The sequence below is a fragment of the Isoptericola sp. MSGPD8_1_ISO-PGPR-S23-394 genome (genome assembly GCF_058072785.1).
This window is the reverse complement of sequence record NZ_CM176517.1, coordinates 2,720,497-2,776,824: the sequence shown is the minus strand read 5'-3', so window position 1 is coordinate 2,776,824 and position 56,328 is coordinate 2,720,497. Positions and strand designations below refer to the sequence as shown.

Genomic DNA, 56,328 nt, shown 5'->3' with positions numbered 1-56,328 from the left:
CGTGCTGTGAGCCCGCACGGATGGGGAGGGAACCCCATGACGAGCGGGAAGCCGGAGGACGCGGCCGCGGTCGAGCGCGAGCTCGAGCGGATCGTCAGCGAGGCGGAGGCCAAGCTCGCCGAGGTGCGGCGCGAGCTCGCCGAGCGGCGTCGTCAGGACGCGCAGCACGCCGAGATCGACCGCCTCGAGGAGCACCTGGCCAACGCCACCGTGCGGTGGGAAGAGGTGCGCTCCTTCTTCGACGACGTGCTCGCCCAGCTGCGACGCGGCGACGCCCGCGAGGACCCGTCGGGCGAAGTGTCCGAATGATCCGGTGAGGCGCTAGGCTCCGTCCTCGACAACGCATCGTCGCGAGGAGCATCGTGGGCATCACCCGCCAGTACGTCTTTCCTGCTCTGCGGATCGTCATCTGGGCCGTCATCGCCGCCGCCCTGGTCAAGATCGCCTTCACCGGTGCCGAGCTCGACCCGCCCGACGCCCTGCAGCCCACGGGCGAGGCCACCGAGTCGGTCATCGAGGTGAGCTCGGGAACCGTGACCAACGCCGTCACCGTCCCGGCTTCCGTCGTGGCCGACGCCGCCGTCCCGGTGCGCTCGACGGGTGTCGGCAAGGTCTCCGAGATCATGGTCGACGGCGGGCGCGTGGCCAAGGGCGACGAGATCCTGCGGGTACGCCTCGAGGAGCCCCGCGAGCCCGTGGTCACCGTGGACCCGGAGACCGGCGAGGAGACCGTCGAGGAGCAGTGGCCCAAGGTCACGATCACGACCGTCGAGGCGCCGCGCGCCGGAACCCTGGACCTCACCGTGCTGAAGGACCAGGAGGTGTCCGTCGGCGAGGAGATCGGCACGGTCTCGCCCGGCACGCTGTCCGCACATGGCACGCTCACCGCCGAGCAGCAGTACCGGCTGATCGGTGCGTCGGACGACGCCCAGGTCACGCTCAAGGGCGGCCCCGCGCCGTTCACCTGCAAGAAGGTGACGGTCGGTGCGGGCGCCGGCGACGCCGAGACGGAGGCGGACGCGGGCGCCGCCACGGGCACCGTGACGTGCCGCATCCCGAAGAAGATCACGGCCTTCGCGGGCCAGGGCGCCGAGATCGTCATCACGAACGGCGACGCGCAGGACGTCGTCGTGGCCCCGATCAGCGCCGTGCTCGGCACCACCCAGTCCGGCAAGGTGTGGGTGGTCGACGACGCCGAGGGCGGCGAGCCGCGGGAGCAGGAGGTGACCCTCGGGCTGACCGACGGCGTCCAGGTCGAGGTCACCGAAGGGCTGGACGTCGGCGACCAGATCCTCGAGTTCACGCCCGTCGACGACTCCACCGAGGGCGGTGCGGTCGACTGCGACGACATGACGGCCTACGACGAGGCGGCGATGTCCGGCGACACGGCGACCATGACGGCGTTCGAGGAGACGTGCTTCGGATGACGCGTGCGCTCGTGGACCTGCGCGGCGTCACCCGCGACGTCGTGCTGCCGGACGGACGGGTGCTGCCGATCCTGCGGGGCCTGGACCTGAGCGTCGACGCGGGCGAGCACGTCGCGGTGGTCGGGCGATCGGGGACGGGCAAGTCGACCCTGCTGAACATCCTCGGGCTGCTCGACGCTCCCACGGCGGGGGAGTACCTGCTGGACGGCACGCCGGTGGAGCAGCTCGGTCAGCGGGCCCGCGCCCGTCGGCGCGGGGACGACTTCGGCTTCGTGTTCCAGCAGTTCAACCTGCTGGTGGGCCGCACGGCGCTGGCGAACGTCGCCGCGCCTCTGCTGTACGCGCGGGGCAAGGACTTCTGGACACGCCGTCGTCGAGCGGCCCGCATGCTCGAGAAGGTCGGCCTCGGGGACCGCTGGGAGACGATGCCGGACAAGCTCTCCGGTGGTGAGCAGCAGCGGGTCGCGATCGCCCGGGCGCTCGTCCGGACCCCTCGCGTCATCCTGGCCGACGAACCGACCGGTGCCCTCGACGTGGACACCGGCCGGGCGGTGATGAGTCTCCTGGAGGAGGCGGCGACGTCGACCGGTGCGGCGCTGGTCACGATCACGCACGATCTGGCGATCGCTGCCCGGGCGGACCGGCAGTACCGGCTCGACGCCGGCGTGCTCGCACCGATCGTCCTGGAGCCGGCCGCCGTCGTCGAGCATCCGCTGGGCGTCCCCGTGCCCGTCCCCGACGCCACCGCCGCACCGTCCGCGGCCCGGCCGGACGCCACGGGGGACACGACGGAGGCGGTCGCATGACGGGGCTCGTGGGGGCGGTCGTCGAGGCGTGGGACGAGCTGCGGATCCACAAGGTCCGCGTGCTGCTCGCCCTGGTCGGCGTGGCCGTGGCCGTCACCGCGATCACCGCGGTGACGGCGGCGGTGACGATGCTCAGCCAGGGGATGGCCGAGCAGAACGAACGCTGGAACGGTCGCGACACGACGTTGACCGCGTGGTCAACGGGTATGTCGGGCGGGTTGCAGGACGCCGCCGAGGTCGACGCCGCCGTCGACGCCGTCGCCGAGCGCTACGACATCAGCTACCACACGGTGGAGACCTGGGCGCAGCTGTCCGTCCACGGGGCGACGGGGTACGGTCCGGAGTTCGTCGTGGTCGACCCGGACTACGGGACGATCCTGCGCCGGCAGGTCGAGGACGGGCGCTGGTTCACCGAGCAGGACCCGGAGCGGCTGGCACCGGTGCTCGTCGTGAACCAGGCGTTCCTCGACAGCTACGCCGGTGGCGCGCACGTCGCGTCGCGGCCCACCGTGACGTTGCAGGGTGCCACCCCGGTGACGGCGTCGGTGATCGGCCGGCTACCGGTCGAGCACGCGCAGGAGGGGCCGCGTGCCTTCCTGCTGTTCGACCACGCGGCGCGCTGGTTCCCGGACGCGGTCGCGGCGGACAGCTACCGCTTCTGGGTGCCGCCGGAGTCGGCCGACGAGCTCGCGGCGGTGCTCGACCGCGACCTCGCCGCCGCGGGCGTACCGGTCTCGGTGGAGCCACCGTTCGACGACGGCTTCGCGCTCGACAGCGCCGCCCGGTGGGTCGTCCTCGGGGTCGGCGGGTTCGCCCTGCTCCTCGGCGGCCTCGGTCTGCTCAACATCGCCCTGGTGACGGTGCGGTACCGGATCCGCGAGATCGGCATCCGCCGGTCGTTCGGCGCGACCGGCGGGCGGGTTTTCTTCGGCGTCATGATGGAGTCCGTCGTGGCGACCACGGTGGCCGGCGTCGTCGGGGTCGTCGTGGCGGTCGCGCTGGTCAAGTCGATCCCCGTCGAGGCGGTGTTCGGCGTCGCCCTCCAGGACAAGCCGCCCTTCCCGCTGAGCGCCGCCCTCACCGGGATGGCGAGCGCCGTGGGCATCGGGGCGCTGGCCGGGCTGATCCCCGCCGTCTACGCCGTCCGGGTTCGCCCCATCGACGCGATCCGGTACTGACTGCCGCGGGCCGGTGACCCTGGTCGGACGTCCCGGCCGGGACGTCCGACCAGGGTCACCGACCTGCGGTCGTCAGTGCGCGGGGTCGGACGGCGGCGCGAGGAGGAACCCCGGCGCCGCGAGCCCGGCCTCGTCGAACGCCGTCTGCACGGCCGCGGTGACGCTGTCGACGTCGCGCTCCCGCACCAGCGCGATGGCCGAGCCGCCGAACCCGCCACCGGTCATCCGCGCACCCAGGGCGCCCGCGCCCAGCGCCGCCTCCACCACGAGGTCGAGCTCGCGGGCCGAGACCTCGTAGTCGTCGCGCAACGAGACGTGCGAGGCGTTCATCAGGGGGCCGACGTCGCCCACGCGCCCGCCGTGCACCAGGTCCGCGAACTCCTCGGTCCGGGCGATCTCCGTCACGACGTGCCGGACGCGGCGGCGCAGCACGTCGCCGTCGTCGTCGCTCGAGAGCGCCACGAGCTTGTCGAGGGCGACGTCGAGCTCCTCCGGAGCGATCTCGCGCAGCGACGAGACGCCGAGGACCTCGGCCGCGCGCTCGCAGGTGGCGCGGCGTTGCGCGTACTGCCCGTCGACGAGAGCGTGCTCGGCCCGGGTGTCCACGACGAGGAGGGTCAGGCCCGCGGCCGCGAGGTCGAACGGCACCCGGTCCGCGGACTCGAGCGCCGACAGTCCGGGTCGGCAGTCCAGGAGCAGGGCGTGCCCGGCCGAGCAGCGCAGCGAGGCGGCCTGGTCCATGCCCCCCGTGGGGGCTCCGGCGATCTCGTTCTCCGCCCGGACGCAGGCCGTCACGAGCTCGGCCCGGCCGGCGTCGTCGCCGGCCAGCCCGAGCGAGTGCACCGCGTCGAGGGCCACCGCGACGGCACACTCCAGCGCCGCCGAGGAGGACAGCCCGGCGCCGAACGGGACGCAGGAGTCGACGACGGCGTCGAAGCCGGTGACGTCGTGGCCCGCCTCGCGCAACGCCCACGCGACGCCGGCCACGTAGGCGCCCCAGCCCCGGGTGACTCCGGGGGTGACCTCGTCGAGCGACGTCTCCCACCGCTCGTCGGGGGCCTGGGCCGAGGCGAGGCGGACCAGGCCGTCGGCCCGGGAGCGCAGTGCGACGTAGGTGCGGTGGGGCAGCGCCACGGGCAGTGCCAGCCCGGCGTTGTAGTCCGTGTGCTCGCCGATGAGGTTCACCCGACCGGGCGCGGACCACACGCCGTCGGGGTCGCCGTCGTCCCCGAAGGCCTCGTCGAACAGGGTGCGGACGCGGGCGGCGCCGTCGTCGGCGGACCAGGAATCGAGCCACTGGGGAGACGTCATGGCCCCCAGTATGGCCGACCTGGTCGGTGCGTCGACCACCCGTCCCGCGCACCGGCCCCCGGGCGTTGTGGGTAGGAGATCTACGGTGTTGTCTCGGCCGGGGCGGCAGAATTCATGCCCACAACGACGAGCCGGCCGTCCGCCGGGCGCTGCGCCTCCGGCTCAGCCGAGCTATCGGTCGGCTGAGTCTGCGTCTTCGCGCCCGGCGAGCGCCTCGTCCCTCGGCCCGCACCGGGCGCTGCGCCTCCGGCTCAGCCGACGGGAGTGACGCCCAGCTGCCGCCCCGCGAGCCCGCGTTCGCGCCCGGCGAGCCGGCGCGCGACGTCGCGCAGCACCAGCGCACCGGGGGATTCGGGGTCGCTCAGCACGACCGGGGTGCCCTCGTCGCCCCCCTCGCGGACGGAGACGTCCAGCGGCACCTGGCCGAGCAGCCCCACCTCGGTGCCGACCGTCTCGGTGAGGCGCTCTGCGACCCGCGTGCCACCGCCGGAGCCGAAGATCTCCAGCCGGGTCCCGTCGGGCTGGGCCAGCCACGACATGTTCTCCACGACGCCGACGACGCCCTGGGACGTCTGGGTGGCGATGGACCCGGCACGCTCGGCCACCTCGGCCGCGGCGACCTGGGGAGTCGTCACCACGAGGATCTCGCTGCCCGGCAGGAGCTGGGCCACGGAGATGGCGATGTCGCCGGTGCCGGGCGGCAGGTCGAGCAGCAGCACGTCCAGGTCGCCCCAGAACACGTCGGCCAAGAACTGCTCGAGAGCGCGGTGCAGCATCGGGCCGCGCCAGACGACCGGCTGACCGGCCGGCACGAACATGCCGATCGAGACCACCTTGACGCCGTGCGCGATCGGGGGCAGCAGCATGGAGTCGACGCGGGTCGGCTGCCGGTCGACACCCAGCATCCTCGGGATCGAGAAGCCGTAGATGTCGGCGTCGAGCACACCCACGTTGAGCCCGTCGGCGGCCATCGCCGCCGCGAGGTTGGCCGTCACGGAGGACTTGCCGACGCCCCCCTTGCCGGAGGCGACGGCGAAGACCTTCGTCAGGGACCCGGCCTGGGCGAACGGGATGACCGGGTCGCCTGCACCGCCACGGAGCTGGGAGCGCAGCGACTTGCGCTGCTCGGGGGTCATGACACCGAGGTCCACGTCGACGGTGCCGACCCCTTCGACCCGCGCCGTCGCGGCCGTCACGTCGCGCACCAGCGTCGACTTCATGGGACACCCGGCGATCGTCAGGTCCACACCCACCGTGACGTGCGCGCCGGAGCCGGGGTCCGCGACGCTCGCGGCGTCGACGGTGACCGACCGGATCATGTTCAGCTCGGTCAGGGGGCGGCGGATCTCGGGGTCGACGACGGCGGACAGCGCGTCCCGGACGCGTGCCTCGAGGTCGGGGGTGGGTGACGCCATGCTCCGATCCTACGGACCGTGCCGCCGGGAACGATCCACCGGCGATGGTAAATCTAGTCCAGTGGTCTTGATTTAGGTCGGCGTCTGTGACTCAATGTGCGGGTGACGAAGTACCACGCGGTCCGCGACCAGCTCCTCGACCGCCTCGACGCGATGGCCGCCGGCGAACAGCTCCCGCCCGAGCGGGACCTCGCCCAGAGCCTGGGCGTGTCCCGCATGACGCTGCGGCGGGCGATCGACGAGCTCGTGGTGCGCGGCGCCGTGCGGCGACGGCACGGGGCGGGGGTGTTCGCGCTCGGCCCCAAGCTCTCCCAGGGCCTCATGGCCAGCTCCTTCTCCGAGGACATGCGGACGCGCGGGCTGCGCCCCGGGGCGCGCACCCTGACGTTCGAGATCGGGCCGGTCGGCGCCCGGATCGGCCGGCGGCTGAAGGTCTCGCCGTCCGACGACGTCGTCCAGATCACCCGGCTGCGGCTCGCCGACGACGAACCCATGGCCGTCGAGGAGCTGCACGTGCCGGCCGCGCTGGTGCCGGGCCTGGTCGCCGCCGACCTCGAGGACCGCTCCTTCTACGAGCTGCTCGGCGAGCGGTACGGCGTCTCGCTGGCGCGCGCCGTGCAGACCGCGGAGCCCACGGTCGTCGACGCCCAGGAGGCGCGCGACCTCGACGTCCCGGTGCACACGCCCGCGCTGCAGTTCGAGCGGACCTCGTGGGGCCGCGGGGGCGAGGTCATCGAGTTCGTCCGCTCCGTGTACCGGGGCGACCGCTACAAGATCCGCACCGAGCTCACCATCCCGGCCACCACGCCGGCAGCCGAGGAGGACGCCCGATGATCGTCGCCGGACTCATGGCCGGAACGTCGGCCGACGCCCTCGACGTCGCGCTCGTCGACCTGCGCCCCGACGCTTCCGCCTCCGACGCGTCCACCCCCGACGGGGCCGACGCCGGCCTCGCGATGCGGCTGCTCGACGTCCGCGAGGTCGACTTCGACGAGGACCTCGCGATCGACATCCTGCGGCTGCTGGAGCCGCGCGACGTGCCGCTGTCCCTGGTGAGCAGCGTCGACGCACGGCTCGGCCAGGCGTGCGCCACCGCCGTCGCCGACGCCTGCGCGCGGGCCGGGACCGACGCGGACCTGGTGGTCATGCACGGCCAGACGGTGCGCCACGACGTCACCGGCGGGGTCGTCACCGGCACCTGGCAGCTCGGGCAGCCCGCGTGGGTCGCCGAACGGGTCGGGGCGCCCGTGGTGTCCGACGTCCGGGCGCGCGACGTCGCGGCGGGCGGCCAGGGCGCGCCGCTGGCGGGGATCCTGGACCACCTGCTCCTGGCCGGTGCCGACGAGCCGACGGCGGCGCTCAACCTGGGCGGCATCGCCAACGTCACCGTCGTCGCGCCCGGTCGCGACACCGTCGCCTTCGACACGGGCCCCGCGAACGCGCTGATCGATCTCATGGCCCGGCGCATCAGCGGAGACCCGCGCGGGTTCGACCGCGACGGCGTCATGGCCGCGCGGGGACGCACGGACCCCGTGCTGCTCGACGCGCTGCTCGACGACCCGTACTACGCCCTGCCGGCGCCCAAGTCGACCGGCAAGGAGCTCTTCCACGCGACCTACCTGGACCGGTTCCTGGCGTCCCATCCGGAGGTCGGCGACCACGACGTCGTCGCCACCCTCACCACCCTGACCGCCCGCACCGTCGCCGACGCCTGCCGACGGCACGGCGTCCGCGCCGTCGTGGCCTCCGGCGGCGGGACCCGCAACCCGACGCTCATGGCAGCGCTGCGCTACGAGCTCGGCGACACAGTCCCGGTGCGGACCACCGACGAGGCGTTCGGCCTGCCCGAGGGTGCCAAGGAGGCGTGCCTCATGGCGCTCGTCGGCTGGCTGACGTGGCACGGCCTGCCCGCCACGCTGCCGAGCGTGACCGGTGCGTCGCACGGCACCGTCGCCGGGCGGATCAGCCCCGGCGCCACGCCGCTCCGGCTCCCCGTCCCGCTCGACCGCGGACCGGCGCACCTGCGCGTCGTCCGCTGAGCGCCCGAGACCGCGCACCACCCCCACGACCTGCACGACCCGCACGACCCCACGACCCTCGACGACGCATCCTGACGAAGGAGACACGGCATGCTGCAGACACTCGACCTGCTGGTGATCATCGCCTACCTCGGCGCCACGGCCTGGCTGGGCCTCAGGCTCAGCGGCAAGCAGAAGGGCCTGCAGGACTACTTCCTCGGCGGGCGCAACCTGCCGTGGTGGGCCGTCTGCCTATCCGTCGTGGCGACGGAGACGAGCGCCCTGACCGTCATCGGCATCCCGGTGATGAGCTACCTGGGTGACATCTCCTACCTGCAGCTCGCGCTCGGCTACATCATCGGTCGCGTGATCGTGGCGTTCTTCATGCTGCCGCGGTACTACGACGGCGAGATGGTCACCGCGTACGCCTACCTGGGCAAGCGGTTCGGGCAGAGCACCCAGACGACGGCGGGCGTCACGTTCCTGTTCACGCGTCTGCTGGCCGACGGCATCCGCGTGCTGGCAGCGGCGATCCCGCTCAAGCTGATCCTCGACGGCATGGGCATCCAGGCCAACTACTTCACGATCATCGTGGTCCTCGCGGTCGTCACGATCCTGTACACGTTCATCGGGGGCATCAAGGCCGTGGTGTGGGTCGACGTGGCCCAGATGTTCCTCTACGTCCTCGGCGGCGTCCTGGCGGTCGTCATCATCTCCGCCCAGACGGGCGGTGGCTGGTTCACCGAGGCGGCCGACGCCGGCAAGCTCACCATGTTCGTCTTCTCGGGGAACCCGATCTCGGACGCGTCGTCCTTCATCCCGTCGCTGGTCGGCGGTGCCGTCTTCGCGATGGCCTCGCACGGTGCCGACCAGCTCGTGGTGCAGCGCCTGCTCACCTGCCGGTCCAAGGTCGAGGCGCAGAAGGCGCTCATCTGGTCCGGCGTGATTGTGTTCTTCCAGTTCGCGGTGTTCCTGCTGGTCGGGCTCGCGCTGTGGGGCTACTACGAGGGCGCCGCGGCCGCCGACCTGGGCCTGGGCCGCGACGACGAGATCTTCCCGCTGTTCATTATCGAGGGACTCCCGCAGGGAGTCTCCGGGCTGCTGCTGGCCGGCATCCTGGCCGCCGCGATGTCGACGCTCTCCTCGTCGCTGTCGGCCCTGTCGTCGTCCACCGTCACCGACGTCTACGGCCGCCTGAAGAAGACGCCGTTGACCGACGTCCAGGGCCTGCGGGCCGGCCGGTGGGCCACGATCGGCTGGGGCCTGGCCTTCATCGCGCCGGCCACCGTGTTCCAGTCGGACGAGGGCAACATCGTCATCCTCGCGCTGGGGGTCGCGGGCATCACCTACGGTGGCCTGCTCGGCGCGTTCGTGTTCGGCATCGTCAACAAGCGGGCGCGCACCCTCGACGCGAACGTCGCGTTCGTCGCCGCCGTCGCGGTCAACGCGTTCTTCTTCGTGCAGGAGAAGTACGTCACCGGCGAGGTGTGGGTCGCCTGGCAGTGGTACCCGCTGCTCGGCGTCATCGTCACCCTCGTCGTCGGCGGCCTGCTGTCGCTGCGCCACCCGGCCCCGGTCACCGAGCCCGCCGAGCCGGTGACCACCCGCTGAGACCGGGCAGACCCGGCCTCACCCCCGACCCGAGAGAGCAGGTAGACATGGACACCGACCGGCCCGACCCGCTGCCGCCGACGGAGGCGCGCAACCCGGCCACGCAGGGGATCGACGCGCTCGGCACGCTCGAGGTGCTGCGCCTGCTCCACGCCGAGGACCAGGTGGCCGTCGACGCCGTCACGGAGGTCCTGCCCGAGCTCGCGCCCGTCGTCGAGCTCGCGGCCGAGCGGTTCCGTCGGGGCGGGAACGTCCACTACTTCGGCGCCGGGACGTCGGGTCGGCTCGGCGTGCTGGACGCCAGCGAGCTGCTGCCGACGTTCAACCTCGAGCCGGGCCGCGTCGTCGGGCACGTCGCGGGCGGTGCCGAGGCGCTCGTGCGGGCCGTCGAGAACGCCGAGGACTCGGTGGAGGACGGCCGGCGGGCCGCGGCCGGGCTGGGCCCGGACGACGTGGCGATCGGTCTCGCGGCGAGCGGGTCCACCCCGTACGTGGGGGGTGCCCTGGAGGCGGCCCGCGAGGCCGGGGCGGCCACGGTGCTTGTCTCCAGCAACCCGCGGGCCCCGCTGGCCCGGTTCGCCGACACCAGCATCGCGCTGCGGACCGGGCCGGAGGCCGTGACCGGTTCCACCCGCCTGAAGGCCGGCACGGCCCAGAAGCTCGTCCTCAACGCCTTCTCCACGGCGCTGATGATCGCGGTGGGCCGCACGTGGCAGAACCTCATGGTGTCGGTGGTCGCCACCAACGCCAAGCTGCGCGAGCGCACGGTGCGGATCCTGTGCGAGGCGACCGGGCTCGACCCGGAGGCGGCGAGCGAGCTGCTCGGCAGGACCGGCGGCGACCTGAAGGCCGCCATCGTCGTCGCGCTGGGCGGTGTGTCCGTCGAGCGGTCCCAGGAGCTGCTCGACCGGCACGCCGGCACGGTCCGCGCGGCCCTCGACGCCGCGCGGACGGACGAGGGGCAGCGTCCGTGAGCGTCCTCGGGATCGACGTCGGCGGCAGCGGGAGCCGGGTCGCGCTGCGGCGGGACGACGGCGGCACCCGTGACGAGCTCGCGGGTCCCGGCGCGCAGGTGGGCGCCCGCGGCAGCAGCGTCGCCGACGTGGCCCGCACGCTGCTGCGGGACGCGGCCGCCCGGTGGCCCGGCGAGACGGCGACGTTGACCGGCGTGGGCATCGGGGCGACGGGCCTGACGTCCCTGGTCGATGACCCCGGGTCCCTGGCCGGTGCGGTCACGCAGGAGGTGTCGGCTCCCGTCGCGGTCGCCGCCGACGCCGTGACGGCGCACCTCGGCGCCCTCGGCGGTGCCGGCGGTGCCGTCGTCGCCCTGGGTACGGGGGCGATCGCCGTCGGCCACGGCGGACGGGGGACCGCCGGATGGCGTCGCGTGGACGGATGGGGACACCTCCTCGGTGACCGGGGGAGCGGTGCGTGGATCGGGCGCCAGGGGCTCGAGGCCGCGCTGCGCACGGCGGACGGCGTCGACACGGACGGTGCGGCGCTCCTGGCGGCGGGACGGCGACGGTTCGGCGAGCCGGCGACCTGGCCCGGGCAGCTCTACACCCGGCCGGACCGGGCCGGTGTCCTCGCGGCCTTCGCGGCCGACGTCGCGCGGCTCTCGGCGGCCGGCGACCCGGCCTCGCGCGCGCTGCTCGCGACGGCCGGCGACGAGGCCGCCGTGAGCGTGCTCGCCGCGCTCGGCGAGGACCTGCCGCCGCGGGTGGCGCTCACCGGCGGGATGGCGCAGGCGGGCGGGGTGCTCACCGCGGCCTTCGCGGACGGCGTGGCCGCGCGGCGCCCCGACGTCGAGGTCCGGCAGGCGCAGGGTGACCCGCTCGACGGGGCGCTGCACCTCGCCCGGCTCGCGGCCGAGGGGACCGTCGTCGCACAGGAGGACTTCGTATGGATCTGACCGAGGACCTGAGGGCGACGCTCGGCGCCGCCCAGGTGCACGACCGGGCGATCGACCGGCACGCCCGCGCGCACGACGCGTCGCACTACCTGCTGGTGCCGCAGGTGGCGGCGACCGCCGAGGACGCCGAGGCGGTCGCCCGTGCTCTCGGGGTCGCCGCCCGGCACGCCACACCGGTGACGTTCCGGTCCGGGGGGACGAGCCTGTCCGGCCAGGCGTCCGGCAGCGGGCTCCTGCTCGACACCCGGCGAGGGTTCCGGGGCATCGAGGTGCTCGACGACGGTGCGCGCGTCCGCGTCCAGCCCGGTGCGACGGTGCGGGCCGTCAACGCCCGGCTCGCCCCCTTCCGCCGGGCGCTCGGCCCCGACCCCGCCAGCGAGGCGGCGTGCACCGTCGGCGGCGTGATCGCGAACAACTCCTCGGGGATGGCCGCCGGGACGGAGCACAACAGCTACCGCACCCTGGAGTCGCTGACCGTCGTGCTGGCGTCGGGGACCGTGGTGGACACCGCCGCTCCGGACGCGGCGGACCGGCTGCGCGAGCAGGAGCCGGACCTCGTGGAGACGCTGGAGCGGTTGCGCGACGAGGTGCGCGCCGACCCGGCGGCGGTCGCCGAGATCCGGGAGCGGTTCGCCCTGAAGAACACCATGGGCTACTCCCTGGACACGTTCTGCGACTACACCGACCCCCTCGACCTGCTCGTCCACCTGCTCGTCGGCTCGGAGGGCACCCTCGGGTTCGTCGCCGAGGCCGTCTTCCGCACGGTGCCCGTGGAGCCGCACGCGGCGACCGGTCTGCTCGTGCTCGACTCGGTCGAACGGGCCGCGGCCGCCCTGCCCGCCCTCGTCGCCACCGGGGCCGCGGCCCTCGAGCTCATGGACGCGACCTCCCTGCGCGTCGCGCGCCGGGACCCCGCTGCGCCGCCGGCGGTCCAGGGCTTCGCGATCGACCGGCACGCCGCCCTCCTGATCGAGTACCGCGCCGGGACGCAGGAGGCGCTCGACGAGCGCGTCGCCACCGCGGCCGAGGTGCTCGCGACGCTCCCCGCCGTCGTCCCGCCCGACCTCACCCGCGTCCCCGCCGACCGGGCGGCGCTGTGGGCGGTCCGCAAGGGGCTCTACGCGACGGTCGCCGGAGCCCGGCCCCCGGGCACGACCGCCCTGCTGGAGGACGTCGTCGTCCCCGTGGAGCGGCTCGCCGACACCTGCCGGGAGCTGGGGGAGCTGCTCGCGACGCACGGGTACGTCGACCCGGTGATCTTCGGCCACGCCAAGGACGGCAACCTGCACTTCATGGTCACCGAGGACGTCGGTGACCCGGCGGACCCGGCCTCGACCCGGCGGCTCGCGGAGTTCACCGAGGACCTCGTGGAGCTGGTGCTGCGGCACGGCGGCAACCTCAAGGCGGAGCACGGGACCGGGCGGGCGATGGCACCGTTCGTCGAACGCCAGTACTCGGCCGGCCTCGTCGCCGTCCTGCGCGAGGTCAAGCGGGCGTTCGACCCCGCGGGCATCCTCAACCCCGGCGTGGTGCTGACCGACGACCCGCGGGCGCACCTGACGGACCTCAAGCCGGTCGACCGGGTCGACGAGGAGGTCGACCGGTGCGTGGAGTGCGGCTACTGCGAGCCGGTCTGCCCGAGCCGTGACCTCACGCTGACGCCCCGGCAGCGCATCGTCGTCCGGCGCGCCCGGGCGCGTGCCGCGGCGGAGGGGGACGACGCGCTGGTGGCCGAGCTCGACGAGCAGTACCGCTACGACGGCGTCGACACGTGCGCCGCCGACGGGATGTGTGCCACGGCGTGCCCGGTGCGGATCGACACGGGTGCGCTGGTCAAGCGGCTGCGCCGGGAGGATCGTGGCCGCGCCGGGCAGCGGGCCTGGCGGACGGCGGCCCGGCACTGGGACGCGGCCACCACGGTGGCGGGCACGGCGCTCGACGTGGTCTCCCGGCTCCCGGCGCCGGTGGTGCAGGCGCCCAACCGGGCGGCACGGGCGGTGGCGGGCGCCGACGCCGTGCCCCTGTGGTCGCCCGACCTGCCGCGCGGCGGACACCGCCGCAGCGGGCACGACGGCGGCCGGGGGACCCCCGGGGTACCGGCCGCGGTGTTCCTGCCGAGCTGCCAGGGGGCGATGTTCGCCGCCGCGGCCCCCGGTGACGGTGGTGCCCAGGACGGCGGTGCCCAGGCGGCGTTCGCGAGGCTGTGCGTCGCGGCGGGGGTGGGACTGGCCGTTCCCGACGGCCTCGACGGACTGTGCTGCGGGACGCCGTGGTCCTCCAAGGGCTACGCGGACGGCCACGCCGTGATGGCCGACCGGGTGCTGACCGCCGTGGACGCAGCGCGGGCCGCGGCGCGCGAGCAGGCCGGGACCGACGTCCCGGTGGTGGTGGACGCCTCCTCGTGCACCGAGGGCGTCGCGAGGATCATGGCCGACGCGCGAGAGGCCGGGGACCCCCGAGCGGCCGACGTGGTCGACGCGACGTCGTTCGTCGCCACCCACGTGCTGCCGCGGCTGCGGATCGACGACGCGCGACGGATCGACTCGATCACGCTGCACCCCACCTGCTCCTCGACGAAGGCCGGGGGCACCGGCGATCTCCACACCCTCGCGCAGGCGGTGGCACGCACCGTGCACGTGCCCGTCGACTGGGCCTGCTGCGGGTTCGCCGGGGACCGCGGCATGCTGCACCCGGAGCTCACGGCGTCGGCGACGGCGGCCGAGTCCGCCGAGGTCGGGCGGCTCGGTGCGCTCGTGCACGCGTCGTCGAACCGTGCGTGCGAGATCGCGATGACCCGGGCGACCGGCCGGACCTACCGGCACGTGCTCGAGGTGGTCGCCCAGGTGACGCTGTGACAGGTCGACCCGCGCCAGCGGGCGACGCCTGACCCGACCGAGGAAGGGGTACGTGATGGAGGTCGTGATCGCTCCGGCGCAGGAGCTGGCGGTGCTGGCTGCTGATGCGGTCGAGGGGGTGCTGGGTTCGCGGGCGGAGCCGGTGCTGGGGTTGGCGACGGGGTCGAGCCCGCTGGCGGTGTATGACGAGCTGGTGCGTCGTCACCTCGAGGAGGGGTTGTCGTTCGAGCGGGCTCGCGGGTTCATGCTCGACGAGTATGTGGGGCTGGCCGTGGACCACCCTCAGCGGTACCGCAACGTCATCGCCACGGAGATCGCCGACCGTGTGGGCTGGCCCGCCGAGCGCGTCGCGGGCCCGGACGGGGCGGCGACGGACCTGCCGGCGGCGTGCGCCGCCTACGAGGAGGCGATCGCGGCAGCCGGCGGCGTGGACCTCCAGCTCCTCGGGATCGGGACCGACGGTCACATCGGGTTCAACGAGCCGGGCTCGTCGCTGGCGTCGCGCACCCGGATCAAGACGCTGACCGAGCAGACGCGGGTGGACAACGCTCGGTTCTTCGACGACGACGTGGACCAGGTGCCACGGCACTGCCTGACGCAGGGGTTGGGCACGATCATGGAGGCCCGGCACCTGGTGCTGCTGGCCACGGGGCGGCACAAGGCGCAGGCGGTGCATCAGCTGGTCGAGGGTCCGGTCTCGGCGTTGTGGCCGGCGACGGTGATGCAGTGGCATCCGCATGCGACGGTGCTGGTGGACGAGGCGGCGGCGTCACGCCTGCAGCTGGCGGGGTACTACCGCCAGACGTACGCGTCCAAGCCGTCCTGGCAGGGCCTGTGACACGCCTGAGCCGGCCCACCAGGGGGCGTTAGGGGCCGCCCGCGCGATTGCTGTAGCAGGCCGAGCGCCCCGTGCGGGATACTGACCAGATGAGCATGAGTCGCCAGTCCGTCGTGCCCCGCGTGCCGACCCTGCCGAAGGGGGAGGAGATCGCCGCCTACGACTCCTATCTGGAGGCCCAGAAGGCGGTCGACTACCTGTCGGACGAGAAGTTCGCCGTCCAGCACGTCACCATCGTGGGGACCGACCTGCGCATGGTCGAGCGGGTCACCGGCCGGCTCACCTACGGGCGGGTCGCGCTCGCCGGGGCGCTCTCCGGCGCCTGGTTCGGGTTCTTCGTCGGCCTGCTCCTCACGCTCTTCGCCGGTGGGGAGGCCGGGGTGCTCGTCGTGGCCCTCGCCCTGGGTGCCGGCTTCGGCCTGATGTTCTCCGTGCTGTCCTACGCCTTCACCGGCGGACGACGTGACTTCACGTCCCAGTCGCAGATCGTCGCCTCGACGTACGCCATCCTCTGCGCCACCGAGCAGGCCGGCGAGGCCCGGCGGATGCTCGCGAGCTCGCCGAGCGGGCTCGGCAAGCAGCGCACCCCGGAGCGGCCGGCGGCTCCCGCCGCTCCCTCGGCGCCGGACCCCCGCTGGACGATGCCCGACGGTGCACCGCGCTACGGGGCGATGCGCCCGGGCGGGGCCCAGGGTTCCGCAGGTCCGGAAGGCCCCGGCGGGTCCGACGGCGCGGGTGAGGCCGGCGCGAGCGGTTCCTCCACGTCCTCGGTCGCCGGCGGCGAGGGGCCGTCGCACCCCCAGCCGCCCGCCACCGGTCCGGACCTGCCCGAGGACCCCTCGCGGACCGGACCGCAGCCGCCGACCGGTTCGGCCACGGCCGCCCCGGACTCGACGGTGGACCCGGACGACCCGTACGCGCCCCCGCGCGACCGGTGACCATCGGCGGTGACCCGCGACCGGTGGCACCGGCCGCGGCCCACCGCAGCACTGCTGGTCAGGCCCGCAGGCGCGCCATCCACGCCTCGACGTCCTCCGGGCGGCGCGGCAGCGCCGCCGACAGGTTCTCGTTGCCGTCGGCGGTGACGAGCACGTCGTCCTCGATCCGTACGCCGATGCCGCGGTACTCCTCGGGTACCGCGAGGTCGTCGGCCTTGAAGTACAGCCCCGGCTCGATGGTGAAGACCATGCCCGGCTCCAGCACGCCGTCGAGGTACATCTCGCGGCGGGCCTGCGCGCAGTCGTGCACGTCCAGCCCGAGGTGGTGCGACGTGCCGTGCACCATCCAGCGGCGGTGCTGCTGCCCCTCCGGGGTCAGCGCCTCCTCCGCGGAGACGGGGAGCAGACCCCACTCCTCGAGCCGGGCCGCGATGACCTCCATGGCCGCGGCGTGCACGTCGCGGAACCTCGCCCCGGGCCGCGCGGCGGCGAACGCGGCGTCCGCGGCGTCGAGCACCGCCGTGTAGATGCGGCGCTGGACGTCGGTGTACTCGCCGTCGACCGGCAGGGTCCGGGTCACGTCGGCCGTGTAGAGCTCGTCGATCTCGACGCCGCCGTCGAGCAGCACCATCTCGCCGGACCGGACCTGGCCGTCGTTGGTGATCCAGTGCAGCGTCGTGGCGTGCTCGCCGGCAGCGGCGATCGTCTCGTAGCCCACGGCGTTGCCCTCGAGGCGGGCGTGCGCGTCGAACGTCGTCTCGATGACCCGTTCGCCACGACGGTGCTCCACCGCGCGGGGCAGGGCGAGCACGACGGCCTCGAACCCGGCGATCGTCCGGTCGACGGCGTCGCGCATGAGCTCGATCTCGAGCTCGTCCTTCACCAGGCGCAGCTCCGAGACGGCCTCGGCCAGCGACTCGTCGGACGCGTCCTCCTGGGTTCCGGCCTCGGTGCGGATCGCCTCGATCAGCGCGGCGATCTCCTCGTCCGCCTCGGTGATCACCAGCACCTGCACGCCGTCCGCCCCGACGTCCTTGGCGAGAGCCTCCCGCAGCTCGTCCACGTGCCGGGCCTCGATGCCCGTCAGCGTCGTGACGTCGTCCAGGCTGGGGCGCGCGCCCACCCAGAACTCGCCGTAGCGGGAGTCGGCGTAGAACTCCTCGGTGTTGCGGGGCGCCAGCGGGCGCACGTAGAGCACGGCGTGGTGGTGCGAGCCGGAGCCGTCCGCGCCGGGGTCGCCCTCGCCGTCCGCCACGGGGTGCATGACGAGCACGGCGTCGGGCTCCTGGTCGGTCCCGAGCCCGGTGAGGTGGGCGAACGCGGAGTGCGGCCGGAACCGGTAGTCCGTGTCGTTGGAGCGCTGCTTCAGCGGGCCCGCAGGGATCACCAGTCGCGTCCCCGCGAAGCGGGCCGACAGCTTCGCGCGGCGCTCGGCGGTGAACGGGGCCGCGCGACCCGGCGTCGTGCCGAGGTCCGGGCGCGGTCCCCAGCGCGAGGTGATGAAGTCCTTGAACGCCTGGGAGTCCGGGCGGTGGGAACGGTTGCTCCCACGGTCCTCGACGGTGTCGTCACTGGTCTGGTCGACCGGGGTGGTGTCGCTCATGACGTCCATCCTCCCACCTGCCGACGGCACCGGCGGTGCCGACGAAGGCGCCCCCGTCTCACCGGCGGCCGAACTCGCGCAACGCCCTCGTCAGGGTGTCGTTGAAGGCCGTGGGTGCGTCGGAGTTGACGTCGTGCCCGGCCCGCGGGACGACGACGAGGGCGCCACGGGCGGCCGCCGCCAGGTGCCGGGACTCCTCCAGGCGCATCCGGTCACGGGCACCGTTGACCAGCCAGACGGGCGCCTGGATCGCGCGCAGGCTCGCCACCGAGGACCGGCCGACGAGCCCGGTGAGGGCGTCCGTCACCACGTCCCAGCCCGGTCGGTACCCCTCGTCCGTCCACCCGCTCCCCGGTGCGCCTCTCGGCCCGCCCGTCAACGCCGGCACGTCGGTGCCTCCCGGGCGGCCGCGATCCCACCCGGCGGCGGTCCGCCACGTCCGCAGCGCGGCCTGACGCACCGTCGTCGTGCCCGAGACGGCGAGACGTGCGGCGTCCCGGAAGAGGGCCACGGGCTTGCCGCGGGGGTCGGCGGTGCACGCGGCGGCGACGACACCGGCCAGGTCCGGCCCGCCGCCGGCCGCCGCCCGGCTGCGGTGCGCGGCCCAGGCGAGCGCCGTGTAGCCGCCCAGGGACAGGCCGACGACCACGACGGGGGAGCCGGGCCGGAACGAGGCCGCCGCGCCGTCGAGCACCTCGAACGCACGCTGCATGGAGAAGCGTTCGGCGCGTCGTGTCCCGTGGGCGGGCAGGTCGACGGCGACCGCCTCGTGGCCGGCACGCCGCACGTGGTCGACCTGGACCCGCCAGATCGCGGACGACGTCCGCATGCCGTGCACGAACACGACGCCCGCCGGCGGTGCCGCCGTGCGGGCAGACCGCGTGGACCGGGCGTCGCTCTGTGGCCCGGCGTACGGGTCGGGGTGCTGGTCCATCCCTTCGATGGTCGCCTGCGACCAGGGACTGCTGGCGGAAGCCTGCGTCGGGCCCCGTGGAGACGTTGTGAGCATCGGCGTCCGTACACTTGCCGGGTGATCGACCTCCATACGCACTCGCGGGCGTCCGACGGCACGGACACGCCTCGTCAGGTCATGGAGGCCGCGGCCGCGGCCGGCCTGACCACCGTCGCCCTCACCGACCACGACACCACCAGCGGGTGGGCCGACGCCGCCGCGAGCGTGGCGAGCACCGGCGTCGCCCTGGTGCGGGGCGTGGAGATCTCGACACGCGTCGCCGTCTCGGGCGGTGGGCTCAGCGTCCACCTGCTCGCCTACCTGCACGACCCCGCCCACCCGGCCCTCCTGACCGAGCTCGCCCGCACCCGCGACGACCGCGTCACCCGGGCCCGTCGAATGGCCGAGCTGCTCGCGGAGGACTTCCCGCTGACCTGGGACGACGTGGTGGCCCAGACGCACGACGGAGCGACCGTCGGGCGGCCCCACCTCGCCGACGCCCTGGTGGCCGTGGGCGTCGTCGGCGACCGGGACGAGGCGTTCGCGACCATGCTCCACCCGGGCGCCCGGTACTACGTGCCGCACTACGCCCCCGACACCACGGACGCGGTCCGGGCGGTCCTGGCCGCCGGCGGTGTGCCGGTGATGGCCCATCCCCGGGCCGGCAAGCGCGGCCGCGTCGTCACCGAGGAGACGATCGAGGCGCTCGCGGGCGCCGGGCTGGCCGGGCTCGAGGTCGACCACCGCGACCACGAGGACGCCGACCGTCGACGGCTGGCAGTCCTGGCGGCGGACCTGGGGCTCCTGGCGACCGGGTCGAGCGACTACCACGGCACCGGCAAGCTGAACCGGATCGGGGAGAACGTGACCGATCCCGACGTGCTGTCCGAGATCGAACGACGCGGGCGCCTGGAGGTGCTGCGGCCGTGAGTCACGTCATCGACCTGACGTTGTTCACGCAGGCGTTCGTCACCCTGTGGGTCATCATGGACCCGCCCGGCACCATCCCGGTCTTCCTGGCCCTCACGTCCACGATGGGTTCCAAGCAGCGCAGCCGGGCCGCCCTGCAGGCGGTGCTGGTGGCGTTCGGCGTCATCGTGACCTTCGCGCTGTTCGGCCAGCAGCTGCTGCAGTACATGGGCATCTCGCTGGCGGCGCTGCAGGCTTCGGGGGGACTGCTGCTGCTCATCGTCGCCATGCAGCTGCTCACGGGGAAGTTCGAGTCCGGGGAGGCCACGGCGGCGACCCCGGGCGCGAACGTCGCCCTGGTCCCCCTGGGGACCCCGCTGCTCGCCGGGCCGGGCGCCATCGTGGCGACGATGGTGTTCGTCCAGCAGGCGAGGGCCGAGGACGAGGGGGTGCCGGCGATCGTGGCGATCTCGGTGGCCATCGTGCTGGTGCACGTCTGCCTCTACCTGGCGATGCGCTTCGCCGACGTGCTGCACCGGGTGCTCAAGGACTCCGGGGTCACGCTCATCACCCGCATCGCGGGCATCCTGCTCGCGGCGATCGCCGTGCAGCAGATCGCCGACGCGGTCATCGAGTTCGTGCAGACCGCGTAGCCGCGCGGCCGCGCCGCAGTCACACGTCGACAGGGGTGAGGGTGACCTCGACGAGGGTGTCGGGACCGAGGTTCTCGGCGCGCCGCACGGTCTTCTTCATCGGCAGGATGAAGGCCTCGTGCTCCTTGGAGGGGAACACGGACGTCTGCCACGTCGTGGCCCCCACCGTCACGCGGACCCGGACGGACCCGAACCCGTGCGGTGGCAGCGGGATGTCGGCGAGCACGTCGGACTCCTCCGGCGGCAGCGTGACGAACCACCAGGCGTCACCCTGCCGTGCCGCCCACTGCCACATCGGGGCCGTGAAGCTCAGCTGCATGGGCAGCACCGTACGCCCCCGGGTGCCGAACAGGAGCCTGGTCCCGCAATCCGGAGGGAATACGGGACCAGGCTCCTGCTCGGCGTGGTGGTGGGGCTGGGGCGCTCAGGCCTCCGCGCCGCCCGCCTGGCCCTCGGAGCCGGTGCGGGGACGACGGCGACGCCGACGGCGGCGCTGGCCCTCGCCGGAGCCCTCGTCACCCGTGCGCTGCTCGCTCGACCGCGGCTCGCTCGACCGCTGCTCGCCGTCCGGCCGGGAGCTGCCGGAGGCCGAGCCACCGCGACGTCCGCTCTCGCGACCACGGCCGCCGTCGCCGGTACGGCCACGGCCGCCCTCACGCCGGCCCTTGCCCTGACCGCCGCCCGAGCCGCCGCGGCCGCCGTCGCGTCCGCCGCTCGGACGCTTGCCCGTCTCCCCGAGGTCCTCGAGCTCCTCCGCGTCGAGCCCGCCGAGCTTCTGGGCGCCCTTCGGCAGGCGCCCCTTGGTGCCCTCGGGGATGCCGAGGTCGCTGAACAGGTGCGGCGAGGACGAGTAGGTCTCCACCGGGTCGGGGTGGCCGAGGTCCAGCGTGCGGTCGATCATCTGCCACCGCGGGACGTCGTCCCAGTCGACGAACGTGATCGCGGTGCCCTTGTTGCCGGCACGGCCGGTGCGACCGATGCGGTGCAGGTACGTGCGCTCGTCCTCGGGGCACTGATAGTTGACCACGTGCGTCACGTCGGTGACGTCGATGCCGCGGGCCGCGACGTCGGTCGCGACGAGCACGTCGATGTTGCCGTGCCGCAGCGCCCGCAGGGCCTGCTCACGGGCGCCCTGGCCGAGGTCGCCGTGGATCGCGCCGGCGGCGAACCCGCGGGTGCGCAGCTCGTCGGAGACCTTCGCGGCGGTGCGCTTGGTGCGGGCGAACACGATGGTGCGACCGCGGCCCTCGGCCTGCAGGATGCGGGCCAGCACCTCGACCTTGTCCAGGGCGTGCGCGCGGTAGACCACCTGGCGCGTGTTCTTGACCGTCGCGCCCTCGTCGTCCGGGTCGGCCGCGCGGATGTGCGTGGGCTGGGACATGTAGCGACGGGCCATGGAGACGACGGGGCCGGGCATGGTCGCGGAGAAGAGCATGGTGTGGCGCACGGCGGGCGTGCGGGACAGGATCTTCTCGACGTCGGGCAGGAACCCGAGGTCGAGCATCTCGTCCGCCTCGTCGAGCACCACGGTCGCGGCGCGGGTGAGGTTGAGGTGACCCTGGTTGAGCAGGTCGACCATGCGTCCCGGCGTGCCGACGACGACCTCGACGCCGGTGTTCAGCGTCTCGATCTGCGGCTCGTAGGCGCGGCCGCCGTAGATCTGCACGATCCGGACGCTGCGGTGCTTCGACGCGGTCTCCAGGTCGCGGGCCACCTGCGAGGCGAGCTCGCGCGTCGGTGCCACGACGAGGGCCTGCGGCTTGCCCGGGGCGGGCAGCTCGTCGAACCCGGGCTCGCCCGGTGCGATCACGCGGTGCAGCAGGGGCACGCCGAAGCCGAGGGTCTTGCCCGTCCCGGTCTTGGCCTGGCCGATGATGTCGTGTCCCTGCAGCGCGACCGGGAGCGTCATCGCCTGGATCGGGAACGGGTGCGTGATGCCGGAGTCGTTGAGCGCCCGGACGATCTCCTCGCGGACACCGAAGTCCGCGAAGCTGACGTCCTGGGCCTGGATGGCGGCCGCGCTCGAGTAGTCGAGGTCGTCGGTGGCCTGGTCGCTGCCCGCGGGGGCCTCGGCGGCGCCGTCCGGGGTGAGGTCTGTGGTGGTCACTGGGTGCCTTCGCATGTCGTCGGCGCGACGGACCGCGAGGGCTGACCAGAGGGCTTGCCGCGGGTCGCACGCTGCGCCGAGGTGGTCGGCAGCCGATCGCGAAAGGACATCGCGCGGTGAGCACGGGGGGTCTGCAACGAGACGACCGGGCAACCGAAGTACCACACCATCGTATCGGAACGCACGCCGATCGGCGGGAGGCGTCGGTCACGGTGCGACCTATCCTGGTCCGGTGAAGACCTCCCGCACCGCCGCTGGCGTCGACTCCTCCGTGCCCGCACCGGCCGTCGAGCTGGTGGGGCTGGCCGCCTACACCGAGCTCGCGGAGTTCGGTCTGCTGGCGGCGCGGTCCGTGGACGCCCCGGACCTCGCGACCCGCCAGGCGCTGGCGGACGGCGCCGACCGTGCTCTCGGCCGCCAGCGGGCCCTGCTGGCCCTGGTCAGCGCGGACGACGGCGTGGTGCCGGGCGTGGTGGGGGCCACCGTGATGGCTCCCTTCGACGACGTCCTCACCGACTTCGACGCGCGGACGGACACCGACGACTGGGCCGAGGGCCTGCTCAAGGGCGTCGTGGGCCACGGGGTGGCCCAGGACTTCTGCCGGGTCCTCGCCGGCGGTCTCGACGGCTCGAGCGGCCGGGCCGTGCGCCAGGTGCTGGAGCGGCCCGCTCCCGGGCCGGAGGCGGGCGCCGACGCCGGCGCGGACGCGGAGGCCATCTGGTTGCTGGCCCGGCTCGCCGCCGCCGACGACGTGCTCGGCTCGCGGCTGGCGCTGTGGGGCCGGCGGGTGGTCGGCGAGGCGCTGGGCGTCGTGACCGCCCTGCTGGGCCGTCGGCCGGAGCTGGCCGCGCTGGCCACCGAAGCGGCGTCCCGGTCCGGGGCCGACGTACCGCCCGCCCCGGACCGCGACGACGCGGTGCGCACCTGGTTGGTGGCCCGACTGACCGGCGAGCACACGCGCCGGATGGACCGCATGCGGCTCGCCGCCTGAGACGGCGAGCCGCGTCCCGCTCAGAGGTTGCCGAAGCCCACCGGGCGCTGCTCGCCGCTGCCGATCTCGACGTAGCCGATGGTGGCGGTCGGGACGATGATCTGGCGGCCCTTGGTGTCGGTGAGCTCGAGCGCGGCACCGCCGTCGAGCGCCTTGCGCACGGCCTTCGCGACGTCGTCGGCCTTTTGGTCGGTCTCGACCACCAGCTCGCGGCTCAGGTTCTGCACACCGATCGTGATCTCCACGTTGACTCCTTCGCGCGAGGCGCCGCGACCTGCGACGCCGGATGGACGGTCTGCCCCGATCCTATGCACGGGCGAGCGTGCGGGCGGCACCGTCCGCGCAGGGTGAACGCGAGCGACCGGCGCTCCGGGCGGGCCGCGCCGGTGCAGCGCCGCTGTCGGAGGCTCGTGGTCGAATCGCCCCCGTGACACCCAGCAGCTCCGTCCGCCTCGTGCCGCCGGCCCCCGCGCAGACCGCCGGTGCCGCCGTCGTGCTGGACGAGACCCAGACGGCGGCCGTGGAGGCGGCGCTCGAGGGACCTGCCACGCTCGTGGTCGGTGCCCCGGGAACGGGTCGGACCACCGTGGCGCGGGAGATCGCGGTCCGTGCGATCGAGGCCGGCACCGACCCCTCTCGCGTGCTGGTCCTCGCGGCGACCCGCCGCTCGGCGGCCCGGCTGCGCGACGAGGTCGCGGCCGGCGCGGGGCGCACGATCGGTGCCCCGATGGTGCGCACGGCCGCGTCCGCCGCCTTCTCCGTCCTGCGCACGCGGTCCGCGGCGCTCGGCGAGCCCCCGCCCACCCTGGTCTCGGGGCCCGAGCAGGACCTCGTGCTGGCTGAGCTGCTCGCCGGGCACCTCGCCGGGGAGGGGGCGCCGCTCCCGATGCCCGAGGGCCTGCCCGAGGAGTCGCTCGGGCTGCGCGGCCTGCGCCAGGAGCTGCGCGACCTGCTCATGCGCGCCGCCGAGCGCGGGCTGGCACCCGTCGACCTGGACGACCTCGCGCGCCGCCACGAGCGGCCCGAGTGGCGGCTCGCCGCCCGGCTCTACGAGGAGTACCTCGACGTGACGGCCCTGCGGATCGGCACCCCGGACGCGGGCGCGCGGTACGACCCGGCGGTCGTCGTGGACGAGGCGGCGCACGCTCTGGCGACGTGGGACGTGCCGGGCACGCCCGCCCCGTCGTGGGACCTCGTCGTCGTCGACGACTACCAGGAGGCGACCGTCGCGACCGCCCGTCTGCTCGGCGTGCTGCACGACGCCGGAGCGCGGCTCGCGTTGCTGGCCGACCCCGACGTCGCGGTCCAGGGCTTCCGGGGGGCCGCCCCCGCGCTGGTCGGCCGGGCCGGTGCCCGGCCTGGTGAGGTCGGCGCCTTCGACGCCCGCACGGTCGTGCTCGGGACCGCGTGGCGCCAGCCCGAGCTGCTGCGCGAGGTCACGCTCGCCGTCACCTCCCGGGTCGCGACGGTGTCCGGCGCGCTGCACCGGGGCGCGGCGTCCCGTCCGGGCGCGGCCGCCGACGGCGTGCCGACACCACGTGCGGACGTCGCGGTCCTGGCCGGCACGGCGCAGGAGGCGGCCTACATCGCTCGTGAGCTGCGGGCCGAGCACCTGCTGCACGGCACGCCGTGGGAGCGGATGGCGGTGCTGGCACGCAGCGGGGACCAGCTTGCCGCGCTGCGCCGCGACCTGGTGGCGGCCTCCGTGCCCGTGGCGCTCCTCGGCTCGGACGTCCCGCTGCGGGACGAGCCCGCCGTCGTACCGCTGCTCGCCGCGCTGCGGGTGTGCGCCGGCCCCGGCGCGCTCGACCGGATGCTGGCCGACCTGGAGCCCGCGGAGCGCACGTCGTCGCCCGACGACGTCGACGAGGCGTCCCGCCCGGATCCGCTGCCCACGCTGGACGCCGAGTCCGCGGCGCTGCTCCTTACCTCGCCGATCGGAGGCCTGGACGCGGTCTCCCTGCGCCGGCTGCGCCGGGCTCTGCGGGCCGAGGAGCTCTCCGGCGGCGGCGGGCGGTCGTCCGACGCGCTGCTCGTCGAGGTCCTGGGCGACCCCGCACGGGCCGCGACCCTGCCGTCGGCGGTCCGTCGCGGCCCGGTGGCGGTCGCGCGCGTGCTCGCCGCCGGTCGTGAGGCGGCGGCTGTGGACGGCGCCACCGCCCAGACCGTCCTGTGGGCCGTGTGGGCGGCCACCGGCCTGGCGGACCGGTGGCGCGACGCGGCGCTGACGGGCGGACCCGCCGGGGTGCGCGCGGACCGCGACCTCGATGCGGTCCTCGCACTGTTCCGCGGCGCCGAGACCTACGTCGAACGGATGCCGGGCGCTCCGGTGGCCGCGTTCGTCGACTACGTCGCGTCGCAGGACCTGCCGGCGGACTCGCTCGCCGCGGCCGCCACGGGCGCCCGCGCGGTCGAGGCACTGACGCCCGCCGGCGCGGCCGGGCGCGAGTGGGACGTCGTCGTGGTGGCCGGGGTGCAGGACGGGGTGTGGCCGGACCTGCGCCTGCGAGACTCGCTGCTCGGTTCCCAGGCCCTCGTCGAGCTGCTCGCCGGGCGGGCCCAGGATGCGCACGGAGTGGGCAAGGAGGCGCGCGCCCAGGTGCTCGCCGACGAGCTCCGCGCGTTCGCGGTGGCGGTCTCGCGGGCACGGCGGCGGTTGCTCGTCACCGCGGTCGAGGACGCCGAGGACAGCCCGTCGGTCTTCTGTGACCTGGTCGCCCCGCGCCCCGAGAGCTCGGAGGAGGGCCCCGACCCGCGGCGCGTCCCGGTGGGGCAGCCGCTCGACCTGCGCGGCGTCGTGGCCGCTGCGCGCGCCGAGCTCGTGCGGGAGGCGGCCGGCGGCGACGGTCCGGAGCCGCGGGCCGACACCGCCGCGGCGCTGCTCGCCCGGCTCGCCGAGGCCGGGGTGCCGGAGGCCGACCCACGGACCTGGTACGGGGTGGCGCACGCGTCCAGCGACGCGCCGCTGTGGGGGGCGCAGGACGAGGTCGTCGTCTCGCCGTCGAAGGTCGACACCGTGACCACCTGCGCGCTGCGGTGGGCGTTCGAGTCCGCGGGCGGGACGGCGCCGGACGCGACGCACCAGACCCTCGGCACGCTCGTGCACAGCATCGCCGAGATGCACCCGTCGGCGCCTGTGCACGTCCTGCGCGCCGAGCTCGACCGACGGTGGCCCGAGCTGGCCCTGCCCGAGGGCTGGCCGAGCCGCCAGCTGCGCCGTCGGGCCGAGGAGATGGTCGGCCGCCTCGCGGACTACTTCCAGGGATCCGGTGAGCCGGTCCTCGTCGAGCCGTCCTTCGACCTGACGCTGGGCCGCGCCCGGCTGCGGGGGAAGATCGACCGCGTCGAGAGCGACGGCGGCGACGGTGTGGTCGTGGCCGACCTCAAGACGGGGCGCAGCGCACCCTCCAAGGACAAGGCGGCCGAGAACCCGCAGCTCGGGGCGTACCAGCTCGCCGTGGACGGCGGTGCGCTCGAGCTGCCGGAGGGTACCCGCAGCTCCGGCGCCCGCCTCGTGTTCGTGGGGACCCCTACCAAGGGGCCGTCGTTGCGTGACCAGCCGGCACTCGGCACCGGCGCCGACGGCTCGAGCTGGGCGCGGGCTCTGGTGGAGCAGGCCGCCGACACGATGGCGGACTCCGCCTTCAGGGCTCGCGAGAACGACTTGTGCGGGATGTGCCCGGTGCGGCGCAGCTGTCCCGTGCAGACCGAGGGACGGAGCGTGATCTCGTGACGACGCCGCAGGCCTCCGAGCCAGGACCCGGTGACGGGTTCGGTGAGCTCGCGTTCGAGGGGCTCGAGCGCGAAGCCCTCGGCGGCGAGCGGCGCAGCGCCGAGCTCGGGTTCCCGGAGCTGGACGACCCGGCGGGCGACGGGGCGCACGGGGCCGGTGCCGTCGTCCCCCGGCTGTCGGCCCGCGACATCGCGGAGCTGCTCGGCCGTCCGGCGCCGACCGACGAGCAGGTCGCCGTCATCGAGGCGCCGCTCGAGCCGGTGCTCGTCGTCGCCGGAGCTGGCTCGGGCAAGACCGAGACGATGGCCGCGCGCGTCGTCTGGCTCCTCGCGAACGACCTCGTCGAGCCCGAGGAGGTCCTCGGCCTGACGTTCACGCGCAAGGCCGCCGGCGAGCTGTCGACCCGGGTGCAGTCGCGGCTCGGGCAGCTCGCCCGTGCCCGCGGACGGTCGGCCGCGGACCTCGACCTGCTGGCGCGTCCCACGATCGCCACGTACAACGCCTACGCGGCGTCGCTCGTCGCGGACCACGGCCTCCGGCTCGGGGTCGAGCCCGGCTCGCGGCTCCTGGGCGGGGCCAACCAGTGGCAGCTCGCCGCCGAGGTCGTCGAGTCCTGGGACGGGGACCTGGGGACGGACAAGGCCGTGAGCACCGTCGTCGGCGCGGTCCTGTCGTTGTCAGGCGCGCTGGGGGAGCACCTGCTCGACGTCGACGCCGCCCGTGACGCCCTGGACGACCTGGTCGAGCGCCTCGACACGCTGCCCCTCGGGCCGAAGCAGCGCTCCCGCACCAAGGACGTCGACCAGCTCGTCGGCTCCGTCGCCGCGCGCTCCCGGCTCCTCGACCTGGTGGCCGAGTACCGACGGCGCAAGCGACACACCGACTCCCTCGACTTCGGCGACCAGGTCGCGCTCGCCGCCGAGCTCGCCCGGACGGTGCCCGCGGTCGGCGCCGCGGAGCGCGCCAGGTACCGGGTGGTCCTGCTCGACGAGTACCAGGACACGTCCTTCGCCCAGGTGGAGCTCCTGGCCGGGCTGTTCCGCGACGGGCACGCCGTCACCGCCGTCGGCGACCCGCACCAGTCGATCTACGGCTGGCGGGGAGCGTCGGCCTCCGGGCTGTCCCGCTTCCCCGAGCGCTTCCGGCACGCCGACGGTGCCGCCGCGTCGGTGCGCTACCTCAGCACGTCGTGGCGCAACGACGCCGCCGTGCTCGCCGCGGCCAACGTCGCCTCGGGCCCCCTGCGGGAGGCGCCGGGTGCGACCGCGGTGCCGGTGCCGCCGCTCGACCTGCGTCCCGGCGCCGGGGCAGGCTCCGTCGCGGCGCACGTCGCGGCCACGCTCGAGGAGGAGGCCGAGGCGGTGGCGGACTTCGTCGCCGCCCGGTGGCGGCGTGCCTCGCGCCCGGACGCGTCCGACCGGGTGACGGCGGCCGTGCTGTGCCGGGCACGCTCGCAGTTCGCCGCCCTGGAGACGGCGTTGCGCCGCCGCGGGCTGCCGGTGGAGGTCGTCGGTCTCGGTGGCCTGCTCACCACGCCCGAGGTGGTGGACGTCGTGGCGCTGCTCGAGGCCGTGCACGACCCGTCCCGCGGCGACTCGCTGCTGCGGCTGCTCACCGGGCCGCGGGTCAACCTGGGTGCCGCCGACCTGCACGCTCTCGGCTCCTGGGCCGCCGACCTCGCCCGGCGGGACGCGCCCCGCAGCGCCCGCCGGTCGGGCACCGGCACGGCCGACGACGACGGGCCGGCGGTCGTCGAGGGCGACGTCGTCGACCACCGTTCGGTCGTCGACGCGCTCGACGACCTCCCCGCACCGGGCCAGGCCGCCACGGACGGTCGCGTCCTGACCTCCGAGGGACACACGCGGCTCACGGCCCTGGCACGACTCCTGCGCGAGCTGCGCTCGCTCACCTACCTCTCGCTGCCCGAGCTCGTCGTCACCGCCGAGCGCGCCCTCGGGCTCGACGTCGAGGTCGCGACCGCGGAGTCGCTCGCGCTCGCCGTCGGGTCGGGCCCGGACGGGATGGCGGCCGCCGAGCGCATCAGCCGCCGTGGGCGCGAGCACCTCGACGCGTTCCGCGACGTGGCCGCGAGCTTCGCGCAGTCGGCGGACGTGGCGACGCTCGGCGCGTTCCTCGCCTGGTTGGGCGTGGCCGACGACCAGGAGCGGGGGCTCGACATGCCCGTCCGGGAACCCGACCCCGACGCCGTCCAGGTCATCACCGCGCACGCCGCCAAGGGGCTGGAGTGGGACGTCGTCGCCGTGCCCGGCCTCGTCGACGGGATCTTCCCGACCGAGGCCGAGTCGTCGAAGGGACGGACGAGCAGCGGATGGCTCACCGGGCTGGGGGAGCTGCCGTACCACCTGCGGGGCGACGCCGGCGACCTGCCGCGCTTCCGGTTCGACCTCGCGACGGACACCAAGGACCTCCTCACCCGGCGTGACGAGTTCCGGCTCGACTGCGGAGGGCATCAGCTCGCGGAGGAACGGCGCCTGGCCTACGTCGCGTTCACCCGCTCCCGCCGCGAGCTCTTCTGCACCGCCCACTGGTGGGGGACCGGCAGCCGGCCGCGGCGCGTCTCGCCGTTCCTCGTCGAGCTCGCGGAGGCCGGGATCGTCCAGGCCGAGGGCTGGGAACCCGCCCCGGACGCGGCAGCGTCCAACCCCCGCGACGAGATCGAACGGACCGACGTGTGGCCCGCCGCGGTCGAACGGCCCGACGACGCCTCGGCAGCGACCGCCACCGACCGCGCCGACACCCCTCGCGTGCTGCTGCGCGCCACCGCGGCCCGGGTGGCGGACGCGTCCGACGCGGTTCCCCGGGAGGGCGTGCTGCTCGACCGGGCCGGGCACGACCTCGTCCAGCTCACGGAGATCCTGCTCGCCGAACGGGCCGAGCGGGTCGAACCGTCCGTGGAGATGCCGGCGCACGTCTCGGCGTCGGGGCTGGTGCGACTGGCCCGTGACCGGGAGGAGTTCGCTCGTCAGCTGCGCCGCCCCGTGCCGAACGAACCGACCGTGCACGCACGTCGGGGCACGCTGTTCCACGCCTGGGTCGAGCAGTTCTACTCCTCGGCCTCCCTCCTGGACGTCGAGGACCTGCCGGGTGCGGACGAGCCCGACGTCGCGACCGACCTGGCGCTGGACGACCTGCGCACCCGCTTCGAGCAGACACCCTGGGCGAGGCTGACACCGGTCGCCGTCGAGCAGGACGTCGAGACACCCGTCGCCGGCGTCATGGTGCGCTCACGCATGGACGCGGTATTCCTCGACCCCGACGCGCCGCCGCCGGACCCGAGCGAACCGCACGACGTCGTCGTCGTGGACTGGAAGACCGGCCGCGAACCACGCGACCCCGCCGACCGGGCCCAGCGCGAGGTGCAGCTCGCCGCCTACCGGTTGGCCTGGGCGCGGTGGACCGGTCTGCCCGTGGAGAAGGTCAGCGCGGCGTTCGTGTACGTGGCGTCCGGCACCACGGTGCGGCCCGCCGAGCTGCTCGACGAGGACGGGCTGGAGGCCCTGGTGCGCGGGGCATAGGTCTGCGCTGCACCTCCGCCTCAGGCGGTGCCGTTCCGCCCGAGGCGACGGCTCCGCTGCGCGCGAGTGCCTCGTTCCTCGGCCCTCACGCTGCGCTGCACCTCCGCCTCAGGCGGTGCCGTTCCGCCCGAGGCGACGGCTCCGCTGCGCGCGAGTGCCTCGTTCCTCGGCCCTCACGCTGCGCTGCACCTCCGCCTCAGGCGGTGCCGTTCCGCCCGAGGCGACGGCTCCGCTGCGCGCGAGTGCCTCGTTCCTCGGCCCTCACGCTGCGCTGCACCTCCGCCTCAGGCGGTGCCGTTCCGCCCGAGGCGACGGCTCCGCTGCGCGCGAGTGCCTCGTTCCTCGGCCCTCACGCTGCGCTGCACCTCCGCCTCAGGCGGGGGTGTCCTCGCGGGTGGCCTCGTCCAGGTCCGCCAGCATCGACTCGGCGTCGGCGACGACGTCGGGCAGCCCGCGGCGCACGCCGTGCATGAGCCATCGCGCGAGCGCCAGCTCGCTCACCAGCAGCGCGCGGTCGACGAGGCGCGGGTCGGTGAGCTCGGTGCGCCGCAGCTGGTAGGCCTCCATGATCGCGTCGACGCAGTCCGGCGGGGCGGCGGCGAGCAGCCACGCGAGGTCGTCGGCCGGGTCGGCGACCCGTGCGTCCGACCATCCGCTGACGCTCGTGACCCGCTGACCGGTGACCAGCACCTGGTCGGGCGCGAGGTCTCCGTGCACGACGACCGGCTGGAACCGCCACAGGCCCACGTCCTCCAGCGCCGTCTCCCACCGACGCAGCAGGTCGCCGGGGACCCGGCGCGTCGCCGCGGCCTCGTCGAGCTCCACCAGCCGGCGCTCGCGGTACTCCGCCGAGGTGTACGACGGCAGCCCGCAGGCCTCGACGACCGCGGTCGGCAGCTCGTGCACCGCGGCGAGGGTCCGGCCCAGGTCGGCGGCCAGGCCCGGACCGGGGCGCAGCGTCGAGATGTCCAGCGGCGCACCACCCAGCCGCTGGTGGACGACGGCGCGTCCGCCCTCTGGCAGCAGCGCCGAGCCGGCGACGTGCGGCACGGCGAACGGCAGCACCCCGGCGTCGACGTACAGGTGGAGCGACTCGAGCAGCTCGATCTCCGCCTCGAGGGCAGCCCCCGCCAGGGTGGTCGCCGGGGCACGGACCATCCACTCGTCCCCGGACCCGGTCGTCACCACCGCGACGTCGTAGTCGCCGGGCACGTCCTCGCGCCGCACGGTCCGGGCGTCGAGACCGGGCACGGCGGCCGTCGACAACGCGGCGAGGGCGAGCGGGCTGCGGGGCACAGGCCCACCGTAGTGCGGCTGCTGGCCTGTGCCCCGCTGCGTCGCCGGGCGTGTCCCGCCGGCCGGCGTGTCCGACGCCACGGAGCAGTCGGTGGGTCTTCATGTTCTCGGGACGGGGTGACGTAGCGTCGTGGCGTGCACCCTCTCGAGCTCCCGTTCTCCCGCGCCGGCCACGACCGGGCAGCGCACCGCCGCACCGAGCCGGACCTCGTCGGGCGGCTGCGCGCAGCCCCGAGCACCCGTGTGCTGGCGCTGCAGGGTGGCCGGCTCGCCGTCGTCGGGCAGGAGTTCCCGCGCGCGACCCTGCTGCCGCCGACCGCCCTCCTCGACGCGCCGGCCGAGGCGTCCTGGGCGTTCCTCGGTGAGGCGGACGGGACGGCCTATCTCTCGGTCGTCCTGCCCGACGGCGACGAGACGCTGCCTCCGGGCGCCGAGGCCTGGGCGGGTCTGCGACAGATCGTCCTCGGGCAGTCCGTGGCGCTGGCGGCGGCGGAGCCGGACGTCGTGCTGGTGCACGGGCTCTCGGTCGCGGCCGTCGCGCTGGCGGGGTGGCACTCCACCCACCGCCGCTGCGGGCGCTGCGGCGAGCCGACCGCCGTCGTCCAGGCCGGGTGGGCACGCCACTGCCCCGTCGACGAGCGCGAGACCTATCCCCGCACCGACCCGGCGGTGATCATGGCGGTCGTGGACGACGCGGACCGGATCCTCCTGGGGCACGCCGCGACCTGGCCCGCGGGGCGGTTCTCGACGCTGGCCGGGTTCGTCGAGGCCGGCGAGGCGCTGGAGGACACCGTCCGCCGGGAGGTGGCGGAGGAGACGGGGGTCGTCGTCGGCACGACACCTGGCGACGTGGTCTACCGGGGCAGCCAGGCGTGGCCGTTCCCGGCCTCGCTCATGCTCGGGTTCCGGGCACGGGCGGTCGCGACGGCGGTGCAGACCGACGACGAGGAGGTGACGGACGCCCGCTGGTTCACCCGGGACGAGCTGGCGGCGGCCGCGGCCTCCGGCGAGGTCGGTCTGCCCGGCCGGCACTCGATCGCCCGCGCGCTGATCGAGGAGTGGTTCGGCAGGGAGCTTCCCGCGCGGTAGCGACGCCGCCGCGGCGGGCCGCCGCGGGACTCAGCGGGCGAGCGCTGCCTGGACCTCTGCCAGCGAGGGGTTGGTCGCCGCGGAACCGTCCGGGTAGACGACGGTCGGCACGGTCTGGTTGCCGCCGTTGACCTGTTCGACGTACTCCGCCGTCTCCGGGTGCTCCTCGATGTCGATCACCGTGTACCCGATGCCGGCGGAGTCGAGCTGCGTGCGCAGCCGGCGGCAGTACCCGCACCACGCGGTCGAGTACATGGTGACGGTGCCGAGGTCGGGCAGGGCGGGGCGGGCGGTCATCGGGTCCTCCTGTGGATGGGGCGGAGCGGTGTGGGCGACGCCTGCGACAATCGCAGACGATGTCAGCTCTGACCAACTCCCCGGGCGCCCCGCTTCATCCCGACGCGATCCTCGACGCACTCGATCCGGAGCAGCGTGAGGTCGCGCTCGCCCTGGCCGGACCGGTCTGCGTGCTGGCCGGCGCCGGGACCGGCAAGACGCGGGCGATCACGCACCGCATCGCCTACGGGGTCCGTACGGGTGCCTACCCGCCGACGTCGGTGCTCGCCGTCACGTTCACCGCGCGCGCCGCGGGGGAGATGCGGACGCGCCTGCGCGAGCTCGGCGTCGCCGGTGTCCAGGCCCGGACCTTCCACGCCGCGGCGCTGCGCCAGCTGGGCTACTTCTGGCCGCGGATCGTGGGCGGGGCACCGCCGCAGATCCTCGAGCACAAGGCGCCGGCCGTGGCCGAGGCGGCGCGCCGGATCGGGGCGAGCGTCGACCGCGTGGCCGTGCGCGACCTGGCCAGCGAGGTCGAGTGGGCCAAGGTCTCCCTCGTCACGGCCGAGGACTACGTCAAGGCGGCCGCGGCCGACGACCGGCCCGCGCCGTCGGGCTACGACCACCAGACCGTGGCCCGGCTGGTCGCCGCCTACGAGGACGTCAAGACCGAGCGTGGCGTCATCGACTTCGAGGACGTGCTGCTGATGCTCGCCGACATGCTGGGTTCGCACCCGCACGTCGCCGACCAGGTGCGCTCGCAGTACCGGCACTTCGTGGTCGACGAGTTCCAGGACGTCTCGCCGCTGCAGCAGTTCCTGCTCGACCAGTGGCTGGGCGGCCGCAAGGAGCTCTGCGTCGTGGGCGACCCGTCCCAGACGATCTACTCGTTCACCGGAGCGACGCCGCACTACCTGCTGGACTTCACCCGGACGTACCGCGAGGCCCACGTCGTGCGGCTCGTCCGCGACTACCGGTCGACGCCGCAGGTGGTGCACCTCGCCAACGACGTCCTGCGGCGTGGCCGCGTGACCGGCGCCCTCGAGCTGCTGGCGCAGCGCCCGGCCGGTCCGCCGGTGGGCTTCACGACCTACGACGACGACGAGTCGGAGGCGACCGGCATCGCGGCCCGTGCCGCGCGGCTCGTCGCCGACGGTGTGCGAGCCAGCGAGATCGCGGTGCTGTACCGCACGAACGCGCAGTCGGCGGCGTTCGAGTCCGCGTTGTCCGACGCCGGGGTCAGCTATCAGGTGCGTGGTGGGGCACGGTTCTTCCAGCGCAAGGACGTGCGCGACGCCGTCGTGCTCCTGCGCGGCGCCGCACGATCGGCGGACCCGGACCAGCCGATGCCGGAGCAGGTGCGCGACGTGCTCCTCTCCGCCGGCTGGTCCGAGAAGTCGCCGGCGGCGCGGGGCGCGACCCGTGAGCGCTGGGAGGCGATGCAGGCTCTGGTCGGGCTGGCCGACGACCTCGCGGCAGCGGCGCCGGAGGACGCGCCCGCCACACTGCAGAACCTGGTGGACGAGCTCGCCGAGCGTGCCGCCGCCCAGCACGCCCCGACGGTCGACGGCGTGACGCTGGCCTCGCTGCACGCGGCGAAGGGGCTCGAGTGGGACGCCGTGTTCCTCGCCGGCATGAGCGAGGGGCTGATGCCGATCTCTCTCGCCGAGACGGACGAGGGTGTCGCCGAGGAACGCCGCTTGCTCTACGTGGGCGTCACGAGAGCGCGCGAGCACCTGGACATCTCCTACGCGCGCTCCCGGAACCCCGGTGGGCGGGCGACCCGCAAGCGGACCCGGTTCCTCGACGGGATCTGGCCCGACGACGGTCGCGGCGGCGGTCGCACGCGTCCGTCGAAGGGGCAGGCACGCGCACGGCTGACCGGGCAGGCCGACGTGCAGCTCTTCGACGCGCTGCGTGAGTGGCGGCTGTCCGTGGCCCGGGAGACCGACAAGCCGGCCTACACGGTGCTCGGGGACGCGACCCTGGCCGCGATCGCGGAGCTGCGGCCGACGTCGACCTCCCAGCTCGCCCGGATCAACGGCATCGGGCCGGCCAAGATCGACCGCTACGGACCCACCCTGATCGCGCTCGTGGAGAGCGCTCCGGCGGGCGCCTGAGAGGGCTCGGACAAGTCGTCAGAAAAAACTTCGGAAAAAGATGTGGCAGGTCCGACCGAGCCGTCTATGCTCGTCATGACCGAGTTGGAGCGGTGCCTGCCGAGAGGCAGGGACCCGAGATGACGGAGGAGGTGCGCACAAGATGGACATCATCACCCAGCAGATGATGGGCGGCAAGCACATCGCGGCGGGGGAGAACTCTGCCCTCAGCACGTGCACGCCAGCCTTCCGTTTCCGTACGCGTCTCGGCGCTGGGGCAGCCCTCGTCGATCTCGCACCCGACTCCGTTCCCTGGAGAACACCGGTCCTCTGACCGATTCAGGCCGCGGAGTCCACCGGGACCCGCGGCCTTCGTCTTCTCCTCACCCGGAGAGCGGCCTACTTCGGCCGGACGATCCGGCTCTCTGTCAACCAGAGAGCCGTCCGCAGGTCCTGAACACCGACGTTCACACCACACTCAGGACCTGACGGAGGAACATCGTGCGTCTCGCACAGCTGTTGGACGAGCGGCTGCTCGACGCTGCCCCCGCCGGTGGCACCAGTCGCTGGACCCCTCATCAACCGGTGGCGCAGACCCCCGAGGAAGCCGCCGAGCTCGAACGGCAGTTCGCGGCTCTCCTGCCCTGCCGCACCAACGACCCCGAGCTCTGGTTCGCCGAGCACACCGACGAGGTGGAACGGGCGAAGGCGCTCTGCCGCGTCTGCCCGTTGCAGTCCGGCTGCCTGGCCGGTGCCCTCGAGCGTTCCGAGCCGTGGGGAGTCTGGGGCGGCGAGGTGTTCGTCGACGGCGTCGTCGTCGCTCGCAAGCGGGGTCGTGGCCGTCCCCGCAAGACGGACCAGGCCGCGGCCTGACCATCGATCGATGCCCCGTGAGGCAGGACCTCGCGGGGCATCGCCCTATCCCGGCGGCGTCGTGCAGGCGCAGTCGGGATGCACCGGCACGGAGCGCACGCGCGGGAGTCCCTCCGGCAGAGCGACCTCCAGCACGGCACCGGCTGCGGCGGGCCGGGCGCCGTCGAGATGGGCCAGCACCTGCCCGGCCGCCAGCGCGGCGGCCGTCGTGGACAGCACTGTCTCCTGGCCGGTCACCCCGGGCGCGTCGACGAGCTGGTCGGCCAGTGCCGGCCACCGCTCGTCGACGTCCTTGGCGTGCAGGTACCAGCAGGCCGTGCAGGCCGTGGTCCCCGGCAGGACGAAGGGACCCAGCGTCACGTCGGCCTCCCCGACCACCACGGGCAGGTGCGGGACGCCGGAGCTCATCAGCAGCGTGAACACCTCCGGCCGGGCGATCCGGTCGCGGACCACGACGACGACGTCGGGAGGCGCGTCGTCGTGCCAGGTGCGGGCCAGGGCCGTGCGCGGGTACCTGGCGCCCAGCCGTTCGCGCAGCCGTCCCGCGCGCCGGTGGCCGACGTCGGTCTGCTCGTAGGAGCCAGTGCCGAGGTCGCTGAGCCGGACCGGTGCGTCGTCGTCGATCAGCAGCGTGCCGACGCCCGCCGTGGCGAGGTGGGCGGCGAGCAACGCACCGATGCGGCCGAGCCCGCTGACCCCGACGCCCCGCAGCGCCCTCCGGGCGAGCGTGACCATCCCGGCACCGTCGGGCAGCAGCGCGCCGAGCGCCGGAGCGTCCGCGGACCCGCCGGCGGTGGCGAGCACATCGGGCGCGCGCCGGGCGGTGGGCACCAGGAAGCCGCAGCCGGCCAGCAGGGAGCGGATCTCCTCGCGCCGTTCCTCGTCGACGTGGAAGCGTGCCGCCGTCCGGTCGAGCGAGGCGTGCGGCGTCCCGGCGGCTGCCGACAGCCATCGGGTCTCGGCCTCCTCAAGCCCGGACACGACCAGCGCCCAGCGCGGGTCGGTGCCGAGCTGGACCTCTCCCGGACCGCGCTCGAGCACCGGCGCGCCGGGGCGCAGCCTGAGACCGTCGTGGTGCCGGGTGCCGGAGGGGGACGTCATGACGGCACGATGACACGGCCTCGGCCCTCCCTGCCGGGCACTTCCACAGGCTGTGGAGGGGCGGTGCGGGTGTGTCCGGTCACACCGACTTGACGCGATCCCGGTATGGTCATGGTGTGGCCCGCGACACGTTGACGTCCGTCGAGGTCCGGCGGAGCCGTCGTCGGACTGCGACGGTCAGTGCCTTCCGCGACGGCGACCGCACTGTCGTGGCCATCCCCGCGCGCTTCTCACCGGCCCAGGAGCGGGAGTGGGTCGAGAAGATGGTCGCGCGGCTGGAGGACAAGGAACGCCGCCGCCGGCCCTCCGACGCCGAGCTCGTGGAGCGGGCGCGCGAGCTGTCGGTCAAGTACCTGGACGGCCGGGCCCGGGCGACGAGCGTGCGCTGGGTGACGAACCAGGAACGCCGCTGGGGCTCGTGCACCCTCGTGGACGGCTCGATCCGGCTGTCCACCCGGTTGCAGGGCATGCCCGAGTGGGTGATCGACTACGTGCTGCTGCACGAGCTCGCGCACCTGCTGCACGCCGGGCACGGGCCGGACTTCTGGCGGCTGCTCGAGAGCTATCCGCGCACCGAGCGCGCCCGGGGGTTCCTCGAGGGTGTGGCGTTCACCAGCGACGGGTCACGGGACGACGACGCGGACTCCGGGTCCTCGGCCTCCTGAGCTCGCCTCGTCACCGTTCGTCCGTGCCGGAGTCCTCCGAGAAGATCTGGGCGAGCGCCTCGTCGACGTCGGACTGCTGGTCCGCCTGTGCCGCGCGGCGTGCCGCGTAGCCCGTCGGGTCGTCCAGGTCCTCGGTGCCGGGCAGCAGGTCGGGGTGGTCCCAGACGGCGTCGCGCGTCTCCGGCCCGCCGGTGGCGAGCAGGTGGGCGAACAGGGCCGCTGCGTCGCGGGACCGGCGCGGTCGCAGCTCGAGGCCGACGAGGGACTTGAAGGTGTGCTCGGCGGGTCCGCCGGCCGCGCGCCGTCGGCGGATCATCTCCCGCAGCGGCACCGAGTGCGGCAGGTGCGGCAGCGACGCGGCCGCCGCGACCTCGGAGACCCAGCCCTCGACGAGAGCCAGCGCCGTCTCCAGGCGCAGGAGCGTCGCCTGCTGCTCCGGGGTGTTGTGCAGGCCGAAGACGTCGCCGGACAGGGCGCCGCGCAGCGACTCCGGGTCGGACATGTCGATGTCGCGGACCTGCGACTCGAGCGCGTCGAGGTCGATCGTGATCCCGCGCGCGTACTGCTCGACGAGCGCGTGCAGGTGCGCCGGCAGCCAGGGCACGTGTACGAAGAGCCGTGCGTGGGCGGCCTCGCGCACGGCCATGTAGAGCTGCACCTCGTCGAACGGCGAGTCGAGGCCCTCGGCGAACGCCCGCACGTTGGTGGGCACGAGCACGGTGGCCGGCTCGCTCAGCAGGGGGACGCCGACGTCCGTGGCGCCGAAGACCTCCCGGGACAGGGTGCCCGCGGCCTGGCCGACCTGCATGCCGTAGACGGCCGAGCCGAGGCTGCGCATCATCGTGGCCGGGTCCAGGTTGCTCAGGCTGCCGCCGGGGAACACCGGCATGCCGGGCATCCCGGGCAGCTCGAGCCCCGCAGCGGCGTCGTCGCCGAGCTGGTCGCCGAGGACGGTGGCCAGGGCCTCGGCCGCCGAGGACGCCACGGGGGCCACGAGCCGCTGCCAGGCGGGAAGGGTGGCCTCGACCCACTCGCTGCGGCTCCACGCACGGGCCGGGCCCCCCGACGGCGGGAGGTCGGTCGCGGCGTCGAGCCACAGCTCGGCGACGCTCAGCGCCTCCTGGGCCGAGCGGGCCTGGGCCGCGGTCAACGACGGGTCGCCCTCGGCGACCGCCACCTGACGGGCGAGGTCGTGCGCCACCTCCGCGTTGACGGGGCCGTCTCCGGAGGTGAACAGACGCTGGAGCTGGTTCATCAGGTGCTGCATCGTGGCGGGGTCCGGGGCGGCGCCGCCGAGCAGCGCGGCCGGGTCGAGGCCCTGGGACCGCATCTGGTCGAGCACCTCGTCGGTCCGGTCGCCGAAGATGCCGTGCAGGGCGTCGCGCAGGGCGCGCTCGCGCTCGTCGGGGTCGTCGGGCAGGTCGCTCATCGCAGTCCTCGGCTCCTTCCGGTACGGCGTGTGCCGCACGTTCACGGTATCCGTGTCCGACGACGGCGCGGCGGCCATGGTTCCGCCGTTCGCTCACGGCGCACGGCGGATCGGCGATGATGGGGTCGTGAGCTTCGACCGCAGCCCTCGACCCGCCGAGCTGTTCGGGCGCGCCCCGGCGCACCCGGCACCCGGTGACCCCCGCGGCGCCGACGGCGGGCCCCCGTGGTCCCGGCAGCCCCGGGCGGGCCGGCGGTCGGTGACGCTCGTCGTGTCGATGCTGGTGACCGCGGTCCTCGCCGCGGTGCTGATGGTCCTGCCCACGCCATACGCCGTCCGCACGCCGGGACCGACGGAGGACACGCTCGGCGTGCAGGACCAGGGGGCCGGGCAGAGTGCCGGCGAGCTGCCGCTCATCGAGATCTCCGGTGCCGAGACGTATCCCGCGTCGGGTGAGCTCCGCCTGACGACGGTGTCCGTGTACGGCGGCCCGGGGGGCGACGTGCTCGTCGGGGACGTGCTGCGGGGCTGGACGTCGCGGGAGCGGTCCGTGCAGCCGGTCGAGCTGATCTTCCCCGAGCCGGTCACGCAGGAGGAGCAGCAGGAGCAGGGGCAGGCGCAGATGATCAGCTCCCAGGAGTCGGCGACCGTCGCGGCCCTCACCGAGCTCGGCTACGAGGTGCCCACCACGATGACCGTGGTCGCCGCCGCCGAGGGCACCGGTGCGGACGGCGCGGTCGAGCCGGACGACGTGATCGTGTCGCTGGACGGCGAACCGTTGGAGAGCTACCCCGAGCTGCTCGCGGTGCTCGACGGCGTCACGCCGGGGGACGACGTCGTCCTCGGCGTCGAGCGCGACGGCGAGCCGCTGGACTTGACCATCACGACGGGCGAGGGCGACGGCCGAGCGCTGCTCGGGGTCCTCATCGACCCGGTGTACGACTTCCCGGTCGACGTGACGATCCAGATCGAGGACATCGGCGGGCCCAGCGCCGGGACCATGTTCGCCCTGGGGATCATCGACCTAATGACCCCGCAGGACGAGCTCGACGGGGCCTCGGTGGCCGGCACGGGGACCATGGACGTCGACGGCCGCGTGGGGCCCATCGGCGGCATCGGGCAGAAGATGTACGGCGCTCTGCGCGACGGTGCGCAGTGGTTCCTGGCGCCGTCGGAGAACTGCGCCGAGGTGGCCGGCAACGAGCCCGAGGGCCTCGAGGTGGTGTCCGTGAGCACGCTGTCCGAGGCGCGCGCCGCCATGGAGGCCATCGGGGCGGGGGAGGGGGCGGACCTGCCCCGCTGCTCCTGAAGCGGGATCGTGACCGCTTCGTGAGGGACCCGGTGCCCCTCTGTGCGGGAATCGTGGGAACCTGGGGAGACGCAGGAACGTTGTCCTGACGTCCCCGCGTGCCTGCACGTGTCCCGTCCCGAGCACGAATGAGGTGCCCGCACCGTGTCCTTCGCCCCACCCCGTCGACCGGACGGACCGCCACCAGCGAGGCGTCGGAGCCCGCTGCTGATCACGGTCGTCGTCCTGGCGGCCCTGGTCGCCGCCCTCATCTTCCTGGCGACCTTCTGGACCGAGGTCCTGTGGTTCACGCAGGTCGGCTACGCCAACGTCATCTGGACGCAGTGGATCGCCCGCGCCGTGCTGTTCGTGGTCGCGTTCCTCGTCATGGGCGCGGCGGTGTACAGCTCGTTCGCCGTCGGCTACCGGTCGCGACCGGTCTACGCGCCGTCGACGCCGGAGCAGGCGACGCTCGACCAGTACCGCGAGGCCGTCGAACCGCTGCGCAAGATCGTCACCTACGCCGGTCCCGTGCTCATCGGCTTCTTCGCCGGCGTGGCGGCCTCGTCGCAGTGGCGCACCGTGATGCTGGCCCTCAACGGGCAGTCGTTCGGCGAGGCAGATCCGGAGTTCGGCATCGACATCGGCTTCTACGTCTTCACGCTGCCGGTCATCCGCTTCGCGGTCAGCTTCCTCATGGCGGTCGTGGTCATCTCCGCCATCGCGGCCGTGGTGACCCACTACCTCTACGGCGGCCTGCGGATCGGTGCGCTGCCGGCCGGGATGTCGCGCACGACGACGGCGGCCCGCGTCCACCTCGCCGTCCTCGGCGCGGTGCTGATGCTGCTGATCGCGGCCAACTACTGGCTCGACCGCTACAGCATCCTGACGAACTCGAACGAGCGCTACGACGGTGCCTCCTACACGGACGTGCACGCCGTGATCCCCTCCAAGGAGATCCTCATGGGCGTGGCGGTGCTGGTGGCCGCGCTGTTCGTGGTGGCCGCGTTCCGCGACACGTGGCGGCTCCCGGCCATCGGCGTGGGTCTCATGGTCGTCTCCGCGATCGCGATCGGTGGCATCTACCCGTCGATCGTCCAGCGCTTCCAGGTGGACCCGAACGCGCAGTCGCTCGAGGCCCCGTACATCCAGCGCAACATCGACGCGACGCGCGACGCGTTCGAGATCGCCGACGTCCAGTCGCAGCCGTACGAGGCGACGACCGAGGCCACCGAGGGCCAGCTGCGTGACGACGCTGAGACGACCGCCTCGGTGCGGCTGCTCGACCCGCAGGTGGTCAGCCCGTCGTTCCGCCAGCTCCAGCAGAACAAGCAGTTCTACAACTTCACCGACAACCTGTCGGTGGACCGCTACGAGATCGACGGGGAGTCGCGCGACACGGTGATCGCGGTGCGGGAGCTGAACCTCGACGGCCTGGCCTCCCGCAACTGGACCACGGACCACACCATCTACACGCACGGCTTCGGCGTGGTGGCGGCCTACGGCAACCAGCCGGGGCCGGACGGCCAGCCGGCGTTCTTCGAGGGCGGCATCCCCACCCAGGGCGCGCTGACCGACATGTTCTCCGGCGGGTACGAGCCCCGGATCTACTTCAGCCCGGAGGCGCCGGAGTACTCCATCGTGGGCGCTCCGGATGGCCAGGAGCCCTGGGAGCTCGACTACCAGGCCGACGACGAGGGTGGCCAGCAGGTGCTCACGGAGTTCCCGACGGACGAGCGGTCCGCGGGCCCGGAGATCGGCACGTTCGTGGAGAAGCTGCTCTACGCCCTGAAGTTCGGCGACGAGCAGATCTTCTTCTCGGAGCGTGTGACCGAGGAGTCACAGATCCTCTACGACCGTGACCCGCAGGACCGCGTGGCCAAGGTCGCGCCGTGGCTCACGCTCGACAACAAGGTGTACCCCGCCGTCGTGGACGGTCGCGTCAAGTGGGTCGTCGACGCGTACACGACCACCGACGCCTACCCGTACTCGACGGCCACGCCGATGCAGGAGGCGACCACCGACTCCCTGACGCTCGCCGCCCAGGGGGTCCCGGTCGACCTGCCGCCCGAGGTCAACTACATCCGCAACTCGGTGAAGGCGACCGTCGACGCGTACGACGGCACGGTGACGCTCTACGCGTGGGACACCGAGGACCCGCTGCTGCAGGCCTGGAGCCAGGTCTTCCCCGACTCGCTCGAGCCGATCGAGGAGATCTCGGGCGACCTGATGTCGCACGTGCGCTACCCGGAGGACCTGTTCAAGGTGCAGCGCACGCTGCTCGAGCGCTACCACGTCACGGACGCGGTGGGGCTGTTCTCGGGTTCGGACGAGTGGGTGACCCCGGAGGACCCGGTCGCGACGTCCGAGGCGGCGGCGTCCAAGCAGCCGCCGTACTACCTGACGCTGCAGATGCCGGAGCAGGAGGACTCGTCCTTCTCGCTGACGAGCACGTTCATCCCGGGCGGCAACACCGACCGGGAGATCCTGACGGGCTATCTCGCCGCTGACGCGGATGCCGGGACGGAGGGCGGTCAGGTCGCCGAGGGCTACGGCACGTTGCGCCTGCTGGAGCTGCCACGTGACTCCACGGTGCCCGGTCCGGGGCAGGTGCAGAACAACTTCAACTCCAACCCGACCATCTCCGAACAGCTCAACATCCTGGGCCGCGGGGACTCCGTGGTGGTGCGTGGCAACCAGCTGACGCTGCCGGTCGGCGGCGGGTTGCTGTACGTGCAGCCGGTCTACATCCAGTCGGCGGAGGGGACCCAGTTCCCGCTGCTGCGTCGTGTGCTGGTGGCCTTCGGCGACCAGACAGGGTACGCGGAGACGCTGGACGACGCGTTGGACCAGGTGTTCGGCGGTGACTCCGGCGCTCAGGCCGGGGACGCCGACGAGGCGGAGACGGAGGTTCCCACGGACGTCCCGACCGACGAGGTGGTGGACCCCGCGGCGGAGCCCACGGCCGAGCCGGACCCGGCCGAGACCACCGAGCCGGCCGAGCCGACGGAGGAACCTGCGGCTCCCACCGGCGACGCGCAGGCTCGCCTCAACGCCGCGTTGGCCGATGCCAACCAGGCGCTCACGGACAGCCAGGAGGCGCTGCAGAGCGGCGACTGGACGGCCTACGGCGAGGCGCAGGAGCGGCTCCAGACGGCGCTGGAGCAGGCGCTCGCCGCCGAGGGGGAGCTCGAGGGCTGACGACCCCTCCGGGCGGATGGGACGCCGTTGTGACGTGCGTCCCATCCGCCCGGATCGGTTGGACTTCGACCGAATCCATGACGTAATGTTGCAGACATCGCCGCGGGGTGGAGCAGTTCGGTAGCTCGCTGGGCTCATAACCCAGAGGTCGCAGGTTCAAATCCTGCCCCCGCTACCACGGAGAATCGCGCAGGCGGTTCTCGTCGAAAGGCCCTCGGGATTCCCGGGGGCCTTTCGCTGTGTCCGGCGTCTCCTCTGCCGGTTGGCGTCGAGAGCGGCGCATGTCGTAGTGTTCACCAGGTCGCCGCGGGGTGGAGCAGTTCGGTAGCTCGCTGGGCTCATAACCCAGAGGTCGCAGGTTCAAATCCTGCCCCCGCTACCACGGAGAACCGCGCAGGCGGTTCTCGTCGAGAGGCCCTCGGGATTCCCGGGGGCCTCTCGACGTCTACCGGGGGTGTGCTGCTCCCAGAGTGCGGCCCGGCCTCCCGGCATCCGCCGCTGCGCGCGAGAGTGGCGGCACGGAGCGCGGCCGGCGGCCGCGTTCTCCGCGGCGCTGGCCCCGGAGATCGAAGCTCTGGGCGTCGCCGGGCTCGGGATGCGACCGCCGCAGGCCCGGGGTGACCATGATGACGAGGTGCCGTCGTCGGACGGCGCACCACCGATGCGAAGGGAGTCATCCGATGCCGCAGCGAGACCCGGGCCCCAGCGTCAAGGACGACGAGCTCTACGAGAAGCTCCGGGACGAGGGCAACAGCAAGGAGAAGGCGGCGCGCATCGCGAACGCGTCGGCGAACCAGGGGCGCAGCGAGGTGGGTTCCCGCGGCGGCAGCTCCGGGTCCTACGAGGACTGGACGGTCGACGACCTGCACGAGCGTGCCGCGGAGATCGGGATCGAGGGCCGCTCGAAGATGACCAAGGACGAGCTGATCGAGGCGCTGCGCTCGCACTGACCTGTCCCTTGCCGGGCGCCCTCGCCGTCGCGCGGCCGGAGCGTGCCGGCACGCGAGTTCCTGCGTGCAGGCGCACCATGGAGGAGCACCAGTGCTGCGAGGCGACGGAGGGAACATCATGAGGGCGTCGGTGGGCGACAGGATCGTGACGGCCGCCGGAGTGGTCGGTGGGGCGGTGCGCGACGGCGTCGTCGTGGAGTGCCCGCACGGCGACGGGTCCCCGCCGTTCCGGGTGCGCTGGTCGGACACCGGCGAGGACACGCTGGTCTTCCCCGGCCCGGACTCCCTCGTGCAGCCGGCCGACGAGGCCGGCACGGGAGAGGCCGACGCCCGCCCGGCACGCGCGGTGACGTGGCAGGTGCAGGTGATGCTCGTCGAGGCCGCCGGCAGCACGACGGCGGAGGCCGTGCTGGTGGCGGGCCCTCCTGAGCACGCCGACGTCGGGGCTCTGCGGGCGGTGGGCCATGCCCGCAAGGACCCGCACGACGCCGAGGTGCCCGTCATCGGCGACGAGGTGGCGGCGGGCCGTGCGTTGCGGCGGCTGGCGGACGCGCTGCTCGGCCAGGCGGAGTCGGACATCGCGGCGGCGACGGGCCACGAGGGCCACGTGCACACCTGAGTCGTACCGCAGGCTCAGGCGAGCGCGTCCCTTCGCTGCTCGAGGTGTGCACGCTCGGCCCCGTTCTCGCAGAGGGCACAGGCGGCGTCGTAGGCGTCGCGCGCCTCGTCGTTGCGTCCCGCTCGGACCAGCAGCTCGGCACGGACGGCGGGAAGCCGGTGGCCGCGCAGCACGACGCCGGCCAGTGCGTCCAGCCCGGCCTCCGCACCGTGCACCTCGCTGACCGCGACGGCCCGGTTGAGCCGCACGACGGGGTTGCCTGTCAGCTCGACGAGCTCGTCGTAGCGGGCGAGGATCCGGTCCCAGGCCGTCGCCGACGAGTGCGGGGCGATGGCGTGCTCGGCGGCGATCAGGGCCTGCAGCAGGTAGGGCGTGGCGGGGGCCGTGGCGAGCGGTTGCAGCAGACCCAGCGCCTCGGTGATCTCGTCGGCATGCCAGCGGCTGCGCTCCTGCTCGGCGAGGAGCACCGGCAGGCCGTCTGCGCTGCGAGCGTCGCGGCGGGAGTGCTGCAGCAGCATGAGGGCCAGCAGCGCGTCGAGCTCGCGTCGCTCCGCCGTGGGCGGCAGGACGTCACGCAGCACGCGGACCAGGCGGATCGCCTCGCCCGCCAGATCGACCCGGACGACGGCGTCGCCGGAGCCGGGCGCGTACCCGGCGGTGAAGGCCAGGTAGGCGATGTCGGCGACGACGGCGGTGCGCGCGGTCAGCGCCTCGCCCCGGGGGACCTCGAACCGCTCGCCGGCGATCTGCTTGCGCGCACGGGTCAGTCGTGCGGCCATGGTGGACGTCGACTGCAGGAAGAGCCGGGCGACGTCCTGGGTGGGGACGCCCAGCACGAGCCGGAGGGTCAGGGCGGCGGCCGCCTCGCGGGAGAGCCGGGGGTGTGCGCAGAGCAGCACGAGCCGGAGACGTTCGTCGACCACCTCCTCGCCGGCGTCGGCCATGACCCGCTGGGCTCGTGCTGTCAGCTCGGCCTCGACGGCGAGGCGCGGCATGGACCGGGCCAGAGCCTGCTCGGACCGCAGCCGGTCGATCGCCCGCCTGCGGGCCGCGGTGAGCAGCCACGCCGGCGGGTTGGACGGCACGCCGCTTGCCGGCCACGTGCGGGCGGCCGCCTCGAAGGCGTCGGCGAGCGCCTCCTCGGCGATGTCGAGGCTGCGCAGCTGCGCGACGAGCAGGGCCAGCAGCCGGCCCCACTCGTCGCGCAGCGCGCTCGCCAGACGCTCGGCGACGTCGTCGGTGGACGTCACGCCCCCGCGTCACCCGAGTGGTCGACGACCTGGCGGACCTCGACGACGTCCTGCGTGCCCGGGATGGTGGTGCCGGCGAGGACGCCGCAGACCTGCAGCAGGTCGTCGAGGTCGTCGGACTCGACGGTGTAGAAGCCGGAGACGTGCTCGGCGGCCTCGGCGTACGGGCCGTCGGTCACGGAGATGATTCCGGCGGCGTCCTTGCGGACCGTCTTCGCGGTGTGCGCGGGCATGAGCTCTTCGCCGCCGGTGATCCGGTGGCCGCGTTCGGCCATGAGCCGCGCGAACGTCTCGTGGAGGCCGACGACGGCGGCCTGCTGCTCGGCGGTGGCGTTCTCCCAGGAGTCGTCGCTGCCGGGAAGCAGCACGGTGTAGGTGGTCATGGTGACTATCGTCCTTCCTGCGGGGTGCACTGACATCTTGATGACGGACGAGGACCGCCCCGATCGACATCGTCCGGCACTGTGACGAGGCGCACGGCCGCGAGGGATGTCAGCGGTACCGTGACGTGTTGTGATGCATCAGGTAGTGCGACCCCGTGCCGCTCCGTGACCTGGAGGATCTCCTGTGCGACCCCGTCCTGTGCTCGCCCTAGCGTTCGCCCCCGTCGTCGCCCTCGGCCTGGTCGCGTGCGGCTCCGACGGCTCACCCGCGGAACCCGCGACGTCGGCTGGTACCGAGGCGTCCGCCGGAACCGCCGACTGCGACGCCGCCGAGCTGCCGACCTTGACCGAGGGCACCCTCACCGTCGGCGCCTCCGAGCCGTTCGAACCCTGGTACGTCGGCGACCCGTCGAGCGGCGAGGGCTTCGAGTCCGCCCTCGTGTACGAGGTGGCGGACCGCCTGGGCTACGAGCCCGAGGACGTCGAGTGGACGTCGGTCACCTTCGAGCAGATCGTCTCCCCGGCGATCAAGCCGTTCGACGTCGCCGCCTACCAGACGACGATCACCGACGAGCGCGCGGAGGCGGTGGACTTCTCGAGCCCGTACCTGACCAGCCGCCAGGGCGTGATCGTCGCCGACGACGGCGATTTCGCGGACGCGACGGGCCTCGCGGACCTGACCGGGTCCAAGGTGGGCGTGACCGCGTCGCAGACCTCCCTGGACGCCGCCGAGCAGGCCTGGGGCGAGGACGTCGAGGTGGTGCCGTTCAACGGTGCGGGTGACGGGATGACGGCCCTCACCTCGGGCACGGTCGACGCGATGGTGATGGACGTCGACCAGGGGGTCGCCGCCTCCACGGTGTACTTCCCGGACACCACGGTCATCGGCACGCTGCCGGACCCCGGTGAGCCCGAGCAGCTCGGTCTCGTCCTCGACAAGGACTCGGCGCTCACCACCTGCGTCTCGGCGGCCGTCGAGGAGCTGGAGGCCGACGGCACGCTCGAGGAGCTGCGCACCACCTGGCTCGCCTCCGACGACATCGAGCAGCTCTCCTGACCTCGTGACGGACTGGCAGCCCTCGGCGCACGCACGCGAGCGGGACGCCTTTCGCCGGACCCAGCGGCGCAGGGCGCTCGCCGTCGCGACCGTGGCGACCGCCGTCGTCGTCGTCGCGGTCGGGTACGTGGTGGCGACCGCACCGGGCTGGGAGCGCGCACGCGAGGCGTTCTTCTCCCCGGAGCGGGCCGTCGAGGTCCTGCCCGAGGTGGCCGAGGGCCTGTGGCTCAACCTGCGGGTCTGGGTCGTGGCCTCGGTGGTCGGGCTCGTCGTCGGCCTGCTGCTCGCGGTGGTGCGCACCTCCCGGCTCCCGGCGCTCTTCCCGCTGCGCGTGCTGACGGTGGTCTACGTGGACGTGTTCCGCGGCGTGCCAGTGCTGCTGGTCCTGCTGCTCGCCGGCTTCGGCCTGCCGGCGCTGCGTCTGGAGTGGTTGCCGGTGAGCGCGGCGTTCCTCGGCGGGCTGGCGATCGTGCTGACCTACACGGCGTACCTGGCGGAGATCTTCCGCGCCGGGATCGAGTCCGTCCACCCCTCGCAGGTCGCGGCGGCCCGGTCGCTCGGGCTGTCCCGCGGTCAGACGGTGCGCCGGGTCGTCCTGCCGCAGGCGGTCCGCAACGTCGCGGCCCCGACGGCGAGCATGCTCGTCTCCCTGCAGAAGGACTCCGGACTGATCTCGATCCTGGGAGCCGTGGACGCGATCCGTGCGGCGCAGATCGCCACGACCGGCGACTACAACTTCACGCCCTACGTGGTCGCGGGCGTGCTGTTCCTGCTGCTGTCCATCCCGCTGACGCGTCTGGTGGACGCCTGGTCCGCACGGCAGGGCTGGCGCGGCCGGCTGCGCGGCGTGAGCGGTGGCGGGGTGATCCGATGAGCGCCGGCCCGCTGCTGTCGTTGCGCGGCGTGCGCAAGACCTACCCGGGTGCCGGTCGTCGAGCACCGCAGAAGGTGGTGCTCGACGGTGTCGACCTGGACGTCACCGAGCACGAGTGCGTGGTGCTCGTCGGCTCCTCCGGGTCGGGCAAGTCGACGCTGCTGCGGGTGATCGACCTGCTCGAGGAGGTCGACGACGGGCAGGTCCTGCTCGACGGGGTCGACGTGGCGGACCCGTGGGTGGACGCCGACGCCGCCCGGGCCCGCATGGCGATGGTGTTCCAGCAGTACAACCTGTTCCCGCACCTGCGCGTCCTCGACAACGTCACGCTCGCCCTGCGGCTGGTCCACGGCCGTGGCCGCGCCGCGGCGTCGGAGGCGGGCCGGGCGATGCTGGCCAAGGTGGGCCTGGCCCACAAGGCGCAGGCCTTCCCGGACGAGCTGTCCGGGGGAGAGCAGCAGCGGGCGGCGATCGCCCGGGCGCTGGTCAGCGGTCCGGAGCTGCTGCTCCTGGACGAGGTCACCTCGGCCCTGGACCCGGAGCTGGTGGGCGAGGTGCTGGACCTGCTCGTCGCGCTGCGCGACGAGGGCACCACGATGGTGGTCGCCACCCACGAGATGGGCTTCGCGCGGGAGGTGGCCGACGAGGTGGTGTTCCTGCACGACGGACGCGTGCACGAGCGGGGAGCGCCCGCGCAGGTGCTCGACGACCCGCAGCGGGACCGGACGCGCGAGTTCCTGCGCCGGCTGCGCTGAAGCCGGTCAGACGCCGTAGGCGTCCTTGACGACGAGGACGGGCACGGGGGAGTCGAGCAGGACGCGCTGCGTGGTGGTGCCCATGAGGAACGTCCCCTGGCTGGACCGCTTGCGCGAGCCGACGACGACGAGCGTCGCGCCGGTGGCCTCGGCCGCGTCGAGGATGGCGTCGGCCGGTTCGGTGTGCTCGTCGCGGGAGGTCACGACCGGAGCGGTGCCGGCCGTGCCCAGCAGGTCCGTCAGCTCGCGTGGTGCCGGGGCGTCGGCGGGCTGAGGGTCGAGGACGAGCACGTGCAGGGGCAGGTCGCGGCGCTCGGCCTCCACCAGCGCCGTGCGGACTGCCGCCTCGCCGTGCGGGGAGACGTTGTAGGCCACGAGCACCGTCATGGGGTCAACTCTGTCACACCTGTCGTCGCCCGCGGCGCAGCCCGAGCTCGTAGGCCGCCAGGGCGACCAGCCACACCGCGGTGACCGGCAGCACGAACCAGAGCATCGTGGTGCTGAAGGGCTGCAGCGCGGCGTGCTCGGTGGCGGCCAGCAGGACGAAGGCGACGTAGGCGAGGTAGAGCGCGACGAGCAGCGCACCCTCCCAGCGCTTGATCACCTGCCCGGTGAACGCCACGGGCAGCAGGGCCAGCGCGACGGCGACCATGAGCGGCAGGTCGAAGTGCACGGCGGCCGGGTCCACGCCGATCCCGTCGGGGGCGATCACCGCCGTCAGCCCCAGCACCGCGCCGATGTTGAAGATGTTGCTGCCGACGATGTTGCCCACGGCGAGGTCGCCCTCGCCCCGCCGGACGGCGATGACGCTCGTGGCGAGCTCGGGCAGGGAGGTGCCGACCGCGACGACCGTCAGGCCGATCACCAGGTCGCTCACGCCGAACGTGGAGGCGATCTGGGTGGCGCTGCGGACCAGGAGCTGGGCACCGCCGACCAGCAGGGCCACGCCGACTGCCACCAGGACCACGTCGACCAGGACGGATCGTGCGCGTGTCGACCGCAGGCGGCTCGGTGCGCCCGGGCCACCGGTGGCGGCGTCGGTCGACGCGGCCGGCGCTGGTCGGTCGGTGTGCGCGCGTCGTGAGCGCAGCACCGTGACGACGACATAGGCGGCCAGCAGGGCGAGCAGCACGACGCCGTCGACGGTGCTGATGGTCCTGTCGAGCGCGAGCAGGAGCGTGAGGACCGACAGGGCGATCATCACGGGGATGTCCGTGCGCACCACGCGGGAGGTGACGGCCAACGGGACCACGAGGGCGGACAGGCCCAGCACCAGCAGGACGTTGGCGATGTTGCTGCCGACGACGTTGCCGACGGCCAGGCCGGGCGACCCGGACAGGGCGGCCCCCGCGCTGACGGCCAGCTCCGGGCTCGACGTGGCGAAAGAGACCACGGTCAGTCCGACGACCAGGGCGGACATGCCCATGGTCCGCGCCAGGGACGCCGCGCCGCGGACCAGGGCCTCCCCGCCGCCGACGAGCAGCACGAACCCGGCGAGGAGGAGCAGGACGCTCGAGAGGCTCACGCGCCCAGCGTACGGGCGCGTGAGCCTCTCGGTGACTCCCCACGGCTCTCCGCGGCTGCCGGCGACTCGCCGCGGCGGAGCCGGTGGTCGGTCCGGGTCAGGCCGCCGCGAGCTGGTCGACGACCTGGCGCTTGGCGCGGGTCAGCATCCCGGCCATGCCGTTGAGCCGCAGGGCGCTGACCGCCCGTGTCAGGCCGAGCTGCAGGGGGAACTCCTCCGGGACGTCGAGCACCTGCTGCGAGGTCAGGCCCGACAGCCCCTGGGCGAGGATCGACGCGAAGCCCCGGGTGGTGGGAGCCTCGGGCGGGGCCGAGGCGTAGAAGTGCACCACGCCGTCGTCGACCTCGGCGAACGCCCGGACGGGCGACTGGCACTCCTCGACCTTCTCCAGCAGTCCCGGCGCCAGGGCGTAGCGCTCCGGCAGGTCGGGCAGCTCGCGCGAGAACTCGAGCAGCAGCTGGAGCCGGTCGGGCTCGGTCAGCGCCAGGAAGTCGTCACGGATCTCGGCCAGCGAGGCGGGCAGCTCGGCGGTCGTGGCGTCGTCGGTCATGGCACCAGTCTCTCAGGCGGCTCGCTCGCTCAGGCGGCCTTCGGCGCCTCGCCCGGCTGGTCGCCCGCGACGATGGGCACGCGCACGGCGTTGCCCCACTCGGTCCAGGAGCCGTCGTAGTTGCGCACGTCCTCGATGCCCAGCAGGTAGTGCAGCGCGAACCAGGTGTGGCTGGAGCGCTCGCCGATGCGGCAGTAGGTGACGACCCGGTCGTCGGCCTGGATGCCCAGACCCCCGGCGGACGGGTCGGCGAGGTAGATCTGCTCGAGCTCGGCACGCGGCTTGTAGGTGCCGTCCTCGGCCACGGCGGTGGCCCACGGGACGTTGTGCGCGGTGGGGATGTGGCCGCCGCGCAGCACGCCCTCCTCGGGGTAGTCCGGGATGTGCAGCCGCTCGCCGGTGAACTCCTGGGGGGAGCGGATGTCCACGAGCGGACCCGTGCCGAGGTGCGCGAGCACGTCCTCCTTGAAGGCGCGGAAGGTGGAGTCGTCGCGGTCGACGGCGGGGTAGTCGGCCGGGGCCGGGCTCGGGACGTCCGTGGTCAGCTCACGGCCCTCGGCGACCCACAGGTTGCGGCCGCCGTCGAGCAGGCGGACGTCCTCGTGGCCGAACAGCGTGAAGACCCACGCGGTGTAGGCCGCCCACCAGTTGTTCTTGTCCCCGTACAGCACGATCGTCGTGTCGCGTCCGATGCCCTTGGAGCCGAGCAGCTCGGCGAAGCCGGGGCCGTCGAGGTAGTCGCGCTCGACCGGCAGGAGCAGGTCGGTGTGCCAGTCGATCTTCACGGCGCCGGGGATGTGCCCGGTCTCGTAGAGGAGCACGTCCTCGTCGGACTCCACGACGACGAGGCCCGGGTCGTCCAGGTGGTCCGCGAGCCAGCCGGTGGTGACGAGGCGCTCGGGGTGGGCGTACTCCTGCAGGCGCGGGGTCGGGTCCAGGGGTGCGGGCATGGTGTCCTCCAGCGGGTGAACGGGGAGCGGGTGTCGTCCCAGGTGGGTGCCTGCCCACACCCTAGGCAGGCATCGACCAGCGACGACACCCGGCGTCCATGATGTGGGACCACGATCTGAGACGCCGTCCGGAAGCCTCCCGGCGCTCACGACGCACCTCCCGGCACGCGGCCTACACTGGCCGGACCACCGCACGACGACGTCGGAGGCGCCATGCTGGACCGCCCTGCCGCGCAGGATCGCACCGCCCCACCGGCGCGCGGTGATGTCGTGCGCGACCGCCGGTCGGTGCGCACCGCCTACGACACCTTCCTCGGCACCGGGACGCTCTCACCTCGCCTCGACCCTCTCGTCGCCGCCTCCTGGCGGCGCAGCCTGCGCTCCGGCGTCGACCCGGACGTGCCGCACGCCGAGGCGGGGATCGACGACCATGCTCTCGACGAGTACCGAGCGGCCCATCCGCTGGCGCCCCTCATGCCGCTCGTGCGCGACCTCGTGGTCGACGCCGCCCGCGACGACGGGCTGGTCGTGGCGGTCTCGGACGACATCGGCCGGCTGCTGTGGGTCGAGGGCGACACCCGCACCCGCGCGACGGCGGAGCGGGTCGGGTTCGTCGCCGGGGCCGTCTGGCGCGAGGAGAACGTCGGCACCAACGCCCCGGGCACCGCGCTGGCCATCCGGCGCGCCGTGCAGGTACTGGGCGCCGAGCACTTCTCCCGGCCGGTGCAGTCCCTCAACTGTGCCGCCGCCCCGATTCGGGCCGCCGACGGCCGGCTCGTCGGCGTGCTGGATGTGACCGGTGGCCGGGCCGCCGCCTCGCACGTGGCCCTGTCGTTGGTGCGGGCCACCGTGGCCAGCCTCGAGCGCGAGCTCCGTGGACGGATCTCCGCGCCGGCTCCCACCGGGGGACCGGCCCGGCCCGTCCTGCGGCTGCTCGGCACGCCCTCCCTCCACGCGGCAGACGGTGAGCGGCGACTCTCGCCGCGGCACGCCGAGATCCTCGCGCTGCTCGGCGAGCACCCCCGTGGGCTCACCGCCGAGGAGCTGGCCGTGCTGCTGCACCCCGGCGCCCTGTCCGACGTCGCGGTCCGTGCCGAGATCTCCCGCCTGCGCCGCGTCGCCGGGGCGGCGGTCACCGGCTCGCGCCCCTACCGGCTTGCTCCGGGCGTCCGCAGCGACGTCGACGACGTGCGCGCCCACCTCGCCGCCGGACGCACGACGGCGGCGCTCGCCGCGTACTCCGGCCCGCTCCTGCCGCGCTCCCTCGCCCCCGGCGTCGAGCGTGCCCGGGTCGAGCTCGCCGCCGAGGTCCGCTCCGCCGTCCTGGGCGGCGCCGAGCCGGCCGCCCTGGACGCCTGGACGCGCACCGGCGACGGCGCCGACGACCTGGCGGCCTGGTCCCTCCTCGTGCGGGTCGCCGAGCACGGCAGCCCGCTGTGGCACCGCGCCCGCGCGCACCACGCCGTGCTCGACGCCGCCCTGCGCTGAGCGTCCACCGGGCGCACGGTCATGCGCCGGGCTGCGGCTGCAACGCTGCTGCAACCCTGCGCCGCCTAGCGTGACGGCCACGGCGCGAGGAGGCGCCGTCGTCGGCCGCCGGGCAAGGACCTGGCCGCAGGCGAGGTGCGTACTGCGAGGAGGCAGCCAGCATGACCGTCTACACGCCCCCGGGACAGCCCGGGTCGATCGTCGAGTACCGCAGCCGCTACGACCACTGGATCGGCGGCGAGTACGTGGCACCCGCCGGCGGGGAGTACTTCGAGAACCCCAGCCCCGTCACGGGCCGGACCTTCACCGAGGTCGCCCGCGGGACGGCCGACGACATCGAGCGCGCCCTCGACGCCGCCCACGGCGCGGCTCCGGCCTGGGGCCGCACGTCCGTCACCGAGCGGGCCAACGTCCTCAACGCCATCGCCGACCGCATCGAGGCGAACGTCGAGCGGATCGCCGTCGCCGAGAGCTGGGAGAACGGCAAGCCCGTGCGCGAGACGCTCGGCGCCGACATCCCGCTGGCGGTCGACCACTTCCGCTACTTCGCCGGCGCCATCCGTGCGCAGGAGGGCTCGATCTCCGAGATCGACGGCGACACCATCGCCTACCACTTCCACGAGCCGCTCGGCGTCGTCGGGCAGATCATCCCGTGGAACTTCCCGATCCTCATGGCCACCTGGAAGCTGGCGCCGGCGCTCGCGGCCGGCAACGCCGTCGTGCTCAAGCCCGCCGAGCAGACCCCGGCCTCGATCCTCTACCTCATGGACATCATCGGCGACCTGCTGCCGCCGGGGGTCCTCAACGTCGTCAACGGGTTCGGCGCGGAGGCCGGCAAGCCGCTCGCGTCCTCGCCGCGCATCCGCAAGATCGCCTTCACCGGCGAGACGACGACCGGCCGGCTGATCATGCAGTACGCGTCGCAGAACATCATCCCGGTGACGCTGGAGCTCGGGGGCAAGAGCCCGAACGTGTTCTTCTCCGACGTCGCGGACGCGCGGGACGACTTCTACGACAAGGCGCTCGAGGGCTTCACCATGTTCGCCTTCAACCAGGGCGAGGTGTGCACGTGCCCGTCGCGCGCCCTCATCCAGTCCGACATCTACGACCAGTTCCTCGGCGACGCGCTCGAGCGGACGAAGGCCGCCGTGCAGGGCAACCCCCTGGACACCGAGACGATGATCGGCGCCCAGGCCAGCAACGACCAGCTCGAGAAGATCCTGTCCTACCTCGACATCGGCAGGGCCGAGGGCGCGCGGGTGCTCACCGGCGGCGAGCGCGTCGACCTCGGCGGCGACCTGTCCGGCGGGTACTACGTGGCCCCCACCGTGTTCGAGGGCAAGAACTCCATGCGGATCTTCCAGGAGGAGATCTTCGGTCCCGTGGTGTCCGTGACCGACTTCGGCGACTACGACGACGCCATCAAGACCGCCAACGACACGCTCTACGGCCTCGGCGCGGGGGTATGGACCCGCAACGGGACGACGGCGTACCGCGCGGGCCGGGACATCCAGGCCGGACGCGTCTGGACCAACTGCTACCACGCCTACCCGGCGGCCGCGGCCTTCGGCGGCTACAAGGGCTCCGGCGTCGGGCGGGAGAACCACAAGATGATGCTCGACCACTACCAGCAGACCAAGAACCTGCTCGTCAGCTACTCCGGCGTGCGCGACGGGTTCTTCTAGGCCATGGCCGAGGCGACCCGCGTCGCCGTCACCGACGCCGCGGCCGAGCTCCTGGCTCGGCTGCGGCGCCGGCACGGCGACCTCATGTTCCACCAGTCCGGCGGGTGCTGCGACGGGTCCAGCCCGATGTGC

The 56,328-nt window shown here is 73.9% G+C and carries 50 protein-coding genes and 2 tRNA genes (2 of these 52 cut by a window edge); 35 read left to right on the top strand and 17 right to left on the bottom strand.

From position 1 onward, the window contains the following. The 5 genes in view from AC3RJ8_RS12790 to AC3RJ8_RS12770 are tightly spaced (at most 53 nt apart) and all read left to right on the top strand, a layout consistent with a single transcriptional unit that may run on beyond the window. Positions 1-10: the end of a Na/Pi symporter gene (locus AC3RJ8_RS12790; RefSeq protein WP_489712982.1), read on the top strand. 1,229 nt of this gene lie to the left of the window's left edge; the window shows 10 of its 1,239 coding nt (coding positions 1,230-1,239); its start codon lies off the left edge, out of view; its stop codon occupies positions 8-10. Positions 11-36: 26 nt separating this feature from the next. Next, positions 37-309 carry a hypothetical protein gene (locus tag AC3RJ8_RS12785; RefSeq protein WP_407318774.1) on the top strand — a complete coding sequence of 91 codons (273 nt, stop codon included), beginning with the start codon at positions 37-39 and terminating at the stop codon, positions 307-309. A gap of 53 nt (positions 310-362) precedes the next feature. Then, positions 363-1,427 (top strand): permuted SH3 domain-containing protein, encoded by a 1,065-nt coding sequence (locus tag AC3RJ8_RS12780; RefSeq protein ID WP_489712981.1) that lies wholly within the window; start codon positions 363-365, stop codon positions 1,425-1,427. Continuing rightward, entirely contained in the window at positions 1,424-2,233 is an 810-nt protein-coding gene (locus AC3RJ8_RS12775; protein ID WP_489712980.1) for an ABC transporter ATP-binding protein, read from the top strand. The genes AC3RJ8_RS12780 and AC3RJ8_RS12775 overlap by 4 nt, the downstream gene beginning before the upstream one ends. Then, a complete protein-coding gene (locus tag AC3RJ8_RS12770; RefSeq protein ID WP_489712979.1) occupies positions 2,230-3,411 on the top strand; it encodes an ABC transporter permease in 1,182 nt (393 codons plus the stop codon). Before AC3RJ8_RS12775 ends, AC3RJ8_RS12770 begins: the two co-directional genes overlap by 4 nt. Positions 3,412-3,483: 72 nt before the next feature. On the opposite strand, the gene galK is transcribed toward AC3RJ8_RS12770, so the two are convergent. Next, the gene (galK, locus tag AC3RJ8_RS12765) at positions 3,484-4,722 is read right to left on the bottom strand and encodes a galactokinase (protein ID WP_489712978.1); all 1,239 of its coding nucleotides are present in this window, start codon (positions 4,720-4,722) and stop codon (positions 3,484-3,486) included. Between the two features lie 251 nt (positions 4,723-4,973). Then, positions 4,974-6,137: a P-loop NTPase gene (locus AC3RJ8_RS12760; RefSeq protein ID WP_489712977.1), complete on the bottom strand. Its 1,164-nt coding sequence runs from the start codon at positions 6,135-6,137 to the stop codon at positions 4,974-4,976. A 102-nt stretch (positions 6,138-6,239) separates the two neighbouring features. Between AC3RJ8_RS12760 and AC3RJ8_RS12755 the strand changes: the two genes are divergently transcribed. From AC3RJ8_RS12755 to AC3RJ8_RS12720, 8 genes are all read left to right on the top strand, one after another. Further along, positions 6,240-6,971 carry a GntR family transcriptional regulator gene (locus tag AC3RJ8_RS12755; RefSeq protein WP_489712976.1) on the top strand — a complete coding sequence of 244 codons (732 nt, stop codon included), beginning with the start codon at positions 6,240-6,242 and terminating at the stop codon, positions 6,969-6,971. Beyond that, a complete protein-coding gene (locus AC3RJ8_RS12750; protein WP_489712975.1) occupies positions 6,968-8,176 on the top strand; it encodes an anhydro-N-acetylmuramic acid kinase in 1,209 nt (402 codons plus the stop codon). Before AC3RJ8_RS12755 ends, AC3RJ8_RS12750 begins: the two co-directional genes overlap by 4 nt. Before the next feature lie 90 nt (positions 8,177-8,266). Further along, on the top strand, positions 8,267-9,766 hold the full coding sequence (locus AC3RJ8_RS12745) for a sodium:solute symporter (RefSeq protein ID WP_489712974.1): 1,500 nt from the start codon (positions 8,267-8,269) through the stop codon (positions 9,764-9,766). Positions 9,767-9,813: 47 nt separating this feature from the next. Beyond that, entirely contained in the window at positions 9,814-10,740 is a 927-nt protein-coding gene (murQ, locus tag AC3RJ8_RS12740) for an N-acetylmuramic acid 6-phosphate etherase (RefSeq protein ID WP_489712973.1), read from the top strand. Further along, positions 10,737-11,678 (top strand): BadF/BadG/BcrA/BcrD ATPase family protein, encoded by a 942-nt coding sequence (locus AC3RJ8_RS12735; RefSeq protein WP_489712972.1) that lies wholly within the window; start codon positions 10,737-10,739, stop codon positions 11,676-11,678. Before murQ ends, AC3RJ8_RS12735 begins: the two co-directional genes overlap by 4 nt. Further along, positions 11,669-14,533, top strand: a complete 2,865-nt coding sequence (locus AC3RJ8_RS12730) for an FAD-binding and (Fe-S)-binding domain-containing protein (RefSeq protein ID WP_489712971.1) — start codon at positions 11,669-11,671, stop codon at positions 14,531-14,533. Before AC3RJ8_RS12735 ends, AC3RJ8_RS12730 begins: the two co-directional genes overlap by 10 nt. A 55-nt stretch (positions 14,534-14,588) precedes the next feature. Beyond that, complete coding sequence (gene nagB, locus AC3RJ8_RS12725; protein ID WP_489712970.1) at positions 14,589-15,371, top strand: glucosamine-6-phosphate deaminase; 783 nt, start codon at positions 14,589-14,591, stop codon at positions 15,369-15,371. 89 nt (positions 15,372-15,460) lie between these two features. After that, positions 15,461-16,309 (top strand): YflT domain-containing protein, encoded by an 849-nt coding sequence (locus AC3RJ8_RS12720; RefSeq protein WP_489712969.1) that lies wholly within the window; start codon positions 15,461-15,463, stop codon positions 16,307-16,309. A 58-nt stretch (positions 16,310-16,367) separates the two neighbouring features. Here AC3RJ8_RS12720 and AC3RJ8_RS12715 read toward each other — a convergent pair whose 3' ends face one another. Together AC3RJ8_RS12715 and AC3RJ8_RS12710 are read right to left on the bottom strand one after the other, a co-directional pair. Next, positions 16,368-17,912: an aminopeptidase P family protein gene (locus AC3RJ8_RS12715; RefSeq protein WP_489712968.1), complete on the bottom strand. Its 1,545-nt coding sequence runs from the start codon at positions 17,910-17,912 to the stop codon at positions 16,368-16,370. Between the two features lie 58 nt (positions 17,913-17,970). Next, positions 17,971-18,846: an alpha/beta fold hydrolase gene (locus AC3RJ8_RS12710; protein WP_489712967.1), complete on the bottom strand. Its 876-nt coding sequence runs from the start codon at positions 18,844-18,846 to the stop codon at positions 17,971-17,973. Between the two features lie 96 nt (positions 18,847-18,942). Between AC3RJ8_RS12710 and AC3RJ8_RS12705 the strand changes: the two genes are divergently transcribed. Both AC3RJ8_RS12705 and AC3RJ8_RS12700 read left to right on the top strand, forming a co-directional pair. Next, positions 18,943-19,794 carry a PHP domain-containing protein gene (locus tag AC3RJ8_RS12705; protein ID WP_489712966.1) on the top strand — a complete coding sequence of 284 codons (852 nt, stop codon included), beginning with the start codon at positions 18,943-18,945 and terminating at the stop codon, positions 19,792-19,794. Then, positions 19,791-20,426: a MarC family protein gene (locus AC3RJ8_RS12700; protein WP_489712965.1), complete on the top strand. Its 636-nt coding sequence runs from the start codon at positions 19,791-19,793 to the stop codon at positions 20,424-20,426. Before AC3RJ8_RS12705 ends, AC3RJ8_RS12700 begins: the two co-directional genes overlap by 4 nt. Before the next feature lie 19 nt (positions 20,427-20,445). Here the strand turns inward: AC3RJ8_RS12700 and AC3RJ8_RS12695 are convergent, their stop codons facing one another. Beyond that, entirely contained in the window at positions 20,446-20,745 is a 300-nt protein-coding gene (locus AC3RJ8_RS12695) for a DUF1905 domain-containing protein (protein ID WP_489712964.1), read from the bottom strand. A gap of 105 nt (positions 20,746-20,850) precedes the next feature. Continuing rightward, complete coding sequence (locus AC3RJ8_RS12690; RefSeq protein WP_489712963.1) at positions 20,851-22,548, bottom strand: DEAD/DEAH box helicase; 1,698 nt, start codon at positions 22,546-22,548, stop codon at positions 20,851-20,853. 217 nt (positions 22,549-22,765) lie between these two features. Between AC3RJ8_RS12690 and AC3RJ8_RS12685 the strand changes: the two genes are divergently transcribed. Further along, positions 22,766-23,524: a ferritin-like fold-containing protein gene (locus AC3RJ8_RS12685; protein WP_489712962.1), complete on the top strand. Its 759-nt coding sequence runs from the start codon at positions 22,766-22,768 to the stop codon at positions 23,522-23,524. Positions 23,525-23,544: 20 nt separating this feature from the next. Here AC3RJ8_RS12685 and AC3RJ8_RS12680 read toward each other — a convergent pair whose 3' ends face one another. Beyond that, positions 23,545-23,769 carry a DUF3107 domain-containing protein gene (locus AC3RJ8_RS12680; RefSeq protein ID WP_407318748.1) on the bottom strand — a complete coding sequence of 75 codons (225 nt, stop codon included), beginning with the start codon at positions 23,767-23,769 and terminating at the stop codon, positions 23,545-23,547. Positions 23,770-23,951: 182 nt separating this feature from the next. On the opposite strand from AC3RJ8_RS12680, the gene AC3RJ8_RS12675 reads away from it, so the two are divergent. Further along, a complete protein-coding gene (locus AC3RJ8_RS12675) occupies positions 23,952-27,257 on the top strand; it encodes an ATP-dependent helicase (RefSeq protein ID WP_489712961.1) in 3,306 nt (1,101 codons plus the stop codon). 119 nt (positions 27,258-27,376) lie between these two features. Then, positions 27,377-30,793, top strand: a complete 3,417-nt coding sequence (locus AC3RJ8_RS12670) for an ATP-dependent helicase (RefSeq protein WP_489715636.1) — start codon at positions 27,377-27,379, stop codon at positions 30,791-30,793. A 372-nt stretch (positions 30,794-31,165) separates the two neighbouring features. Here the strand turns inward: AC3RJ8_RS12670 and AC3RJ8_RS12665 are convergent, their stop codons facing one another. Next, entirely contained in the window at positions 31,166-32,089 is a 924-nt protein-coding gene (locus AC3RJ8_RS12665) for a macrolide 2'-phosphotransferase (protein ID WP_489712960.1), read from the bottom strand. A 135-nt stretch (positions 32,090-32,224) separates the two neighbouring features. On the opposite strand from AC3RJ8_RS12665, the gene nudC reads away from it, so the two are divergent. Continuing rightward, a complete protein-coding gene (nudC, locus tag AC3RJ8_RS12660) occupies positions 32,225-33,178 on the top strand; it encodes an NAD(+) diphosphatase (RefSeq protein WP_489712959.1) in 954 nt (317 codons plus the stop codon). Positions 33,179-33,208: 30 nt separating this feature from the next. Here nudC and AC3RJ8_RS12655 read toward each other — a convergent pair whose 3' ends face one another. Then, positions 33,209-33,475, bottom strand: coding sequence for a mycoredoxin (locus AC3RJ8_RS12655; protein ID WP_489712958.1), 267 nt, complete (start codon positions 33,473-33,475; stop codon positions 33,209-33,211). A gap of 59 nt (positions 33,476-33,534) precedes the next feature. Between AC3RJ8_RS12655 and AC3RJ8_RS12650 the strand changes: the two genes are divergently transcribed. The 3 genes from AC3RJ8_RS12650 to AC3RJ8_RS12640 all read left to right on the top strand — a co-directional run bounded on the left by AC3RJ8_RS12650 (position 33,535) and on the right by AC3RJ8_RS12640 (position 36,426). Next, the gene (locus AC3RJ8_RS12650) at positions 33,535-35,574 is read left to right on the top strand and encodes an ATP-dependent helicase (protein WP_489712957.1); all 2,040 of its coding nucleotides are present in this window, start codon (positions 33,535-33,537) and stop codon (positions 35,572-35,574) included. Positions 35,575-35,716: 142 nt separating this feature from the next. After that, on the top strand, positions 35,717-35,887 hold the full coding sequence (locus AC3RJ8_RS12645; protein ID WP_489712956.1) for a hypothetical protein: 171 nt from the start codon (positions 35,717-35,719) through the stop codon (positions 35,885-35,887). 167 nt (positions 35,888-36,054) lie between these two features. Next, positions 36,055-36,426 carry a WhiB family transcriptional regulator gene (locus AC3RJ8_RS12640; RefSeq protein WP_489712955.1) on the top strand — a complete coding sequence of 124 codons (372 nt, stop codon included), beginning with the start codon at positions 36,055-36,057 and terminating at the stop codon, positions 36,424-36,426. Between the two features lie 45 nt (positions 36,427-36,471). Here the strand turns inward: AC3RJ8_RS12640 and AC3RJ8_RS12635 are convergent, their stop codons facing one another. Next, the gene (locus AC3RJ8_RS12635) at positions 36,472-37,527 is read right to left on the bottom strand and encodes a ThiF family adenylyltransferase (protein ID WP_489712954.1); all 1,056 of its coding nucleotides are present in this window, start codon (positions 37,525-37,527) and stop codon (positions 36,472-36,474) included. 116 nt (positions 37,528-37,643) lie between these two features. Here AC3RJ8_RS12635 and AC3RJ8_RS12630 point away from each other — a divergent pair, with 116 nt between their 5' ends. After that, the gene (locus tag AC3RJ8_RS12630; protein ID WP_489712953.1) at positions 37,644-38,192 is read left to right on the top strand and encodes a M48 metallopeptidase family protein; all 549 of its coding nucleotides are present in this window, start codon (positions 37,644-37,646) and stop codon (positions 38,190-38,192) included. A gap of 10 nt (positions 38,193-38,202) precedes the next feature. Here the strand turns inward: AC3RJ8_RS12630 and AC3RJ8_RS12625 are convergent, their stop codons facing one another. Next, positions 38,203-39,621 carry a zinc-dependent metalloprotease gene (locus AC3RJ8_RS12625; RefSeq protein WP_489712952.1) on the bottom strand — a complete coding sequence of 473 codons (1,419 nt, stop codon included), beginning with the start codon at positions 39,619-39,621 and terminating at the stop codon, positions 38,203-38,205. Positions 39,622-39,748: 127 nt separating this feature from the next. Here AC3RJ8_RS12625 and AC3RJ8_RS12620 point away from each other — a divergent pair, with 127 nt between their 5' ends. The 6 genes from AC3RJ8_RS12620 to AC3RJ8_RS12595 all read left to right on the top strand — a co-directional run bounded on the left by AC3RJ8_RS12620 (position 39,749) and on the right by AC3RJ8_RS12595 (position 45,679). Beyond that, positions 39,749-40,930, top strand: a complete 1,182-nt coding sequence (locus AC3RJ8_RS12620) for a YlbL family protein (protein WP_489712951.1) — start codon at positions 39,749-39,751, stop codon at positions 40,928-40,930. Positions 40,931-41,074: 144 nt separating this feature from the next. After that, a complete protein-coding gene (locus AC3RJ8_RS12615) occupies positions 41,075-44,110 on the top strand; it encodes a UPF0182 family membrane protein (RefSeq protein WP_489712950.1) in 3,036 nt (1,011 codons plus the stop codon). A 101-nt stretch (positions 44,111-44,211) separates the two neighbouring features. Continuing rightward, positions 44,212-44,288: transfer RNA gene (locus tag AC3RJ8_RS12610), tRNA-Met, on the top strand. 127 nt (positions 44,289-44,415) lie between these two features. Beyond that, positions 44,416-44,492, top strand: a tRNA-Met gene (locus AC3RJ8_RS12605). A gap of 298 nt (positions 44,493-44,790) precedes the next feature. Then, entirely contained in the window at positions 44,791-45,060 is a 270-nt protein-coding gene (locus AC3RJ8_RS12600; protein WP_489712949.1) for a DUF7218 family protein, read from the top strand. Positions 45,061-45,178: 118 nt separating this feature from the next. After that, a complete protein-coding gene (locus AC3RJ8_RS12595) occupies positions 45,179-45,679 on the top strand; it encodes a dsRBD fold-containing protein (RefSeq protein ID WP_489712948.1) in 501 nt (166 codons plus the stop codon). A gap of 14 nt (positions 45,680-45,693) precedes the next feature. On the opposite strand, the gene AC3RJ8_RS12590 is transcribed toward AC3RJ8_RS12595, so the two are convergent. Then, on the bottom strand, positions 45,694-46,929 hold the full coding sequence (locus AC3RJ8_RS12590; protein ID WP_489712947.1) for an RNA polymerase sigma factor: 1,236 nt from the start codon (positions 46,927-46,929) through the stop codon (positions 45,694-45,696). After that, complete coding sequence (locus AC3RJ8_RS12585; protein ID WP_489712946.1) at positions 46,926-47,312, bottom strand: YciI family protein; 387 nt, start codon at positions 47,310-47,312, stop codon at positions 46,926-46,928. The genes AC3RJ8_RS12590 and AC3RJ8_RS12585 overlap by 4 nt, the downstream gene beginning before the upstream one ends. Before the next feature lie 184 nt (positions 47,313-47,496). On the opposite strand from AC3RJ8_RS12585, the gene AC3RJ8_RS12580 reads away from it, so the two are divergent. The 3 genes from AC3RJ8_RS12580 to AC3RJ8_RS12570 are packed head-to-tail and all read left to right on the top strand — an operon-like array spanning position 47,497 to position 49,998. Next, on the top strand, positions 47,497-48,369 hold the full coding sequence (locus AC3RJ8_RS12580) for an ABC transporter substrate-binding protein (RefSeq protein WP_489712945.1): 873 nt from the start codon (positions 47,497-47,499) through the stop codon (positions 48,367-48,369). A gap of 4 nt (positions 48,370-48,373) precedes the next feature. Further along, positions 48,374-49,243, top strand: coding sequence for an ABC transporter permease subunit (locus AC3RJ8_RS12575; protein ID WP_489712944.1), 870 nt, complete (start codon positions 48,374-48,376; stop codon positions 49,241-49,243). After that, positions 49,240-49,998, top strand: coding sequence for an amino acid ABC transporter ATP-binding protein (locus AC3RJ8_RS12570; protein WP_489712943.1), 759 nt, complete (start codon positions 49,240-49,242; stop codon positions 49,996-49,998). Before AC3RJ8_RS12575 ends, AC3RJ8_RS12570 begins: the two co-directional genes overlap by 4 nt. Before the next feature lie 6 nt (positions 49,999-50,004). On the opposite strand, the gene AC3RJ8_RS12565 is transcribed toward AC3RJ8_RS12570, so the two are convergent. The 4 genes from AC3RJ8_RS12565 to AC3RJ8_RS12550 all read right to left on the bottom strand — a co-directional run bounded on the left by AC3RJ8_RS12565 (position 50,005) and on the right by AC3RJ8_RS12550 (position 53,023). Further along, on the bottom strand, positions 50,005-50,385 hold the full coding sequence (locus AC3RJ8_RS12565; RefSeq protein WP_489712942.1) for a universal stress protein: 381 nt from the start codon (positions 50,383-50,385) through the stop codon (positions 50,005-50,007). Positions 50,386-50,398: 13 nt separating this feature from the next. Next, on the bottom strand, positions 50,399-51,523 hold the full coding sequence (locus AC3RJ8_RS12560; RefSeq protein WP_489712941.1) for a calcium/sodium antiporter: 1,125 nt from the start codon (positions 51,521-51,523) through the stop codon (positions 50,399-50,401). A gap of 97 nt (positions 51,524-51,620) precedes the next feature. Continuing rightward, positions 51,621-52,073, bottom strand: a complete 453-nt coding sequence (locus AC3RJ8_RS12555) for a SufE family protein (RefSeq protein WP_489712940.1) — start codon at positions 52,071-52,073, stop codon at positions 51,621-51,623. A gap of 29 nt (positions 52,074-52,102) precedes the next feature. Further along, positions 52,103-53,023, bottom strand: coding sequence for a sulfurtransferase (locus AC3RJ8_RS12550; protein WP_489712939.1), 921 nt, complete (start codon positions 53,021-53,023; stop codon positions 52,103-52,105). 213 nt (positions 53,024-53,236) lie between these two features. Here AC3RJ8_RS12550 and AC3RJ8_RS12545 point away from each other — a divergent pair, with 213 nt between their 5' ends. The 3 genes from AC3RJ8_RS12545 to AC3RJ8_RS12535 form a co-directional block, all read left to right on the top strand. After that, complete coding sequence (locus AC3RJ8_RS12545; RefSeq protein ID WP_489712938.1) at positions 53,237-54,511, top strand: GAF domain-containing protein; 1,275 nt, start codon at positions 53,237-53,239, stop codon at positions 54,509-54,511. A 161-nt stretch (positions 54,512-54,672) separates the two neighbouring features. Continuing rightward, complete coding sequence (gene exaC, locus AC3RJ8_RS12540; RefSeq protein WP_489712937.1) at positions 54,673-56,196, top strand: acetaldehyde dehydrogenase ExaC; 1,524 nt, start codon at positions 54,673-54,675, stop codon at positions 56,194-56,196. Positions 56,197-56,199: 3 nt separating this feature from the next. Continuing rightward, positions 56,200-56,328: the 5' end (the start) of a DUF779 domain-containing protein gene (locus AC3RJ8_RS12535; RefSeq protein ID WP_489712936.1), read on the top strand. The gene runs 273 nt beyond the window's last position; 129 of the gene's 402 nt are visible here — the first part of the coding sequence; the start codon lies at positions 56,200-56,202; its stop codon lies off the right edge, out of view.

Excerpts from the sequence above, each read along its gene's own strand:
- AC3RJ8_RS12690 (WP_489712963.1), bottom strand. The coding sequence starts at position 22,548 with ATGCGAAGGCACCCAGTGACCACCACAGACCTCACCCCGGACGGCGCC.
- AC3RJ8_RS12745 (WP_489712974.1), top strand. The coding sequence starts at position 8,267 with ATGCTGCAGACACTCGACCTGCTGGTGATCATCGCCTACCTCGGCGCC.
- AC3RJ8_RS12715 (WP_489712968.1), bottom strand. The coding sequence starts at position 17,912 with ATGAGCGACACCACCCCGGTCGACCAGACCAGTGACGACACCGTCGAG.
- AC3RJ8_RS12570 (WP_489712943.1), top strand. The coding sequence starts at position 49,240 with ATGAGCGCCGGCCCGCTGCTGTCGTTGCGCGGCGTGCGCAAGACCTAC.
- murQ (WP_489712973.1), top strand. The coding sequence starts at position 9,814 with ATGGACACCGACCGGCCCGACCCGCTGCCGCCGACGGAGGCGCGCAAC.
- AC3RJ8_RS12655 (WP_489712958.1), bottom strand. The coding sequence starts at position 33,475 with ATGACCGCCCGCCCCGCCCTGCCCGACCTCGGCACCGTCACCATGTAC.
- AC3RJ8_RS12585 (WP_489712946.1), bottom strand. The coding sequence starts at position 47,312 with ATGACCACCTACACCGTGCTGCTTCCCGGCAGCGACGACTCCTGGGAG.
- AC3RJ8_RS12770 (WP_489712979.1), top strand. The coding sequence starts at position 2,230 with ATGACGGGGCTCGTGGGGGCGGTCGTCGAGGCGTGGGACGAGCTGCGG.
- exaC (WP_489712937.1), top strand. The coding sequence starts at position 54,673 with ATGACCGTCTACACGCCCCCGGGACAGCCCGGGTCGATCGTCGAGTAC.
- AC3RJ8_RS12635 (WP_489712954.1), bottom strand. The coding sequence starts at position 37,527 with ATGACGTCCCCCTCCGGCACCCGGCACCACGACGGTCTCAGGCTGCGC.
- AC3RJ8_RS12550 (WP_489712939.1), bottom strand. The coding sequence starts at position 53,023 with ATGCCCGCACCCCTGGACCCGACCCCGCGCCTGCAGGAGTACGCCCAC.
- AC3RJ8_RS12600 (WP_489712949.1), top strand. The coding sequence starts at position 44,791 with ATGCCGCAGCGAGACCCGGGCCCCAGCGTCAAGGACGACGAGCTCTAC.
- AC3RJ8_RS12645 (WP_489712956.1), top strand. The coding sequence starts at position 35,717 with ATGGACATCATCACCCAGCAGATGATGGGCGGCAAGCACATCGCGGCG.
- AC3RJ8_RS12720 (WP_489712969.1), top strand. The coding sequence starts at position 15,461 with ATGAGCATGAGTCGCCAGTCCGTCGTGCCCCGCGTGCCGACCCTGCCG.
- galK (WP_489712978.1), bottom strand. The coding sequence starts at position 4,722 with ATGACGTCTCCCCAGTGGCTCGATTCCTGGTCCGCCGACGACGGCGCC.
- AC3RJ8_RS12565 (WP_489712942.1), bottom strand. The coding sequence starts at position 50,385 with ATGACGGTGCTCGTGGCCTACAACGTCTCCCCGCACGGCGAGGCGGCA.
- AC3RJ8_RS12695 (WP_489712964.1), bottom strand. The coding sequence starts at position 20,745 with ATGCAGCTGAGCTTCACGGCCCCGATGTGGCAGTGGGCGGCACGGCAG.
- AC3RJ8_RS12595 (WP_489712948.1), top strand. The coding sequence starts at position 45,179 with ATGAGGGCGTCGGTGGGCGACAGGATCGTGACGGCCGCCGGAGTGGTC.
- AC3RJ8_RS12775 (WP_489712980.1), top strand. The coding sequence starts at position 1,424 with ATGACGCGTGCGCTCGTGGACCTGCGCGGCGTCACCCGCGACGTCGTG.
- AC3RJ8_RS12625 (WP_489712952.1), bottom strand. The coding sequence starts at position 39,621 with ATGAGCGACCTGCCCGACGACCCCGACGAGCGCGAGCGCGCCCTGCGC.
- AC3RJ8_RS12750 (WP_489712975.1), top strand. The coding sequence starts at position 6,968 with ATGATCGTCGCCGGACTCATGGCCGGAACGTCGGCCGACGCCCTCGAC.
- AC3RJ8_RS12555 (WP_489712940.1), bottom strand. The coding sequence starts at position 52,073 with ATGACCGACGACGCCACGACCGCCGAGCTGCCCGCCTCGCTGGCCGAG.
- AC3RJ8_RS12650 (WP_489712957.1), top strand. The coding sequence starts at position 33,535 with ATGTCAGCTCTGACCAACTCCCCGGGCGCCCCGCTTCATCCCGACGCG.
- AC3RJ8_RS12545 (WP_489712938.1), top strand. The coding sequence starts at position 53,237 with ATGCTGGACCGCCCTGCCGCGCAGGATCGCACCGCCCCACCGGCGCGC.
- AC3RJ8_RS12710 (WP_489712967.1), bottom strand. The coding sequence starts at position 18,846 with ATGGACCAGCACCCCGACCCGTACGCCGGGCCACAGAGCGACGCCCGG.
- AC3RJ8_RS12760 (WP_489712977.1), bottom strand. The coding sequence starts at position 6,137 with ATGGCGTCACCCACCCCCGACCTCGAGGCACGCGTCCGGGACGCGCTG.
- nagB (WP_489712970.1), top strand. The coding sequence starts at position 14,589 with ATGGAGGTCGTGATCGCTCCGGCGCAGGAGCTGGCGGTGCTGGCTGCT.
- AC3RJ8_RS12730 (WP_489712971.1), top strand. The coding sequence starts at position 11,669 with ATGGATCTGACCGAGGACCTGAGGGCGACGCTCGGCGCCGCCCAGGTG.
- AC3RJ8_RS12785 (WP_407318774.1), top strand. The coding sequence starts at position 37 with ATGACGAGCGGGAAGCCGGAGGACGCGGCCGCGGTCGAGCGCGAGCTC.